This window comes from Arthrobacter cryoconiti (assembly GCF_020905375.1).
GTDB classification, from domain to species: Bacteria; Actinomycetota; Actinomycetes; order Actinomycetales; family Micrococcaceae; genus Specibacter; species Specibacter cryoconiti.
This window is the reverse complement of the sequence record NZ_JAJJBU010000019.1, coordinates 115,343-169,941: the sequence shown is the minus strand read 5'-3', so window position 1 is coordinate 169,941 and position 54,599 is coordinate 115,343. Positions and strand designations below refer to the sequence as shown.

Here is a 54,599-nt window from a genome sequence, read left to right as displayed (position 1 = left end):
CGGAACGGCTGCCACCGTCCCGACCCTGACATAAGAACCCTAGGAGAGCCAATGTCTTACCCACATGCTACCAAACCGGCCACATCTGGCAGTGGCCTGTTGGAGCGTCTCGTTGATGTTCCACCCACGAGGCAGGAATGCGCCCAGATCCTCGCATATTTCATGCCACACATTGCGGGCGCGTCCCCAGCTATTGAGGACACCGATTATGGGCAGGCCAGGCGCGAACTATCCGCAGCTTTGCATCATGACTTGGTCGAATACTTTTTTGTTGAAGCCGCTGACCTTGGCCAAGAAATCACCAACCGGGCCACCGGGTGGGCGAGTGACGACAAATACAAAGACACAACGGACATGAGCCTTGCCGATGGTTTCTCGTTCGTCATCGACCGTCTCGTTGACGGCGTGAACCGGTGAAGGGCATAAAGATGACCCGCCGGGGCGAACTCGTTGCCGAATGGTTCACCGCGTTGGCCATGGTCGCCGGGACGTTAGCGATCATATTCATTCTTGCCCCGGGGTGCGCGGCATGAGCCGCTACAAGGGCATTGTTTGGCCGTTCATGGTTGGGGAGCCAACCCCGGACGACTATGAGCCAACCGATCTGGAGCTTGACCCAAACCCACCAACCGACCCCTACGACTCACCCTCATACTTCAACCTGAAAGGCCCCACCAAATGAGTATCCAGATTTCTTCCCTCGACATCAGTAACTTCCAGCGATTGTCCGCGGCGAAGATCGAACCGACTGGCAGCCTGATTGTTTTGGCCGGCCAGAACGCGAACGGAAAGACCTCGGTGTTAGACGCCATTGAGACCACATTGTGTGGGTTCAATGCTAGGAACACGAAGCGGCCCATCAAGGATGGCCACGGCAAGGCGTCCATCGACATTGTTCTCACGGATGGGACCGTGGTGAGGCGTACGTTCACCCCGTCCGGCTCGACCTTGTCCGGTACCCGCCCGGACGGCGCCAAGTTGAAGCAGGCTGACCTGAACGCGATCATCTCCCAGCTCGGTGTTGACGCTTCCACGTTCGCCACGTCCGGCGAGAAGGAACAGCTCAAGACGCTCCTGTCCGTCGTTGAGCTCCCATTCGTGCCAGCCGAGTTGGACGCGCAGAAGAAGGCGCTAGAAGCTGACCGGCTGTTTGTTGGCCAGCAGGGAAAAACCATTGGTGATGTCGAGGTAAACGAGAACCTGCCAACCGAAGAAACCAGTGCGAGTGAAATCATTGCCCAAATCCGGGAAGCTGAGACGGCGAACCGGGAAGTAGCGACCGCAGAGCAAGAGATTGCCAACGCCAAAGCAATGGTTGCCCAGTCGCGGCAGGAACTGGAATTGGCTCAGGACAAACTCACCAACTGGCAGCGCACCCTAGAGTCACGCGCCGCAGCGTTCGATGCACTCCCGAAGCCTGCCGACACCACGGCACTTGAAGCGCAGCTTGCCGAGGCTGACGACGCCAACGCGGCTATACGCACCAACAACACTGCACGTGCGCAGACCGAGAATAGGAAGCAGCTCCGCGCCAAGTGGGATGAACTCACTGACCAGATAAAGGCCATTGATCAGACGAAGAAGGACGGACTCGCCGCAGTGGAGATGCCCATCGAAGGGCTCGGATTTGATGAAGAGGGCGTGTTGTACCAGGGCATCCCATTCTCCCGGGCGTCGGGTGCTGAACAGATAATTGTCTCCGCGGCCATGATCATCGCCACGGATCCGGAACTTCGCACGATGGTAATCCGCAACGGCAACGTGCTGGATAAGGGAAGCCTGCGACAGCTCGAAGAAATGCTGGAAGATAACAACTTCCTCGCCTTCATCGAATACGTCAGCGACGGCGAAGACCACGAATTCCGCTTGGTTAATGGGGAGCTTGCGGCATGAACGGCATGAAGGACAGCCAGTGCTACGAGACGGCAGTGAATCGGCGAGAGCTAATAATCGACGCTTTTATGCAAGGCGGCGTCAACAATGTCCCCAATACTCTCGCCCTTGCCCAGCTTGAGGCAACCCTCGCACTCGCCTACGAACAGCGGACGGCGAACCTAATCGACTACGTGGACAAAATTGACGACACATCAGCAGCAATACCAGTCGTGACCGAAATAAAAAACCGCCTAGGCGTCAACGAAGGAGCTACCCGATGAGAGCGAAACCGTGGACGAAGTTCCGCAAAGCCTACGACAAAACATCCAGCACCAAACCGCACGGAAAACACAGGAAGGAAACGAGATGACCATCACCAAGCCAAAAATAAGGACTGGGGCCCGGTCCGCGTCGCCGAAACCCATGGCCCCAGCCAAGACAACCGTCACCACTGGCGCGGTGGCCAAGCCGCGCAGCAAGCCAACATCGAAGGGCCTGTCGTTCAGCCCGGCCGGGCACAGGTACAAGCTCGACGGCATGCCTGTCACCGGTGTCACCACCCTCATAGGGGAAGGCGTGCCGAAGGGCGCACTGATCCCCTGGGCGGCGGAGATGGCCGGGCAGTGGGCGCTGGAGCACCTCGCCCAACTGCCGGTCATGCCAGCCGATGAAGCGCTCCGGGAAATGAAGTGGGCGTGGCGGAAACACCGCGACGACGCCGGCGCCACCGGGACGGCCGTGCACAAGATGGCAGAGCAGCTCTCCCGCACCGGTGAAGTCGATGCCGACGCAGACCTGATCGGGTATGTGGAAGGGTTCGCCCAGTTCCTAGATGATTGGCAGGTCACGCCAGTCTTACTTGAGCGGCCGTGTGGCAACCGCACCCACCACTATGCGGGGACGTTTGACATGTACGCCACCAGCCCGCTGCTAATGACCTTGGAGGAGATCGCCGTGGGGAAGCTCATTCAGATCGATCTGAAGACGTCCAAGGGCGTGTATGGGGAGACTGCGCTCCAGCTGGCCGCCTACTCGGAGGCAGAGTTCTACATCGACGAGGACGGCAACGAGCAGCCCATGCCCGAGGTAATCAAGACATTCGTCGCCCACGTCACCCCCATGGACCGGGAGGGCAAGCACGAACGCTACGGAGACCGCCCGCTTGGCACCAGCCTCTACCTGATGGCTGACTCCCCGGAACAGATCAAGGAACACTTCGGATGGTTCCTAGCCGCGGCCTACACCGCTAAAGCCAAGAAGGCCCGCGAGCTCCTTGCCCGCGAACCACTCACCATCCCCGCCCCAGAAATGAGCATCGCATCATGAGCAGCGTCAACGGTTACGCATTCGCCGGCCCAGAAATTCTGGACGAGCACAAGGCCGCATTCGAGCAAGTCAAGCACATCCAGGGCGCCGTCCTCTCAGATGTGAGCACGTATGCGCGCCGTACCAAGCGCATGGACCCGGAAAAGACCAAAGGCCTGACCGACCTGCAGAAGCTAGTCCTCGCCGACGGCGGCCCTTCCCCATTCGGCGGCCATGTAGACGGCAACACTGTTGCCGTCTACACCGACTAAGAAAAGGAACCAACATCATGACCGAAGTCTCAATTCCCCAGGCCGCGCCAGCCGCGGTTGCCATGCCAGAGCTGCCGTCTGTGACAGGCGTAGCCAGCCTTGAAAGCTGGGTCACCGCCCTTGGCCACGCGAATAAGATCGCCAACTTCATGGCACGTTCCAACTTCGTCCCCGCCCCGCTGCGGTTGAAGTCCAAGAACAACTACAAGACCACCGAGGAGCTGGCCCTTGACGTCACGGCGATCATACTGGCGGGCGCCTCGATCGGGTACGACCCGTTCCAGGCGGTACAGCAAATGTTCATCGTGCACGGCTCCCCTGCCATGTATGCCCGGTCCATGGTCGCCCTGGTCAAATCCCATGGCCATAAGCTCGACCAGACCGTAGCTAACGCCGAGTCGGTGACCGTTCGGGCACGGCACAAGAACGAGACAGAGTGGCACGAGTTCACGTGGGACATGGCCCGTGCCAAGAAGGCGGGATACACCTCCAACCCGAAGTACGCGTCCAACCCGCAGGAAATGCTGTATGCGAAGGCTGCCACGGAGGCTTGCCGCCGCATGTTCCCGGAAGTACTCGCCGGTATCTCGGCTTACAGCGTGGAGGAATCCGAGCTGGAGGATATGGGCGAGTTACAGACGGCAGCACCCGTGGCCGCTGCTGCCGCCCCGGCGAAGGCGAGGGTGCAGCGCCGCCAGCAGCCAGTCCCAGTCCTGCCCGACGTCGTGCACGATGCGCCTGCAGTGGCGGTGGAGCCAGAACCGGAGGATGACCTACCAGCGATGGCCACCCCGGAGCAGATCACACACTTGGTGGTGGCGTTGAAAGCTGCCGGGCATTCCACGAATGACGCGAAGGCCGAGGCTGTGCAGGAGCAGGTTGGGCGCCAGCTCGGGGGGTTCCAAGACCTCACTGAGGCCGAGGCAGCGGACTTGATCGAGTTCTTCAATGGCGCGGGTCCGCAACCGGTCGCGCCGATTGATCCAGATGCTGATGCTGATGCCGCATGGTTGGCAGGTGGCAAATAATGGCTGGCGAAACAACGATCACAGTAATTGGCAACCTCACGAGTGACCCGGAACTTCGCTTCACCCCATCAGGTAGTGCGGTTGCGAACTTCACCATCGCTTCGACCCCGCGGACCTTAGATCGCCAGTCCAACGAGTGGAAGGACGGCGAAACCCTTTTTCTCCGGGCCAGTATTTGGCGTGAGGCTGCGGAGAACGTGGCCGAGTCCCTGACGAAGGGTTGCCGTGTAATCGTCTCGGGAAGGCTCAAGTCACGCACTTATGACACCAAGGATGGCGAGAAGCGAACTGTCATGGAGTTGGAGGTCGACGAGATCGGGCCGAGCTTGAAGACGGCCACAACGAAGGTCAACCGGTCAGCACGTGGGAGCGGGGAGGGAACAGCTAACCGTACCGGTGGGGCATGGTCGCCAACTGCTTCACCTGAACAGTCCGGTAACGGCTGGGGATAGACACCACCCACCCGGCAATAAAACCAATGGTTTACGCTGCCCAACGTATCTAGTGTTGGGCGGCGTAACCACTCACGACAGGAGTTTTTGTTTTGACTATCACCAACATTTCTACCCGCATCCAAGCCCGTGACGGCGTCGCAGTCGTCCTCTATTCAAAACCGAATTGTTCCCAGTGCAAGCTGACATCCAACATGCTCGACAAGGCCGGGATTGTGTACACCAAGGTCGATGTTACCAAGGACGATGCCGCCCTGGCATACGTGACTGGCGACAAGGTAGATGGTGGCCTCGGGTATAGGTCCGCGCCGGTTGTGTACGTCTCCACCATCGACGGCGACATTGACTGGCACGGCTTCCGACCTGACAACATCAAGAAATTCATTACAGAAATCGCGGACGCAGCATGAACACCTATTTTCATGGAGGCGTTGACGGGTTACGCCCCGGGGACTTGTTGGAACCCGGTCATTCACGTAAACAGCATGACGGCTGCGAGTGGTGTGCTGCGAGGGCGATCGGTGAAACTCACCTTGGCATTGACGGACCATCCGAGCGCTCCGAAGTGTATTTCACCCCGAATCGTCTCTACGCCAAATTTCATGCAAGCCTCTACGGCTACGGCGACCTTTACCGGGTTGAACCAGTCGGCACAGTGACCCGGTCCACGGAGGACACCATGGAGTCGTACACGGCACCGACGGCACGCGTCACATCAGTTCTTGAACGCGCAGTAGAACTCACATGGCCAGAACGCAGGCGCCTCAACCGGCACTGGGCCGACGCAGACAAAACACATCGACTAAACCAGCTGAAAACGAGAACGACATGACTATCAACCCAGCAACCCTGCAGCGACTCACCCCCCACGATTTCGAGTACTGCGACAACAAGGCCAGCCTCATCCGGCGTTTCAACAAGGACACCGAGGGTCACGTAATGACGACTCTGCACGAAGATGGCCTGTACCGTCATCTGCGGTTCCGCTCACCTGAAATCGGCTGGGGATGGTTCGACCTCATCACATGGCCCGGACACCTCACCATCAACGGCGACATGGGCACCTACACATTCGCCCGAGTCGAGGACATGTTCACGTTCTTCACCGGCTATATCAACACCCACTACTGGTCCGAGAAAGAAAAGGGCCGTGGCCGATCCGAACTGAAAGAACACGACGGCGACGAATTCAAGACGTGGATTGTCCAGGACTTCTGGGATACGAGCCGCGACATGGACGCCGACCTGACAAAGCGTTGGTGGGCAACGATTCGGGAGAACGTCTTCGACCGGCATAGCTTCCACAACACCGACCACCGCGAAGGCTGCAACGACGCCGTAGACGACATCATTCACGAAGGTGTCGCACCAAAACGCCACTACCAAGATCTCTGGGACAACGACTGGACAAAGTACCCGTGGCACCTCGAATACTGCATGGCCTCCATTGTCGCCGGAATCCGCACCTACAACGCCGTCAAGAAGGCAGCATTCCTGGCAACAGCACTGGTGGACGAAGAAGGTCAGCGACTCGTCCAGGGCATCATCGACCGAGTTGAGGCCGCTAAGTGACCATCCCAACACTCGCCTTGATCCCGCCGAAGCCGCGCCTGACGATACCGCCACGCCGGGTGAATGTAATCAGCTGCCCGGCCTGCAACCATCCACTGCAATACGGCGACAACTGCCGCTGCGCAGACTAACCAAACCCCACCAAAGTTCTGAAAGGACACCATGAAGTTCACTATCCCAGCGGACGCACTCGCCGATGCTGCCATGTACGTCTCAAAATCAATCAGTCAGCGACCACCTAACCCGATCCTGTCAGGGATCCTCATCGATGCCGTTGAGTCCACCCTGCGCCTGTCCGGTTTCGACTTTGAGAAGTCATCCCGCGCCACAGTATCCGCCATCGTGGACGAGCCCGGGCACGTGTTGTTGTCGGCCCGCATGTTCACCGACATTGCCCGCAAGTTCAAAAGCAAGACACTCACCGTGGAAGTTGACGGCACCCGGGCAAACATCACGGTCGGGTCAGCGAAATACACGATGACAGCAATGCCATACGCTGACTTCCCGGCACTCCCACAACTACCGGAACCGGCTGGCACCTTGGATGCTGAACAGTTCACTGCCGCCATCAGTGAGGTCGCTGGGGCGGCATCCACGGACCCGAGCATTGCCATGCTCATGTGTGTAGAACTGACCGCCGAAAACGGGGAACTGTTCCTACGCGCCACAGACCGTTACCGCTTAGCTGAGGCGTCATTGCCGTGGTCTGGTGACGACTTCCATGCGATCATCCCGGCACCATGGCTTAGTGACGTTGCCAAAAACATTGCGGGCGAAACGCAGTTGCTCATCAGCGACACCATGGTCGGTGTGCGCTCCGGGAACCGGGCCACCACATCACTGATTACTGGCGGCGACTACCCAAAGATCAGGTCACTGTTCCCAGACCAGATACCCATCACAGTCACCGTAGACCGGGCCGAACTGTTGGACATTGTTGGCCGCGTCTCACTCGTCGCCGAACGAAACACGCCAGTACGGCTCACCATCACTGACGGACAAATCATTGTCGACGCCGGGACCGGCGAAAACGCCCAAGGCCACGAAGTACTTGCCGCCGAACTAGACGGGGACCCCATCACGGTCGCCTACAACCCCGGCTACCTCCAATGGACGCTCAACACAATGCCGGGTAACACCGTACAACTCGGGTTCGTCACCTCACCCAAACCAACACTTTTTACACCGCCCGGCAGTGACAACCCAAAACACTTGCTCATGCCAGTCCGACTCCCCGAGAAATAGGGACGAGGCCATGAAAAATCCTGCCCAAGAATTCAAGAAAGCCCAGGCTGCCACACGAGCAGCCCGCGAAGTAGAACGCAAAGCACTGTGGGCGTTGCCGCTGGAAGATCAAGACCGTGAATATCGCTTCAAGCGCGCCCGCACCCTACACGGCTCCAAGGAAGTTGAAGTCGACTACGTGATCGACTCCGACGACCTGGAAGAACTCGGCTACCACCACAAAGACGAATGCCCGTCATCAGCCAGCCGCCACGACGTCGACGAGCCAGATGAACTCACGGCCCGCCGCGCACTCTCCGACTGGCACGACGACGAACACGGCAACCAGCTATGGGCCATGTGCCGCCAACAACCATGCGACCAACTCCCCCACGATTTCAGGAGCACACCGTGACCGAAACCCCAGCAATCCCCGGCATTGAGTGGCCCGAACCAGTCCTCACCTGCGACCTGATCATCGAACGCGAACTCAAAGAAGCATTCAGACAGCAAGAGCACTGGCTCCACACCATGCGCGAACACATGAACTACCCGGCCGGAGACAAATCAGATAAAGCGCAGGTAGTCCAGTACAAGTCACTAATGCACCTGCAATCGTTCATCCAATCAGCGGCCATCGCAGACCTGCTCCGCACCATCCAAGGCATGGCCCCAGGACTCTCCGACAGAATCGCCCGCGACTTCGACACCCTCCACCAATCCGGGGAAATCGGCGAGCTCCTCTGGGAATGGGCAACCGAGCGCGGACTCGAACCAGAACAAATCATTGAGGACGCCAAGACCACGATCACACAAGAACAGGACACCAAATGAGCACCGCACTCCTCGAGCGCAGGTCGTCCTTGGATGACCTGATCCGGTTCATGCAGGAATCAAACAACGCGCTCACCGCCACGGACATGTTCTGCGGGGCTGGCGGATCCAGCACCGGCGCGCTCGAGGTCCCCGGCGTGAAAGTAAAGACCGCCATGAACCACTGGGCACGCGCCATCGAGACACATAATATGAACCATCCTGACACCGACCATGTGCTTGCCGACATCCAGGTGACAGATCCGCGATACATTGCCAGCTCCGACATCCTTTGGGCGTCACCTGAGTGCTTTACTGCCGGGCATTTGGTGACAACAAACCGCGGCCAAGTCCCAATCGATGACATCAAGATTGGCGATGTCGTCTTGACGCATAAGAACCGTTGGCGCCCCGTTGTGCGCACCCAGTACCGTAACAACGCCAAGGTTGTTACCGCGTCAGGCTCCGGCCACCCGGGCATTGTCGTAACCCCAAACCATAGGTTCTGGGCAAAGTCCTCTGACCGGGCATGGAACGGTAACGGCTACACGCGACGCTACGGAGTCGCCGACTGGATGCGAATGGAACGCACCTTAGCCAACGAGGCGCTGTGGGCTACCCCTGTTGCAGCTGACTCGCTGCCGACGATGGACCTACCACCGGTGTTCCGTGGCTCGCCTGATGGTTGGTGGCTGCTAGGCCGATGGCTCGGTGACGGTTCAATGTCATTTGGCCGCAACCATGAGGTGACAATTTCATGTGGTTACCACGAAGCTGACGACCTGGCGCCAGTGCTGGAATGCACGGGATTTCGCTGGCACCGTTCTGATAAACGCACAGCTGTCGTATTCACCGCGTCATGCATTGAATCCCGTGGCTGGATTGCAGATCAATGCGGGCACGGTGCGGCAAACAAGCAGCTTCCGGCATGGACCGCGTCGTTGCCGGAAGAAGATCGCCGCGCAATCTTCGACGGGTACATGTCCGCTGATGGTGGAATTACTCAGCGCCGGCACCGCGCCAGCACGGTCTCCCGCGCACTGGCCGTGAGCATGCGCATGCTCATCGAATCACTCGGTTACCGCGTAGCTATGGCATACGACAACCGCACCACATACAGCATCGAGGGGCGCACCGGCGTAGCCAAGCAACAGTGGATACTCCACTGGGAACCTGAGCTCTCAGAGAATCGCGCAGCCGAGGCGTTCGTTGAGGATGGCCATGTTTGGTCTCGTATCCGCAAGGTTGAAGAGCTGGTCGGTACTGCGACTGTCTACAACATCGAAGTCGAAGAAGATCACTCCTATGTGTTGGACGGCATTGTAGTCGCAAATTGCACGAACCACTCAGTGGCCAAGGGTAAGAAACGCGTCACGAACCAACCGGACCTGTTCGGCGACAGCATCGCGGATGAGGCCGCGCAGAAGTCCCGCGCCACCATGTGGGACGTGCCTCGTTTTGCCGAGGTCCACAAGTACAAGCTCATCATCACCGAGAACGTTGTTGACGCCGCCAAATGGGTAATGTTCGACGCATGGCTGTTCGCCATGGACGCGCTCGGCTACGACCACCACATCGTCTACATGAACTCCATGCACGCACAGCTCGGCGGACTCCCAGCACCACAGTCACGGGACCGCATGTACGTGATGTTCTGGCTGAAAGGCAACCGGCGCCCGAACTTTGACCTGCTCATGCCGCTCGCGCACTGCCCAAGCTGTGATGAGACCGTGCGGTGTGTGCAGTCATGGAAAAACCCGGCCTACCGTTGGGGACGCTACCGGGCCCAATACAACTACCGGTGCCCAAACACGAAGTGCCGCAACTCCGTCGTGGAACCCGGATGGCTCCCCGCATCCTCCGCCATCGACTGGACCCTGCGCGGGCAACGCATTGGCGATCGGACCAAGCCGCTCGTACCCAAAACACTGGCACGCATTGCCGCCGGACTCGCGAAGTACGGCAAACAGCCAATGCACCTTGCCGCCGCCGGGAACACCTACGACTCGGCGACGACAGGAAAAGGCGACTACTACCGCGTCTGGCCGACCACAGATTCACTGCGCACGCTGACCGGAACCACAGAGCACGGACTCGTGCTCGACTCCGTGCGCGGCTCAAACATCATGAGCAGCACGGGCGAACCATTCGCAACCCAGACAACAAGCTACACACGCTCCCTGCTCGTGCCAGTTGAAGGCCGCGAAGGGAAGCAGGCTGCACCCGTTGATGCTGTCATGCGTACCCAGACCACACGCAACGAAACTGGGCTGCTCATACCGCCGCTGATCATGAGAAACAACTCGGCTCCAGCTGGCCAGGAATCATACCTATCAAAGCCGGTATCTGAGCCGCTTGGCACATTGACTACAGCGGGACATCAGTCCCTCATCATTCCTCCCGGAAACAATTTGCTGATGGAGTACTACGGCAAAGGCCAAGTGTTCCCAATCTCCAAGGCCATCCCAACGATCAGCACCACTGCTCGGCATGCCCTAATTACCACCATGCGCGGAACCAGCCCTGAGCACCTGGCCAGCTCGAACGCACCTATCACCGACCCACTACGCACCATCAGCGCTGGCGGAAACCATGCAGGCATCACCGAATGGACCGTGCCCGAGGTTGAGGACTGCGAATTCAGGATGCTCGAACCCTACGAAATCAGTGCAGGCATGGCATTCCCCAAGAACTACATCATGACCGGCAACAAACGCGAACAGGTCAAGCAGGCAGGCAACGCAGTCACCCCACCCGCGGCCCGTGACCTCTTCATCGTTGCCGCGCTCTCACTCACCCAAGGATTGGATCTAGCGGCATGACCACCACCATGGAAGCCCCGACCATTACCGCGTATCAGCGGTTCATGGATGCCAAGTCGTCCGCGCCGAAAGCTACTGGGCGCACCGTTGAAATGTCAGAGATCAACCCGATCTTGCATGACTGGCAGAAAGAGATTGTGAAGTGGGCGGTCGAAACATCTCGCGCAGCGATCTGGGCTGATACCGGGCTAGGCAAAACGTTCATGGCCGCCGAATGGTCGCGTCTCATTGGCGGCACCGCACTCACTATTGCGCCGCTCGCTGTGACCCAACAAACCATCCGTGAATCCGCGAAACTTGGCATCACCATGACCTATGTGCGCGACCAGTCAGAACTCACCGGAACCGGCCAGTACATTACCAACTATGAGATGTCGGAGCGGTTCAACGCGGACGCACTAGACGCCGTCGTACTTGACGAATCATCCATCCTCAAAAACTCGACCGGCGCGACCAGAAACCAACTAATCGCACAATTCCAGAACGTCCCCCACCGACTCGCATGCACTGCAACACCGGCGCCGAACGATCCAGAGGAACTAACCAGCCAGGCCGAGTTTCTGGGCCGATCAACCCGCGTAAACATGCTCGCCGCCTACTTTGTGCACGACGCCGACGGGTGGCGGCTCAAGGGCCACGCACGCCTACCAATGATCACATGGATGGCAACATGGGCACTCGCCATCCGGACCCCATCAGATATGGGGTACGCGGACGGGGACTACATCCTGCCAGGACTCGAAATTGTGCCCCACCTTTTGGATGTGAACAGCGCCCCGGATGATCAACTATTCGCCACCGATCTAGGCGGGGTGAGTGGACGCGCCGCAATCCGAAAAGAAACGCTCGCCGCACGAGTTGGGCGGGCCGCCGAACTCGTGGCATCCGAACCATCTGAGCCATGGCTGATCTGGTGCGGGCTCAACGATGAAGCAATAGCACTGGCGAAAGCAATCCCCGGCGCCGTCAACGTCCACGGCAGTATGAGCCCCGAAGAAAAGGCAGCGGCCCTACTGGGGTTCGCGGACGGTGACATTCAAATACTGATCACCAAGCCAGGAATCGCCGCGCAAGGACTCAACTACCAGCACTGCGCCCGCATGGCGTTCGTCGGACTCTCCGACTCCTACGAGCAGTACTACCAAGCAATCCGCAGATGCTACCGCTACGGACAGAAACGAGTCGTCGTAGCAAACGTGATCCTCTCCAACTTGGAGGGCCAAATCGCCCGCAACATTGCCAGCAAAGAAACCCAGTCAAAGACCATCACCGCCGCACTGGTGGATGAAATGAAGAAAGTCAGGAACCACTCATGAGCAACGAAAACATGGACGAATACACCACCGACATTGCGATCGGCGACAACTGGACTCTCATGCTTGGAGACAGCTGCGAACGACTCGGAGAAATCCCGGACAACAGCATCGACCTTTCGGTGTGCTCGCCGCCGTTCGACTCCTTGTTCACCTACTCGCCATCCATGCGCGACCTCGGCAACAACTCGAGCCGCGGCCAATTCATTGAGCACTACCGGTTCATTGTTGAACACCAGCTGCGAGTCACCAAGCCCGGCCGCAACGCATGTATCCACGTACAACAATTGACAACCACTAAAACCACGCACGGATTCATGGGACTGTCCGACTTCCGTGGCGACGTTATCCGGCTGTTTCAGGATGTGGGATGGCAGTTCCATGGTGAAGTGACCGTGTGGAAAGACCCGCAAGCCCAGTCAATCCGTACCAGGGCGCACGCCCTAGCATTCCAAACCAAGAACCGGGACAGCGCCACGACCCGGCCGGCACTGGCTGACTACCTGCTGATCTTCAAAAAGCCGGGCGACAATGCGGTGCCGATCAAGAATGATGCCCGAACCGGCGAAGTCACCAATGATGATTGGATTGATTGGGCAAGCCCCATCTGGTTCGACCACGAGGACGGTGGATGGCTCACGGACGACGGCAACATCAGCCCGGTATGGCTCGGCATCAAAGAAACCGAAACACTCAACACCAAGGTTGCCAAAGAGTCCGCAGACGAACGCCACATTGCCCCGCTGCAGCTCGGGTTCATTGATCGTTGCGTGCGCCTATGGTCAAACCCTGGCGAAACCGTACTGACCCCGTTCGGTGGGATTGGCAGTGAGCTCTACCAGTCCGTCAAACGTGGCAGGAAAGCCATTGGGTGCGAACTCAAACCAGCATACTGGCGCACCGCAGTAAAAAACCTAACTGACCTGGAATCCGCAATGGACGTCCCGCCACTGTTCGACCTCGCAGAGACCGCCTGAACTAAGCAATTTTTCTTTGACCATCAAACAAGCGTTACTTGTTTTTCGTACTTGCAACGCTTGTTAGTATTGGTCAAAGGATAGGAAGGAACATACGCCATGCACGTAAAATACACGGCACTAGTCGCCCACCTAAAACAGCACCCGGGAACCTGGGCGAAGGTACGCACCACCGACACCGAGGCCGGCGCCTGGGCGGCAGCACACCAAATCAAGAACGGCCGCCGCGCAGCATTCCGCCCACCAAAAGAATTCGAATCGTACACGGACGGATGCGTTGTAATGGCCCGATATATCGGACACACACCAGCGCTAGCCTCGCCGGTGGCAACAAACTATTGCACCAGTTGCGGCGCACACAACCCAGGACCAGAGGTGCCCTAAGTAATGGCACGCATCGACGATCTCCCGCCATGGGATGGCGTGACGCCGATAGACATTTGGAAGTCAAAACGAAAGCAAGAAATAAAGGCACTCGTCACGCAGGAATCAGCGGTACTCAAAGCTGTAGACATTGACGGTAACCCTCTTTACAAACTGACCAGTGGATCAAACCTGAAGAGGACAAAACCGCTCAGCAAATCGACGCACACCGCAGTTATCAAACGTGACGGGTGCTGCCTTCACTGCGGATCCACAACTGATCTTGAAGTAGACCATATTGTCCGGTACATCGATAACGGCCCCAATGAAATGAGCAACTTACAGACACTCTGCTTTCCCTGCCACAAAAAGAAGGGTAGGACGCAGTAATTCCACAGCTCAGGATCGACAAATGATTCCGCGACCACCGCAAAGTACTGGAACTAAGCCAGGTTGGCGCCGAAATCTTTACGTTAGACAACATCACATGCGAACGGCAAAACGAAGGAAGGAGATTATTAGATGGCTTGGAGTCTAGCTTGCAGTGAAAGGAGACAGATACAAGGTGAACCAGTTCAGCTCATCATGGTTGTCCAGCTCAGGAATTATTTCGTCAGACGACTCGGCGCCCCTGGCCTTCGCTTCCTTGATGAAAGTTTCAAGGTCTTCAACTGTGACGGAGAATCCAGACCCTTCCTCGGAGAAGTGCAAAGTCAGTTGGTTGGAAAAGTTAGCCATGTCGCAATTATGACAGAGGGAGGTGACTCATGGCAGAGGCGGAAGAGAAGGACCGGCGTTTCTGGGCCAAGATCGACGTTGACTATTTCGACAACTCGAAGATTGACGAACTATCGGACGCGGGCCAGCTTCTGCACCTTGGGTTGATCCTCAAGGCCAAGAAGCAACAGAAGGGTGGCGTACTGTCCGCAAGGCTCTGCAAGGCCCGTGGAGACGCAGCACTAAAGGAGCTGATGGACGGCGACCTGATCCACAAAATGGACGCCAGAACCTACCAGCTACACGACTACGGAAAACACCAAACGGACGACGCGAACATATCCGAAACGCGGTCAAAAATAGGCCAAAAAGGTGCCCACAAGACCAACCACGAGAATCGGCAAATTTATGTGGAAATTTGCGGGCACTGCCAGCAAGCGGCAAGTGACGGCGAAGAATGGTTGAAACACGCGGAACTTGGGCCATAAACACACCAAAACTGGAGCGGCAAAAGCGGCAAAAGTATCGGCAATTGCCGGTCATTTGCCGCGGCAAACACCCCGGCAAGAGAGCGGCAGAGTTAAGAGACTTACTTACGTAAGTCCTCTATCTCACCTAAGTCTCTACTCACATTTAAAGAAGATGGTGAAAAGTTCTCAATCAATCGTCACCTAACTTAACGCGAGCGTCCGCAACAACTGATTGAAAGAAGGAGAACCATGATCACCAAACCGCAAGCCGAAACACTCACCGCACTGCTCAACCAGATCCGGCCACGATGGTCAACAACCTCGCTCATGACAATTCTGGAAAAAAACGCGCAACACCCAGCCAAATTCGCAGACATCGCCACAGCAGCCGTCACCGCAGCCCGGGACCCCATCGCACAAACACCAGGCATCATCTTCATCGACACACGATTCTGGCCCGAAGAAACCAAACACCGCCTACCAAAACCACCAGAATGCGAAGACCACATCGGAGAACCAGCCCACAACTGCTCAAGCTGCCACGCAGACATCAAATGCGGGGACCGACCAGCAAACATGATCGGCAAACACCACACCACAAACAGAAACCCAGGCCAACCCACATGAAAAACACCACCAAAAATGAGACACTAGGGATTACCCTGCGCCGGGGCGCCAAACAACCCGGCACGCAGCGGACCCACACCAACACAACAAGCCCAGCACCTCCCCTGCGGCCCAAAAATCAATTCTTACGGGTTGTGAGCACTAATGTTAGTAGTTGTGAGTCTTGACTGTTTCTAGGCCCGTACAGGGGCACTCAGCGGCTCAGGGTAGGCGGGTGGTGTTGGATGCGATGTTGGAGAAGCCGTTTCAGGATGGGGTGCTAAAACTGGCTCGCTTTCACGGTTTCAGCCTCGCGTATCACACCCATGACAGCCGTCGTTCGGTCCCGGGTTTCCCTGACCTGGTGCTGGTGAATCCGCGCGCCGGCAGGGTCTTGTACAGGGAGTTGAAGACTTCGAAGGGGAGGCTTTCGCCAGCCCAGATTGAGTGGCTTGACGGGCTCACAGCCTGCGGTATGGATGCTGGTGTGTGGCGGCCCAACGACCTTGACACGGGGCGGGTGGTAGCGGAGTTGCGCGGCCAATCCTTTGCTCAAAAAACCTAGTGACATTAGTAATTTCTACTAGCAACATGAGATAGGCTGATAGGACACGAAAGGCCCCGCAAGGTTCAGATGTTTCCGCATCTTAGCTTCGGGGCCGTGACCGAACTGATTGGAGTTCGATAATGAAAAGCTTAGCAACATCCACCGTCCCGGCGTACGCCCACCCCGTCCATGTCGGTGCTGACGGGATCACATTCCGCAGGGTTCACGGGCCAAGCACCAAAGCAGTTACCGGGCACCGCACAGCATACCGGGCATGGGCTACCCAGGAACTCGCCCGCCGTGTAGAAGAGTTCGGACCAGCAACATTGTTCATGCCAGCCGAATATTTGGCGGTGGCACGATGAGCGCCGAGAACATCCGGTGGGGTTACAAGAACGCGGACGGCCACCGGTTGCACGTCAGCACTGTTGGTGCGGGCCGCGACCATGTTGAGCTGGCCATTGCCGGTGTTGGCGACTTTGACTGGCGTTCCGTGAACATCCGGGCTGCCGATGCGCCCGGCATCGCTCTCGCCATCCTGAAAGCCGCCGGCATCCAACGACACGGCGGAACCCATCTGGTCGTTGGGGACCGGCGCGACATGTGGGCCGTCCGCTACCTAACCGAACACGTCGAAGCGCAAGCCGAAGACGCCGCCGAAGCCGAACTCACCCGCCGCAAGGATGAGCTGGCGGTCAAGCTCATGCAGGAACGAGGGTTCTCCACGTCAGTTGCCAGCTACAAACTGGTCGCACCCGTCGCCCAGGCCGCCATTGACATGATCATCGAACTCCAGGACGCGGCCACCAAATGATGGCCCGGATCCGCGCCTGGATTGGCCGGCACGTCGTCGCGGACGACCCCAACCCCACCTACTCACGCCTTGACCGAATGGACCAGTGCAAATGAGCACCGTAGGCACGCCGCGCTACCAGCTAGCCAAAGAAATTTTCATGGCCGACAACGCCGACGCACCAAACCCCGAACGGGAATGGGACATCGCACTATCCAAACAGATTGCCTACGCATACGGGATCGCTGACGGATTGATCGCCGCTGGTTACACCCGCCCCCCGCACCATCACCACCGTGGCCGAATTGGGCGCGCTGGCAGTGGGAAGTGTTGTGATTGACGGCTCCGGGGATGTTTGTGAACTTCACAAGAACGGATGGTACGGAATCCTCAAGGAAGATGACGCGGAACCGTGGCTGCTGGACGGGGCCGAAGGAGTAAACCTCCCCGCGACCGTCCTGCACGAGGGGGTTGGGGCATGAGCGCACACACTGACGCTGTGAAGATCAGCATGGGCGTCTGGGAAGTTGCGCGCATGGAATCAACCAGACACCCAAAACTCAACGGTACGGCTATCGGTTTGCGGCTCACCGGCGCCGACGAAGAACTGCAAGGCGCTGACTTCCTCACCCGCGAAGAAGCGCTACATCTGCGCGACTACATCAACGAACACTTAGACCCCAAGGAGTCCCCCAATGCCTGACATGACCGACGCGCCGGACGTATGGGACGACAGCGTTTTCCCCGGAGGAATGGTATGTAGCACCTGCGGAATGCCTACCGAGTCTGAACCCTGCGAAGAACACCAACCAAACACTTACGAACGGATCAACTAATGCCTGACATGACCGACATACTCACCGCACACCAGTACGCATTCATCGAGTACGACGACAGCGGGGACGCCTACTTCGGGTGCAAGTGCGGCGATGAACAGCAAGAGGACGACCAGCACGAGGACATGGGCGACTGGCACGCCGCGCATGTTGCTGCCGCACTCGAAACCGCAGGATACGGGAAAGTGACGGGCGAAAAAGAATGGGGTGTGCGTCGTGTCGGATATTCGGCAGTTAGGCCACACGCCACCGAATCATCGGCGCGGTGGATTGTAGACGAATGCCAAATGCAAGGACACCCTGAAGAACTCGTCTCCCGCACTGTCACAGCATGGAAGAAGGAAGCATGAGCGCCGACCTCACCCTGTCATGTCGCCTCGGGCAGCACGAACACTGTCAAGGGTTCATGTACTGGGGTTCGATATTTGGAGATCCGACACCATGTCCATGCAACTGTCACAACACGGAAGGCACCGAATGACCACGAACCAGGACGCCACAGTACCGGACGCAGCCGCAGTGCGGGTTGCCGAGTTCGTGCGGCAGGCCATGCGCCTGAACGACGTTGACCGAAACAACTTCTACAGCGTCCATACAGACCCGGACACGGACGGCGCAACACTGTCTCTGCATGACCTTGCCGAGCTGTCCGCTGCCGCACCCATCATCGCAGCGCAAGCCAAAGCTGAATCGGACCTACCTCGCGCCGCAATCTTGGCTGAGATAAGCGCAGAGCGTGACCGGCAAGACGTCAAGTGGGGTGAGCAGAACCATCCCAACGGAACCGGCGATGACGTGGCTTTCATGCACGGTGTGAAACTTCCAAAGCCGCATGAGAAAGTCTCTGTCACCATGGGCACGCTGGCTTACACGGCACGCCAAGTGACGGATAGTCACGCAGCAACCGGTCACGTCACTTGGGCTGACATTCTCCTTGAAGAAGTTGGGGAGGCGTTCGCAGAGCATGGCGCGGATGCACTACGTACTGAGCTTATCCAAGTTGCCGCTGTCGCTGCCCAATGGGTAGAAGCAATCGACCGCGCCCGTGCCGCCACTATCGAACGGGCGACGCCGTGAACCGCGCTCAGATCATTGCCAAGTGCGCTGAACGAGGCCTTGACGGAGACGATGCCGAAACGGCCGTTGATCGATACCTAACTCTGCCCACTGGTGGCCCATACGACAGCGACTCGTTGCGCATCGCCAGCATCGTAAATCACAAGGAGGCGCCATGAAAGCGACTGAACTCAACGGCAACCACATCGGCAAGACCATCACGGTCAAGACCAAGAACACCGAGGCCACCGGCGTACTGCAGGGGTTCGCGCATGACACCGACACCATCAACGACAGCAGCTTTGGCCGTGAATCATGGGCGCTCGGAAAAACCAGCACCACCATCACGCTCCTGCCCGACCAGCGCATCATCGCAGAGATGGCAGACGAGGTGGAGGTGCACGAAGGCACCGTCAAAGAACCAGAAACACCCGGCAGCAGATGAAAAGTTTGCGGCACCGCCCAATACTGCGGCATGGTCAACGGAAAACACCTCTATATGCGCAGGTCTGAACGCCAATCCGACGTAACCGAGGAAAATTGGGATGCGACAGAATTCCTCCAAGTGCCTCGCACAGTTTTGGTGTTGCACAATCGACCGGGGATCAAATGGCTGGAAGGTGATTAAATTTGCTATGGACAATCAATCACCGGGTGGCCCACCCGGCACGCGACGGTCACCGAAGCCCAAGCCAACACGGACGATCTAGCGTGGCCAAATATCTATTTTCACCAGTGGATAACAACAGAGGGGAAGATCATCCATGACTACGAACGCGACTGGAAGCAATGACGTGCAGAGTTATCCACAGGCTACCCACATGGTCTACACGAACACCGGTGAACTCGGATAATCTGACGCCATGACTACAGACAATGAGAACCCCGAAGAAGAAAACCCCAACAAAGAACTCCCCATCATTCCAGGAAGTGCCAGGTACTTCCGAGACCTAACGAAACGGGAAGCTCAGGGTGAAGACCTCCAGCTATCTCCAGATGAGCACGCAAAATTCGATGAATACAAATTGTCATCCACAGCGCTATACCGCGAATTCGACGCAAACTTCAAGCTCAACCTTCAACCCTTACTCAAGTTCACCGAGGGAATGAGCGTCAATGGAATACTAGGTAAGAATTATGTTGCAAGTGATTTCCTGAAAGGGATCTCCCGCCCCTCGTACGCACCCCAGCCAATGAAGATTCCGATCAATCCAATGATCGCGTCCACACGGAACATTGAAGAGTCCATGGCTGAGATGGCAGCCGATCGCGAAGAAGCCGCAGCGCAAAGGCTTCAAGACTCAGACAACCTGAAACTAATGGCAGCCATGCTTGTCGAGATGGAACGAGGAAGGAAGCAAGGCGAAGCCGTCCAAGAGAAGCAGTCGAAATTCAATTCTCTCGTTGCCAAGTTCGGTATCCTCTTAGCATTTGGTGCATTGGCCGTTCCGTTCGTCATTGAAACCATCAAGGGCTGGGCCTAGGCCTATGGAGAGATCATTCGCGCACAGCCATATCAGCCCCCAAGATGAACGAGAATAATGGCATGATGCCTATCGACACCCTAACCTGCCAGATAACTCCAGACTCGGTCGAGCCAACCTCATTATCTTGTAGCATTCCACCGCTTGAGTACCTCGACCTTTGGACGATGTTCGGCGCCTGGGCAACCGTAGGTGCGACATTTCTGCTGGCCTTCTTTGCCTGGAAGGCCTGGAATTCCTCGCAAGCCACTCTAAAGACCATGGAGCGCCAACTCGTGGACAACAAGACGACCGCCCAAAATGCCATCGAAGCAAATAGCCAACTGGCGACCGAGATCCGACAAAGAGCACTACTTGCGGACTACTATGCGGCTGTCACGAATCTGGGTATGGCTGGAGTGCTCAAAAGATTGGGTCCGTCAGATCAGCCGGATGACTTCATGATTCGGAATTTGGCCGCATCAAGTGCGTGGGTTTCTTGGGCAATGGAACTTCACCGAATCAATCCAGAATTTAGAGCACTTACCTCAGCTTGGGACGGAGCGCTCAGGGATGAGTTGGCAAAAAGGCATTTGTCTGAACTGATCGATGGCCCCACCAAAATGGAAAGCAAACTAACCACTGACGGACAATCCAAAAAGCTAGACGAGCTTGTCGGCTGGTATCTTTTCCAGCTACAGGCTTGGCAAGTCCAGCCAGAACAGCGTCAAAAGATTGAAGGAATCCTGGCGGAGCGCCGAGGACAGTACATTGCCTAGCGTTTGCGGGGCTCGCAAGCGCGATGGGAATCCATGCTGCGCCGCCCCATTGAAGGGCGGCACCCGTTGCAAGAACCATGGTGGGGCGTCCCCCCAGGCTAAGGCCGCGGCGGCTCGTCGTATTGCTGAACAGGAAGCGATGGAGATCATGAGCAAAGCAGTCGTCACGTTGGGCATCAAGGATCGGGACATTGACCCGGCCAAGGCATTGTTGGAAGAGATCTCCTGGACGTACGCGCATGTGCAGTGGTTGCGCGGGAAAGTGCAGGAGCTCACCGAGGGCCAACCATTGGTGCGTGGCACCAAGGAACGGTACGAGTTCACTGACGATGGCGACACCAAGTTCACCGAAGCCAATAACGAATCCGCCAACCCCAGCGCCCACGCGCTCGTGTGGGGGCAAACCGAGTACCGGGACAAGTCCGGTGGTGATGATGCCGGCCAAACCGTTGTTGAGCAGGCAGGCATCAACACTTGGTATGTGCTGTACATGAAAGAACGCGAACACTTGGCCAAAGTGTCCGCCCTCGCACTGCGGGCCGGTATCGAGGAACGCAAAATAAAACTAGCCGAATCCCAAGGCGAACTAGTGGCGGCCGTCCTGCAAAGGATCCTGAACGCCCTCAATCTCACACCCGATCAGTGGGAGCAAGTGCCGGTGATAGTTCCACGCGAACTACGTGCTCTTGCCAGCCTCGAATAGCCCGCGTCACTAGTCTGATAGACGCTTATCTCTTGGTAGAATTGTGGTGTCGGTTCGGATGCTTTGGAGGCAAAACATGTCAGGAACACCATGCGGTGGTTGCGGGGCAATGTTGGCGTCAGGCATACGGCTCTGCCATGACTGCACCACCACCCTCGAATACCATCTTGAACAAACCGTGGACGTGTGGGCGAACCTACAAATCACACTCGAGCGGCGCGACGTCGGTGCGGCAAGTGTCGGCCTAGGTGGCGCGGCATCAGCAGTAGAGCCGCTCAACCTTGACGCCCACGACATCGGTTACACGCTCCAAACAATCCTGACAGGGTGGGCCCAACACATCCCAGCCATGCGCCCAGCATCCACCCAACCCCACATCCTCGCAACATGGATGCGACAACCAGCACAGATCAAACTCATCCGGGGCATGGACTGGGCCGCCGACCTGATCGGAGAACTGGAAGAATCCCTCAACAAGTGCAGAGAAGCCACCGACCGTTCCCTGGAACGCATTAGCCTCGGCCACCACTCCACAGAATGCCCCGGAAAAGTACGGGCCATCGCCGGAGCGCGCTGGGGCAGGTGCACCGAATGTCGTGAACGGTTCGAAGCAGCCACCCAGCACCAGTGGATGATCAGCGAAGCCTGGCACGTCACCGCACCACTGCCCCACATCATCCGGGCGCTCCGCACCCTCCACGTATTCGTGAAACCAAAGGACGCCGAGAACTGGGCGGCCCGCCACAAACTCATCTCCTGCATCAGCGACGACGGGGCCAAGACCTACCAACTCAAACAGGTGTACGACGTCCACCAAACAATGGTCGCCAAACGCGAACGCGTAGCCGCACAAACCAAGCTCAAGAAACAAGCCAGACTGGACGCTCAACCGATCGCGGCATAACCAGATAACCAGTACCGCATGGTACAAAAACGTGTAGCGCTTGATAGCTGAGCGTTTTGAGGGTACGGTGAAACCATGCTGATATTTCCATCTCGAATGGTCTCAGCATTTTTTGTTTCCGGGAAGCCTGAATCAATCAGAAAATAGAATGTCCCCACGGTGCGATAACACCCGGGGACGTGGCAATCACTTTAGGGAGTGACTACATGCAACATCGTACATGCTCAGTTGATGAGTGTGGGAAGAAGCACAACGCACTCGGATTCTGCGAGTCGCACTACACGCGATTCAAGAAGACCGGCAGGGCTACCGCGAAGACAGCCCAAGAACGCTTCGATGAGAAGACGAAGCCGCAAGGCGAATGCATCGTCTGGACCAAATCGGTAAACAAGGACGGCTACGGCGTCTTCTACTTCAAGGGCAGCATGAAGCTAGCCCACGGCGTGGCATGGACGCTCTCGGGGCGTGAGGTCCCTGTGGGACTGATGCTTGACCATGAATGTCGGAACCCGCCATGCGTCAATGTGCACCATCTACGGCTCCTTACCAACAAGCAAAACGGTGAGAACCGCTCGGTATCAAGCGCTGCCAATAAGAGTTCAGGCTTGCGCGGAGTCCACTGGGACAAGCGCCGCAACAGATGGCAAGCATCGGTCGGTCACAATGGACGCATCCATAGGCTTGGATACTTCGAGGATCGACTGTTAGCCAAACTGGCCGTCATTGCCAAACGCAACGAACTCTTCACCCACAACGACGCCGACCGCGTCGCCTAAATTCTTGGTTGTTGGCGTCAAACCCTGAAACCCGGCAATGGATCATTCATGCACGCAGGGCAAGGACACGCCAGGGGAGTTTACAGCTTTGCCGGGTGCACCCTTTCGCTCCCCGCATGATCGGTCCTGCGCCAACACCAATCAAACGTCCCTGACGCCCCTGCGGAACCCTCATAACCCGCGGATTGGTCAGGGCATAACTGAATAGCCCAGTGGCTCATGCGCCACCGGGAGGGAAGCGAGAACCCCGACACCGCGCAAGCACATTGGGAATGTTGGCTCCACCAAGGTTCGAAGCCTTGGCATCCCACGAGATGCGTGACCCCAAGCACGCAACGCCGCCGCCGTCCGGCACTCACAGACGGCACACACTTCCACAAGGGCACCGCTACCGCCCAGATGGGATAGATACAAAACTCACTGAAAGGTGGTCACCGTATCTCCCGCGCAGGGTCAAGCGCACGCCGCTCGATGAGAATCGCCGGCACACAAACCTACATATCTGACCGTCACACGGAAGCTAGGGAACAGCGGCCAAGAACTAAATGCTGGAAGCGTGATGATAAGAACACCAAAACGCGCACGGCCAGAACGTCGCCCCAGCGAGAGGGGCTGCAACCGCCTAACTTCCCAGTCAACAGAGCCCGACGCCGTGTCAGGCTGAAACCGACGAGCTAGGGCCAAGACCTTGGACAGTCCGGCCCGCTGTGGTTCCCCGGCAAAGCCAAGGCACACAACCACCGGAACAAGCCACGCATACCGGAAGCAAAAACAAGGCACAAACCAATGAAAAACGCCCAGAGACTCTCGTCTCCGGGCGTCATGACGCCATCGCCTACTTACTGGCAGGCCTTACGCGAACGGACTGGACCACGCTTGACGAAATCGTGAAAACTTTAGTCTCTCCCGTTCCAAAGAAGTTGAAGTAACCGTCAGTCAATGAGTACTTGTGTGCCTCAACCTCCCAGTTTTGAGAGCCGTGACTTTCGATGTCGTAGGTTTTCATAGTGTTCCTCTCATAGATTAAACGCTGATTGCGCTTGCCCTGACCATAGCGGCACGCTCTGACATTCTGGGGGCTGCCGTGTCTGTCTCTTGGTTTGAGGCTGCGGCGAAGATGTTCGACCCGGCGCCGGCACCACGATGGGACTCCCCCGGACAGTTGGCGAAGGACGTTGACCCGTCCACGATTCAGACAGCTGCCCTGGACCTAATCGACCAAGCGTTGATCGACGTTGAGAACGGCACCTGCGACCGGCTCATCATCTCCATGCCACCCCAGGAAGGAAAGAGCACAAGGGTTACCAAGGTGGGGCCGCTCTGGTTCCTCACCCGCAACCCTGAACGTCGCATCGCCGTCGTCTCCTACAGTGCCTCACTCGCCATGGAGTTCGGGCGTGACATCCGCAAATTCATTACCGACAACCAAGGCCAAGAAGGCGGGCTCGACCTCGGGCTGCGCATCAGCGCCGACAACGGCGCCGCCTCCGGCTGGAGGCTCGACGGGCACAAAGGCGGGGTCAAAGCTGTTGGCCTCACCGGCGGCCTCACAGGCAAACCAGCCGATATCCTCTTCATCGACGACCCAGTGTCTAACCGTGAACAAGCCGAATCCCCGACGTTTCGGGAGCGCGCCAAGAACTTTTGGCGTTCCGTCGGATCAACCCGCCTAGCCCCCGGCGCCCCCGTCATCCTCATCCTTACCCGCTGGCACGTGGACGACATGGCAGGGTTCCTACTCGCACAGCCTGACAAGGCCCGGTGGCGGGTCATCAACATCCCGGCCCAAGCCCACCACGACCCTGACGCAGGTGAAACCGATCCGCTTGGACGCCAACCCGGTGAATGGATGCGCTCAGCCAGGACCAACGAGAAGACCGGGGAGCCACGCACCCCGGCCGAGTGGGAGCAGATCCGGGTACAGGCCGGGCCCCGCGACTTCTCCGCGCTCTACCAAGGCTCACCCAACCCGGAGACAGGAAACGTGTTCCCGAAAGAATGGCGCCGATACTCGGAGTCGATGTGGATCGAGCATCCAGACGGTTCACGGCGTGTCCCCGGAATCGGGCGTGAAGACCACGAACTCGTGCAGTCATGGGACCTCACATTCAAAGACAAACCAACCAGCGACTTCGTTGTTGGGCAGGTTTGGCTACGTGTCGGGGTGCAGGCATACCTGTTAGACCAGGTGCGGGAGCGGATGAACTTCAACGCCACCCTAGCGGCCATCAAAGCCATGTCCGCGAAGTGGCCGGAAGCCATAGCGAAGTTCGTCGAAGACAAGGCCAATGGCACCGCGGCAATCAACTCGCTACAATCCCAGCTCGTCGGGCTGATCCCCATCGAACCAGAGGGCAGCAAGTACGCCAGGGCTTCCGCGGTATCACCGCTCGCATTCTCCGGCAACATCATCCTGCCGACGGCCGAACTTCTGCCCAATGTGGAGGAACTCATTGAGGAAGCCAAAGCATTCCCAAACGGCGCTCACGACGACACCATCGACACGCTATCGCAGGCCATCAACCGCATCCTCCTCATGCCGCTCCTGGCGGCTGATGACGAGTACGTGGAGCCAGACGTTTACGACGCATACAACGAGCAGGGCTGGAGTATCAGCCCCGTCTAATTGAAGGAGGCCCATGTGGGACGTATCCGCCAGTTCTTGGGCCTTGAAGAGTCCGCCACTGTCACCGAGACGGAGTCGGGTGCTTTGGCGTCGGCAGAGTACAAGCTAGAAAAGTTGCAGGAATCTCTTGGTTCCCTTGAGTTGGCCATGCAGGATGCCGGGTGGGAGCGGCTGGTCATGGATATGGCCGGCGAGTTCAGCCGTGAAGGACTCAAACGTTCCGCCCAGTTGTGCAGGCTCATGGCCATAGCCAACCCTCTAATAAAAAGAGGTCTGGCTGTGCGGGCCGCCTACGTGCACGGGCAAGGCGTTGGTATCACTGCACGGGCCGACGGTACTGAGGGAACCCAGGACGTGAATGCTGTCATTCAGCAGTTCTTGGATGATGATTCGAACAGGGCCAACTTCACCGGCGCCCAAGCGAAGGTGCGTCTCGAAACAGCTCTGGGCACTGACGGCAACGTGTTCATCACATGCTTCACAGACCCGTTAGATGGCCGTGTAGATGCACGCACACTCCCCTTCGATGAGATTGTGGAGAAGATCACCGCACCCGGGGACCGGGGAACCACACATTACTACCGGCGCCGCTGGCGTGAAGGTACGACCGAGTATGAGGAACTGTACCCGGACCTTCGCTACCGTCCGGGGATGCGAGCCAAAACGTTCACCGCAGATCTTGGCGGCACCGCTACCAGGATCAACTGGGACTCCCCCGTCTACCACCTGCACGACAACGGGTTAGACGGATGGTCCTTCGGGATTGGTGACGCTTACGCGGCACTCCCATGGGCCCGGGCCTACAAAGAATTCCTTGAAGACTGGACCATGCTCATCAAGGCTTTGTCGAAGATCGCTTTTACGGCGGTCCGGGACAAGAAAACACCAGCATCGCAGCGGGCACGGTCCGGGTTGCGGGACCTGAGCAACATGCCAGCCGGTTCCTCGGTGGAAATGTCTGAGGGTCAGAAACTCGAGGCCGTCCCGAAGTCTGGGGCGACCATTGATTCTGGGTCTGGCAGGCCGGTCATGTCCATGGTTGCCGCCGCCCTCGGCCTGCCGGTCACCACGTTGTCGGCGGATCCTGGGCAGACCGGGGCGAGGGCTGTGGCTGAGACACTGAATCTGCCCACCCGGTTAGAGTTTCAGTTCCGGCAAAGCTTGTGGACGGAAGCGTACCGGGCGATCCTTGGCTACGTCATTGACCAGGCCATACAGGCACCGCGCGGTCCGCTCAAGGGTGGCACGGCACGGCGCGGCGACACACTAGCCATGACCTTGGCTGGCGGGGATGACCGCACCCTTGACATTGTGTGGCCGGACCTGAACGACCTGCCAATAGAAACCATCATGAAAGCCATCGAAGCAGCGGACGGCACAGGGACCATCCCGAAACTGCTGATTGCAAGGCTCACCATGCGGGCACTAGGTGTTGATGATGTGGATGAATGGTTGGCGAAAATCACTGATGATAACGGTGACTTCATTGACCCGGCAGTGAATGCTGGCCAAGTCGCCGCTGACAATTTTCGTGACGGCAAAATCCCTATCGTTTAGGAGGCGACATGATGTGGTGGCAGATTCTGTTGGTCCTTGCGAGTTGGATTGTGTGCTCGCTGTTGTTCGGTGTGGTGTGGGCGCTTGGTCATCGTGAGAAACGGCCAACTAGGCCACACTGCAACGCCTGCGCGGCTTACGAAAAAATCACACGATGATACATGCACCAAAGAAGTAAAGGCGGTGGGTTGTGGCGGTAAACAAGAAAACCATTGCCATACTCGCCGCCGACCGTGCCGCCATGAAGGCATTGACGGATGCCCAAATACTTGCGATCGTCATCGGCTGGACGCAGGCTTGGGACAAGCTAAAACCTGAATACGATATGGCGATTGCCGAACTGTTAGCGCAGGCCAAAGACGGCAGAGTTGGTGCCGCGCAAGTACGAAAATCATCCCGGCTCAGGCAAGCGCTCGAGTCGACTAAAGAACAATTGGAAGCTTTAGCCGAGCTAACAAATAAAACCATCACAGTCGACCTGCCAGACGCCATAAGCGCTGGTGGAACGACTCAGGTTGATGCCATCAGATCACAGCTACCAGCAAACAAGACCGCACTAGTAGCAGGTTGGGACCGGGTATCGGGTGAGGCACTAGCCGCCATCGTTGAACGAACAGCGGAACGCATCCACAAGTCAACAAACACGCTACTTGATGATGTTGAACGGCTCATGAAACGTGAACTTGTTCGCGGTATCGCCACAGGGACAAACCCGAAGGAAACGGCCCGCCGCATTGTCAAAGGTGCGGAGGGTCGCTTCAACGGGGGGCTAACCCGCGCCATGACCATTGCTCGAACCGAAACACTATCAGCCCACCGTGAAGCGTCTTTGCAATCAGCGCTTGCCAGCAAGGATGTTCTTGCAAATTGGCGTTGGTCCTGCGCCCTGTCAGGCCGGACCTGCCCGGCATGTCTAGCAATGAACGGCCAAACTTTCCCCACCGAAACGACGGGACCTGACGGGCACCAAAATTGCCGTTGCGCCCGCGTTGACATAACGAAGTCTTGGGCTGAACTAGGGTTTACCGGCATAACCGAACCTGACGACATTTTCCCGGACGCCCAAGCATGGTACGAGAATCTGACGCCGGATTCACAAACCAAGATCATGGGCAAAACGCGCCGCGACCTCTTGGTAAAAGACGAAATCGAATGGTCTGACCTAGCCAAACGCCAAGACAACCCGGGCTGGCGTCAAAGCTATGTTGTGACACCCCTGAAAGACCTGAAACCAAGTTAGCCACCGCCACCCTGGTGGCTTTTCTTATGCAGTGGCAAAAGCTCCGCAGAATCGACAAGTCATGTAGACCGTCCCACCTGTAGCCGCTAGATCAATGTGCTCAAGCACGTATTCATGCTCGGGGCATTCCCCTGGCGCGCCCCTGTTGTCGTTCGAATCGTCGTCGCTCACACTTCAACCCTACAAAACTCGCACCGCTGGCCAATCCTGCGCGTGCCACAACTCAAGGAGGTCCGCCATGACGGACATTGTCAGCGAGTCCGCCGGGGTATCCCGCACCGGGCCAGGACGAGTGCTTTTGAAGCTCATTACACCAGGCGTCGGCAGCAGCGGAACATACTCCGCCGAGGTCCTTGCTCAAGCCGCTAAGGACAAGGTGTGGCCACGGGGAACGCAGTCCCACATCAATCACGACACCGAGTATGAGCGTATGGAACGCCCCGAAGGAAACCTTCGCAACCTTGTCGGTGTCCTCACCGAGGACGCGTACGTGGATGCCGACGGCGCACTCGTTGCCGAGGTCAGGGTCGGGTCAGCGTGGCGCGACTTTGTTGAGGAATTCCACGACTTCATTGGCGCTTCCGTCGCTGCATCAGCCGTCATCAAGGACACGAAGTCGGGCCGCATCGTTGAGAAACTGATCGCGTCCCCGTTCAACCGTGTCGACTTGGTGACGGTTGCTGGTCGTGGCGGGAACGTGGCAGAGATCCTGGAAGCCGCAACCGCCATCGAGTCACGGTCGGTTGTCCGCGAAACAACAGCGTCGGACATTGACGGGTACCTGCGTTCAGCGGTGCGCGACATGCACCGCACCGAGGATCGTTACGCGTGGATGCAGGACTACGACAGCGAGTACGTGTACTTCGAGCAGCTGGGAAAGATCTGGCGCCAGAAGTACACGCTCAACGGCGTCGAAGCAATCCTCGTTGGTGACCCTGAACTCGTTCACCGACGTGTGGAATACGACCCCGTCACCCCAGCGGCCGAGTCCGCACCAAAGAATTCCTCTCCGATCCCGGCTGAGGTAAAAGAAAAAGCCAAGTCTAAGGAGACAACCAACATGGCTGAAATCAAGATCGAGGAGACGCGCCTCGCGACCCTCGAAGAATCCCACGGCCGGGTGCCTGCACTCGAAGCCAAACTGACAGCGACGGAATCCGAGAACGTCTCACTGAAGACGGATCTGGCGAAGGCCAAGGCTGCGAACCGTGCCCGCGAATTCGCGACCACAATCGTGACGGCGGCAAACGCTGACCTGTCCGAATCGGTTGTCGCCCGCATCGTGGCCCAGTCCACAGTCGACATCCCACTGACCGAGGCGCTGCAGCTCGACACGGACACGCTCACCGCAACCGTGACCGCCGCGCGTGAATCCGAGGAAACATACCTGGCCAAACTGGCCAAAGAAAACGGTCTGGGGCAGGTCCGCGGCATCGGAGCAACCGAATCCGCTGCGCCCGTCATCACCGAAGCCGACATCCTCAACGCACGCAAGGGAGGCAAGTAAGCATGGCAACTAACCAGCGCTACAGCCACAACAAACACATCGCCTTGACCGCCACGAAGGCTGTCGAATCCGGCGCCCCAGTCAAGATCGGCCAGTACGTCGGTGTCGCACAAACCAAGGCCGCGATTGGTGAGAAAGTCACTATCTGGTTGAACGGATCCTACGACGTACCCGTCACCGGTGTCACCACCGAGGGCGCCATCGTCTACATCAAAGCATCCGACAACAGCCTCTCCGTAACCGCGGCAGGGTCCTTCCCGTTCGGTGTCGCCAACGCGGCAAAAACGGCGACACTCGGCCCCGTCGAGGTCGCACCATTCGGCAAGATCACTGACACCGCCGCTGGCGCGTAAGGAGAAAACCATGACAATCCTCAACACCCGCGAAATCCTCGAATCCGAGGGTTTTCGGACCTCACCGTCCCGCAATGGCCGCATCCTTGAAGCGGCGAAACTGTTCAACGACGCTGAAGCTGGGAACGCTTACGCACAGGCGCGCCTGCTCGAAGCGTTCACGACCTCAGACTTCCCGGGCCTGCTCGGTGCTGCCTTCGAGATCGAAGCTATCCATGCTTACCGTGCCGCCGAGCCGGAGTGGAAGCTGTACGCCGACGAGTTCAAGGTCACCGACTTCAAGAAAAAGCGACTGGTCGACATTCTCGGCCGCGGCTACTTCGAAGACGTCGCACAGGGCGAAGAGTACAAGGCCGCCAAGGCTTCCGAGGAATACCGTGACATCCAGGCGGGCAAGGCCGGTAAGCTGTTCGGCCTGACCTGGGAGCTGCGGAAAAACCGCGACTTCTCTGACCTGTCGGACTTCCCGACACGCCTCGCCAACGACGGTATCCGCACCGCGAACCGGAAGGTTATGCAAGCCATTGCCGACGCAACCGGATTCAAGGCATCGTTCTTCGGCACGGTCGACACGAAGGCGCTCAGCGCTGACAACCTGGACGCGGCCCTGAACGGGCTTGGTTTGAAGGAGAACTTCCGTGGCGACCTGGTCGACACGTCCAAGATGGTGCTCCTGCACTCCCCCGGGAACCGTGCCATCGTGCGCCGCTTGCTGACCGCCACCGAGGTGGAGTTCACCGACGGCAACAAGAAGGTACGTCTCCCCAACCCGTGGGCTGGCATCATCACCCCGGTCGAGTCCAAGGAACTCGCCGCCACGATTACCGACACCGGCAAGCGCGCCACCTCGTGGGCTCTGTTGCCGGCGCCTGGATCTGAGAACCCGGCTGTTGCCAAGGTGACCATGACCGGTGAAGAGAACGTGGACATCCGTGTCAAGCGCGATCAGGGCGCAAGCGTGGGCGGCGGAGACCTGCCCGTCGACGCTGGCAGCTTCAACGACGACACCATCTGGTATCGCGGACGTCTCGTTACCGGTGGCGCCGCGCTATTCGCGGACGCAACGTACGCGTCCGCCGGCGCTTAGCACCAGAACCAACCAACCAACCAACCGGGACCATTCCAGTCTCACCGCTGGGATGGTTCCGGCACTGGCACCACCCAAAAACTTTATAGGAGGCCCATCATGCCAACGGATTTCAAAACCCCTCTCGGCAAGGTCCGCCTCCTCACCGCTGACCTTTCAACGCCGCCCAAGATTAGTGACGAAATATTGGACGGCTACCTTGGCCTGTACGAGGCTGCAGAACCGCAATGCGCTATTTGGCGTGCCGCAGCTGACGCATTGGACGCGATGGCCACCAGTGACCTGCTGCAGTCGCGTGTCATCAGGACTCAAGACCTCAGCGTTGATGGCGCCAAGTTCGCTGCCGAGCTAAGGAAGCAGGCCGCCGAGCTAAGGTTGCGAGCCGACGAAGCCGACGCCGCCAATGATTCATTCTTTGACGTCATCCCGTTCGGCTGGTCGCCAGGTCAAGAAGGCGTGGAGGAACACTGGTGAGCCCGCTGCCTGGTTGGCAGGTCATCCCGGACGGGTGGGCTGAGGCGCACCGCCCGGTGGTTGAGCAAACACTCCAATCCCCGGCCACCGTGTACCGCATAAGCGACGGCCCCGCACCTTACCCGATCCCGCCCGGATGGTCAGGGTCAACGATCGTCTGGGATAACTTCAACGCCCGGGTGCAAGAAAAGTCTCAACGCGCCGGCGACATTGTTGTCGGCGACCAACCCATCACGCAGCGCCAATATCTTGTGGTGTGCCCGGTCGGTGGCCCAAAGCTGCGGGCTGGTGAACGCGGTGACGTTGTCCATGTGATTGGGCGTGAACTGCGCATCATCGACATTCTTGGCGGCACCTACGAATGGGAACTTGACCTTGTCTGTGTTGAGAACCTCACCCAAGAAAACCCTTCGTAAAGGCGGTGACCCGTGGCCGGTTTTGACGCGTCCGAAATCTTTGAGCTCGCCGCCGACCTGAAAGGTTCCGGCGCAAAAGTAAAGCAAATGGCCGGGGTCGTTGTCCATAAAGCGTTGATCGATATTGAGTCCGACGCGAAACGCATCATCACCGAGAAGGACATTGTCGATACGGGCAACCTTCGCAGCTCAGTTTCCTACCTGTATGACGGGAAGCTCTCCGGTGAAGTCGGGCCTGACGCTAATTACGGCATCTTCCATGAAATTGGTACGTCGACCATGCCAGCAAGACCTTTTATGGGCCCGGCCACTGACCGGAACGTTCCGGGTTTTGTGCAGGCTATGGAGCAGATTGTGGACGGGGTTATTTGATGGCGCCAATAAACCCGGCAATCTTGTACGCCCAGGTCCGTGCTGCGCTCCTGACCTTGCCCGGCGTGACTGTCTTTGATGGGCAGGTCCCCAAGAGTGTCCCGGTTGACAGTTCCGGATACATCCTCCCCTACGTGACCGTCTACGCAGGCGCCGGGGCGAACCTCGAAAACGAAACCGACTACACGCAGCAGATCAGCATGGACGAACTTGATTGGCGGTTCCAAACGACCTGTGTTGGTGCATCAATGCTGATCGCCCTGCAAGTCACCCATGACGTCCGGCAGGTCCTTTGCAACCTGCCTGTCGGGGCCGGGTGGGTGAAACCCGACGAAACAGGGTTCACCACCCAATCACCGATCCCAGACAACGGGACCAACCCGGCCCGATTCTTCCTGCCACTCCCGTGGCGACTCATCACCAACTAAGGAGGCCCACCGTGGCAACCAGCATAACCAAGGTGACCGAACCCGCCGTGCCCGAAGTGGCCGACGACAAGGTAACCGAACCCCGCACATTCGACCCCCGCAAATCGGTGTACGTCTACGACACCGTCACCGGCAAAAAGCTTGACCGGCCCGTCCCCGAAACATTCCTGGACGGCCGTTTCCCACAGCTCAAAGAAGTCCAGTCCAAGAAGGAAGGTAAGTAACCATGGTGCAGAAAATGCTCACGGACGACAACCGCAAACTCGTGTACGTCCCCACCCTGGCCAACTACCATTCGCCGTTGCTGACCGAACTGAACGGCGCCGGCATTGTTGACCTGTCCTGCCGGATCAGCTTGGACGGTTTCACCCTTGGCGCCACCGGTGACGACGAGATCGACGACCCCGCATACTGCGGGTCATCGAACGCGAAGGCGCCGGGCCGCACCAACTACGAGGCGATGATGAACGCCTACCGGTACAAGGACGAGGCCGACGACATCGTCTACACCACATTCACCCGCAAGAACATTGCCGGGTATTTGGTGGAACGTATCGGCCAGATCGCGGACGGCGAGAAAGCCCATGAGATCCCGTTCAAGGCCACCGACAAGGTCCGCGTGTTCGAGATCCTAACAGGGACGCCCCGCGTCCTGTCACCCACCAAAGCCTCCTACGAGAAGACCGGCCTGCCGTTCTTTGTCCAAGACAAAGTTGACGAACGCGCCGTCGTAGCAGCTACCTAACAAGACCACCTGCCGTGCGCTTTTCCAAGGGAGCGCACGGCAGGTTCAACACCCTTGGAACCCCACCCCTTGGAGACTGAAATGCCATCACTCACAGACCAGCTATTCGGGTCCACATACACGCAGGACCTCCGCCAAGAAGACGTCAGCAAAGCCAATGCCCTTCTGGCCGTCGTGTGCAAGTCGACCGCTTCACTGTCAGACGTCATCACACTAGCCAACGCTCTTGAGCTTGATCTGAGTATCCAGGCCAAGTCACGGCCATCACCAGTGACCGAAGCACCCAAAGAATCCTGAACCACAAACCCTTGGAGAACACCATGACTGAAACACCAGAAACTTTTGACCTTGACGCGTGGCTGGATGGCAGTAAGCGCACCGAGCGTGCCGTGACTGTATATGGTCGCGGTGATCTGCTGGCTGTGATTGACAAGTTGGAAGCTGAGCAGCGCTTACTTCCAGCCGCTCCAGTTGATGACGACGCATACGCTGACGGTGACGGCTCGGATTTGCAGTCCCAGATAGATGCGTTGCATGTGCAGATGGGCGCATCAAAAATAGAGATGCGCGTGACGTTCCTTGACGATGAGGAGCAGGGCGCGATCCGAAAGGCCGTCAAGAAGGATCTTGCCAAGGAGATTGACGAGGCCGCTAAGGGTGCCGTGCAAGAAGCTCGCGATGGTTGCCGACGCTCTGAAGTAATTATCCCGAGTGAGATAAACCAGGTTATCCGACGCATGACCGTCGATGCTACGAGCAAGGTTGTTGAGCGGGAAGTGTCAATCCGAACCTTGTCTGCATGCTTGGTTGACCCGGTCATGTCGCCGGATCAGGTGCGTAGATTGTACAAGGTAATCGGTGATTCTCAGCTGGCCGTGATCACAGCAGCTTACACGCGCGCCTCAGTGGAAGCACCCCAGGTGCAGGTCCCAAAATCGTTGAAGCCCTCGCCCTCCGACGGTGGGGCCATGTCCTCTTAGAGGCGCGTACGGCGCGAGAGTGGAAGATTCCCCAAACAGTGTTGCGGACGGCGCGCCCTAACGATGGTACTTGGACGCTCAAGGATCGCATCATGGCGCTGGCGCTGACCGCGTATGAGGACGGGCTGTGTTCTGGTTGCGGACTGCATTACAGCGTCACTCATGGGGACCATAACCTGGGGCGGCATATCGCGGACACGGACAACATTTGTCACGGCTGCGAACCACTAGACACGCTCCGTGAAGACAAGAACCGGGACACCTACCCAGGGCAGAAAATAACCCTTGTGGAAGCTGATGGGTTCTAGCGACGCTCAGCCGCTTGTCTCATACGGATCATCCATCCGGAGACCATAAGCACCGCTGCCACTAAGAGAAATAAGACTGCTGCCGGAGATCCGAAGCTTCCACCAAGCATTGGCAGAACTAGTAGCAGCAATCCGATTACCCCCACGACGATGCCAGCTCCAGTTAGCGGGTGGCGTTTTGTCGCGCTCTTTTTTGTAGGTTCCATCCACTGATTCAACCATAAATTTCATATCTTGGAGGTCCCACATGGCGGAACGCAGCGTAGTCGTCAGACTCCGGGCCGAGATAGGTAACTTCCGCAGTGATATGGCGGCAGCTGCCGCGGCTGCGACAGCGACCGGTACGGCAACCGCTGGGGCTGGCCGGACCATTGTTGGTGCGATGACGCAGGCGCAGGATGCCGCGGCGACAACTCGTAAAGAGCTATTCGACATTGGTAAGGCTGCGCAGGAATCGGCACAGGGATTTGGGCTCAGCTACAACGCGGCGGGGCGCCTGACAGATCAGTTTGGGAACGTCGCAACGGAGGCTCACGCGGCGGAGCTAGGCCTTGCAACGGCCAGTGATGCCACTCAAGAGTACGCGGCTCAGACTGCTGCCGCCGCCGCCGGAGCGGCACAGGCTACGGTTGCTTCCCGTTCTAGCATTGATTCTCTAATTGCTTCTGCTAGCGAGAATGAGGAGGCGTGGAGCACTGCTGGGACATCTCTACTTGCGTTCGGTGGTGCTGCGGTTGCTGGTGTTGGTTTGGCGATCCACAAGTTTGCAGAGTTCGACCAGGCAATGTCGGAGGTCCGTGCATCGACTCATGAGACTGCCGGCAATATGGATTTACTGCGTGAGGCGGCGATTGATGCAGGCGCTGACACGGCGTTCTCCGCAAAGGAGGCCGCGCAGGGTATCGATGAGCTAGCCAAGGCTGGCGTTTCCACGAAGGACATCCTCAACGGTGGCCTGACGGGGGCGCTCTCACTGGCCGCTGCAGGGTCCTTGGGTGTTGGTGAGTCCGCTGAAATTGCGGCCACAGCTCTAACTCAGTTCAAGCTTGCTGGTACTGATATTCCTCACGTTGCCGATCTTTTGGCTGCTGGTGCTGGTAAGGCTCAGGGCTCTGTCCAAGATATGGGCATGGCGCTCAAGCAGGCCGGGCTTGTGGCGTCACAGACCGGTCTCACTATCGAGGAAACAACTGGCGGGCTGGCCGCGTTCGCGTCTGCCGGACTCGTAGGGTCTGACGCTGGCACGTCTTTCAAGTCAATGTTGCAGCGTCTTACCCCGCAGTCCAAGGAAGCCCAAGCCAAAATGGATGAGCTGGGCATTTCGGCTTATGACGCTTCTGGCAAGTTTATTGGCCTGTCGGCATTTTCTGGTCAGCTACAGAACGCGATGAAGGGGCTTGATTCTGAGTCTCGCAACGCGGCACTTGGGGTCATCTTTGGATCTGATGCTGTGCGTGCCGCAAATGTTCTTTATGAGAAGGGCTCTACTGGTATCCAGGGGTGGATTGATGCTGTTGACGATGCTGGTTTCGCTGCTGCAACAGCGTCAATCAAGCAGGACAACCTTGCGGGCGATATTGAAAAGCTAGGTGGTTCTTTTGACACCGTCCTCATCAAGGGTGGTGAGGGTGCGGCACAGTCATTACGCGGGATTGTTCAGGGTGCCGAGGATCTTGTTGACTTGCTCGGTAAGGTCAAACCGGAAATGTTACAGCTCGGTGTTGGTCTGATTGGTACTGCTGGTGGGGCGGCCCTGCTTGGCGGGGCGTTCCTGACCATGCTCCCTAAAGTGTTGTCCGCTCGTGACGCTTTCAGGACTTTGCAAACCACTAATGGACCGCTTGCGTCTGGGCTTGGAAAGGTCGGTAAAGCTGCCGGCATCGCTACCGTCGCACTGCTGGCCCTTAGCGCTGCCGGTGCCATCTTTGGGGACAAAGAAGTAAAGACGGCATCCGATTATGCGAACGCAATTTTGCAGGTTGGTAGCGCTGGCAAGGCCGCGAAGTCATCAGACCTCGACAGTGTTTTTCAGGGGTGGGACAAGTTCGGCGGTAAGGAAACTGTTCAGAACATTGACAGTGTTTCAGCCGCAATTGATAAGCTCACAAACCATGGTTCGCAGGAGAACATAAACCAGTTCTTCGACGGCTTCACCGGGTTTCTTAACCTCCCAAAGAGTGAGCTTGGACAGATCGAGGAACGCCTAAAAGGCCTCGGTAGTGAACTCGGTAATCTTGCTAACAATGGTGGTGCTGCTGCTGCCGCGAAGTCTTTCAATCTACTCACCGAAGAATTCAAGAAGAACGGCCAAGGCGCACAGGATGCCCTTGACAAAATGCCAGCCTACAAGGAATCACTGCTGGGTGTAGCTCATGCTGCTGGCGTCGATCTGAATGCTGAGGAGCTTCTTGAGTTCGCTCAGGGTAAGATTCCGGCACGTCTTGCCGCTGCGCAAAAGTCTACGGAGAACGCTGCCGCGGCAACTGAGGAGGCGGCTAAGCAGACTGAGACACTATCTGCTGGCCTTGAAGAGATTGGCGTATCGGCACAGGGTGCGATCACTAATCTTGACACTTTCACGCAGTCACTCGTGGCGGCAGGATTACTTACGCTGTCATCAAGGGACGCTGCACGCGGGTACAACGAGACGCTGGATGCGTTCAGCGCGAGTTTGGCTAAAAATGGTCAGAATCTGGATATCACAACAAAGGCTGGCCGGGACAATGAAGCAGCCCTTGACGCTATCGCTAAGTCTGGAATTGCAGTTGCTGAATCGATAGCTAAAAACTCGGCATCATATGGCACTAATGCTGAAGCGCAAGCAGCAGTGCAAGACGCGCTAAAGAAAACATACACGGACCTTGTCAACGGATACACGGCAATGGGCAAGAGCTCCGAGGAAGCGGACGCGCTAACACGCGGAATTCTTCGCATCCCACCGGGCGTGAATATTGATACGTGGATGGCTGACACTGCACGTCAGAAGGCGGCAGATACTAAAGCTGCGATTGATGCGATCCCGAAAAAGACTGACATTTATGTCAACACGTTCGAGAACATAGTCAGGTCGATCAACGAAGAGACTCACATCTCTGAGGGGCGTGGCGGGCGTGGTGGCATGGACCCGGGGCGCTGGACTGGTGGCCTAGTCGGTTTCGCTGGTGGTGGCATTGTGCCTGGTGTTCCGCCGTCTAATCCTCGTGTGGATAACGTTTTTGCGCGGACACAGAACGGTTCGGCGTACAAGATCCGGTCCGGCGAGATGATCGTCAACGAGCAGGCTACGAAACAGAATTACCCGCTGCTCAAGGCGATCAATGACGGTACCTATCAGGCCCCATCAAAGTCACTTGCTGGCGGGTACGGGGTGGGCATGAGCCGGTCAGCGTACGCGCCAAGTGTTGGTGGTTCGGGTGCTTCCCAAGCGGTTGAGAACCATTTCCATTTTGATGTTTCGGCGCCGGTAGGGGTATCTCCAGAGGTAGCCGCCCGGTCCATGTTCGAAGTTGCGATGAGGGGGGCGCGTCGATGAGCTTTAGATTTTTTGAGCTTCCAGAGAGGTTCATTAGCGCCACGCTCGATGGCATGGTTTTTGGTCGTGAAGACTCTGATGCGTTGCTCAAGCTGGAAAGGTTTGATGGATGGTTCGGCACACCGGGCGTTAGGGCCGATAAAACAGATCGGCTATGGGGGCATGGAAGCTTCACCGAGAGGGGTTTGCGGGATTCGCGCCTCATCATTGCGGAGGGCAACGCCCGGTTTTCCAGCGAGCAAGCGGCGGTTGATGCTTATTACCGGCTGACATCAATGATTGCGGACGGTACGTTTGCGCAGATGTCTGTTGTTGACTCGCTCTTCGGGCTACAGACCGCTGATGTTCGACTCGCCAATGAGCTCTCCATTGAGTGGCTAACGTCCAGCATCTTCAAGTACCAAGTGCAGCTGTTCGCTGCTGATCCTCGTAAGTATGGTCAGGCGCTGACCGCGTCCACCGGGGTGAGTATCGATGGTGGCGGGCTAGATTATCCGTTGTACTCGCCCGGTGGTGCGCTTAGTTATGGTCCTGCTGGTACGCCCGGCACTTTGCAGCTGACCAATGTGGGGACTGCTGACACGCCCGTTGTCCATACCCTGACAGGTGACATGCCTTACGGGTTCACGATCACTGAGTTGGGGACACAACGCCGACTTGTTTACGCGGGCGCTGTAATCCCTGGCCAAGTGATTCGTCTCGACTCTGCGGACGGGTCAGTGATGCTCGACGGCGATAACGACCGTGGATCGGAGCTGGTCCGCCGCGATTGGGTACGGCTTGGTAAGGGCCAGACCGGGACGTGGCTTTTTGAGGCTCCCGGTTCTACTGGCGCGCTCTTGTCCACGGAGGTGGTCCCGGCATGGTGGTGAGCAACGGATTCCGGGTTTTCGTGGGTGATACGGTCACTGGGCTTATCAGTGCTGACCTTCCAGTGTCAGCGTCGGGGTGGGGGTTGCGCCTCAATGACGCTGGCCCCCTGTCGATAACCATTCCTGTCAGGTCTAGGGAAGTCGCACGTCTAAACGTCCGCGCTAACACTGCCCCTTTGAAGCAGTTTCTTGGCATCGCTTATGGTGACACGATCCTCGAAGCTGGGCCGGTTTGGAAGCGCGCTTACGACCCGGCTAAAGAGACTGTGCAAGTAACGGCAGCAGGTATGTGGTCAATTCTTGATGTCGTCAAAGCGCTCCCGTGGGTGGCACTTGCTAATAACCAGTCGCCGGCCGCTACGTCGTTGGATGTGGTGGGTAAGACGCTGGGCAGTATCGCTCGTGAGCTCGTTCGGATCAGTATTCAGACGAACCCGAAGAATCCGGGCCTACCAATTGTGCTTCCTGACGTGCTGGCGGGCATAAATGAGCGCCATTACAAGGGGTATACGTTGCCGTGGCTTGGCGAGCTCCTGAAAAACCTGACTGGTGTTCAGCGTGGCCCGGATATCCGCTTTCGTCCACGTTTCCGGGCTGATGATGCCCGCTATGTGGAATGGGTTATGGAGACCGGCACCGATACCGCACCGCTCCTGACGCAGGCTGGTCCTGATTGGGTGTGGGACGGCACGGTCGAAAAGTCTGGTGTTGTCGGCTTCGGGACAGTAGAGGACGCAACGAACATGGCCTCCCGTGCATGGCAGCCCGGTAACGGTTCAGCGGAGACTATGAAGCTTGCCTGGGCGCAAGACACTACCCTGATCGACACGGCCGGGTATCCGTGGACTGAGACTGATGCGGCTTCTAAGGACGTTGAGGATCAAAGCATTCTCCAATCCAACGCGGACGCCGATATTGCTGCTAACAGGTTCCCGGTAGAGGACTGGTCGGTGTCAGTCCGGGCCGATGCTCACCCAGGGCTGGGGTTGTACTTGCCCGGTGAGTGGGCGCAAGCGATCATTCCGGAGAATCATCCGATGCTGGATGCGGGCCGGGTCAGGGTTCGCATGATGTCCATCGACGGGGACCACACAGAGACAGTAAAGATTGGGCTTGCGCCGATCATTGGGAGGGCCTAAATGGATGATCTAGACGGCGTACCCAGGAATAGCCGGGAGCCCAACTCCATCACACGACTGATGAAGCTTGTAGCTTCGCTTCGGCGTGACATTCAGGTGCTCCAGCGCGCAGCACCCCAGCAGTCGATGTCTCTCACCGATGGGGGGAAAATTGATGTTGACGGCGGGGACATTACGGTCACGAATGAGGGCCAAGTCAACGTCGAAGGTAAGGGCCGCGATTGGCAGACCGGGGACCCGATTGAGATCGTCAGCTCGCTATCTAACCGGTGGGCAAGAAACACCTGGGTAGGGTTCGACTACCTGCAGCCGGGCCTCTATTTCAGCACTGGTGATTCAAAGGGTGCAAAGGACCCAAGAATTGTCAGTGAGCGTGGCCGGGAGATTACCAGCTTTTCAGCGACTGAGTTGTTGCGAAACGGCCCCCAGGTGGGGACCAATATAGTCGCATACTCAAACTCACGGGTGTCCCCCGACTCGGCGAGCATCGGTTCCGGGGCGTGGGACGACGCTTTGAACCCGGGGGGCGGCAACGGCTTACTCGGCAGGAAGGGAAACTCTTACGGGTACTTCACGCCAAGCCAGATGATCGTAGAGATCAACAATGAGGACTATGAGGACGTATCGCTCCCCGGGGGTGTGGCGGCTGGTATCTCGGGGACGCTGTCCGAGGGGATTCTGCACCTCAACGCTCGCAACGGCGTGGACGCTCAAGGCCCATTCACTGTGGATGGGCTTCCAGTCGGCGGTGCAGTCGATTCCGTGAATACAAAGACTGGCGTCGTGGTTCTGGTCAAGGGTGACCTCGGGCTCGGCAACGTAGACAACACATCCGACGTGAACAAGCCGATCAGCACGGCCACGAGTATTGCCCTAGCCGGTAAAACAAACACAGGACACACGCACACGATCGCCAACGTTACCGGGCTACAAGCAGCGCTGGACGCTAAGGCTGCGAAGCTTCGATACCGTCGTGTAGCTGGCACTTCGTTACCGGAGAGCCTAGGAACGAGTTACGTCAGTTTTGCTGCTGCAGTGACTGTCCCGGCAGATATTTTCGGGGTCGGGGTCCCATACCTCATTAGTGTTTTCGCGCAGCTTCAAGCTAATCCGACTTCAGGAAATCTGGTATCGATCCAGATCCTTGTCAACGGTTCGGTACCCGCGGGAGGTCAAGTCAACGGCGTATCAGGTCCAAACTTCGCCAACGTCACCGCTTCCGCTGACATCCCGGTCACCACGAGCACAGCAACCGTTATCGACCCACAAGCAACTTCACCCTTCGGGAGCACAACCATTGGGACGTCGGGTGCTGCTGCCCCTTTTTACACAATAAAAATCTCCCCATACACAGCTTTTTAGGAGGACCAAATGGCCCAGATTCAACTAATCATCAGCAATGACAACGGCACGTCGAGCACCGGGTGCGGATCCACGACAGACCAAAGCGTCATTACGGCAGCCATGGTCGTCATGGATGCTCTGACTGCTGCTGCTATCAACAGCTCCGGGGTGAAAGCATGAGCACAATAAATCGTGGCCCGGGAGTCGCGCTAGTCGGCATTATCGGCACCACACCGAAAGAACACCGCTTAGCCATTGCTGGCCAATACGCGGAGAACGCACCAGGGGTACCACGTTCCGGCCTACTAGTGACTGGTGCAGTAAATGTGGTGACCCCGAAAGCTGGCATGGGGTACGACATCATCCCGGTCCAATCGGTTATTAACCGTACGGTGGGCGAAGGCGTGTATACGCCAACGACTACCGGCAGCACTTCGGTGGCCACCGATAATGCGCCCGGTGCTGGTTCGCGGTGGGACCTGCTCTGGGTGAAGCAAAACGACGCCGCGAAAGGCGACACGGTACCGGCAGTTGGTGGGGTAGCAGATAACACGGCGATCTTCGGTGTCACTGTCGGAAGCGCTGCAGCATCACCGACTAAACCGATCGGTGATGTCCCTGCCGGTGCCTTGGTGATTGCTGAGGCTCAAATCTTCGCAGGGACTACAGGCACGAATCAGGCCCCGAGCACGATCACCCAAGTTTTCCCTATTACAGCCGCCCGGGGCGCACCACTACCAGTCCGGTCGGTAGCTGACCGGGCCACGATCACGGCGCCTGCTATCGGGCAGCAAGTACTCAGGCTTGACCTAGCTGGCATACCGGTGCAGATCTGGACGGGAACCAAATGGGGCGGCCCACCGAGAGGCCAGTTAGCCCAGGCGCTCAGTACTTTTGACACGTCGTTCGGGACAGCTCTAAATTTCATTGCCGAAGCGATACTCACAGTCGAGCCCAACCGATGGATCCAGATCACCGCACAGTCCGAGGGCCAGAGCAACACGGACGGGCTGGTTGCCGCCTACTTCCTCAAGGCCGGCGGTGCCTCTGGAAGCACTTTTGGGGATCAAATCAACGTCACTAACAAAAGTTACGCGAAGGCGGGTTTGGGGGATGGACTTATCGGGTTCTCTGGCCGGTATAACACCGGCGCTGGTGGGTCGGTCCGGTTCAGCTTGCAGGCAAAAACAGTCATAACAGCAGGTATCGTCTCTGCGGTCACGGGCGCGACGACACTAGTCGTCGATGATGTTGGCCCCGCCTGATGCGCTCAGGGACAGCCCCCGAGGCCAGACGCTTTCAACGGGTTTCCTAGGGAGGGCTAAATGTGGAATCTGCTAGCGCCTTCACTGGCATACTCGCGCAACTCGGATTTGCCGGGCTCACCCTCATTGGCATCATTGCTGGTCTCGGCTGGTACCTCAAAACTTCCAAAGACTTACGGGAGGAAAAACGGGGCGTCATCGCCTCACTTGAGCTCAAAATTAAAGACCGTGAAGCCGAGATCGAAAAGCTCATGTCTAGGAACACAGACCTCACTAGGGCACTTCTCGACTGCCAATTCCCCGGAAGATTGGACCCAGAATGAGTAAGGCTGAAAGGAGTAGAAATCTAAGCGTTCTAGTAGTCCTTGTGGGGATACTGCTTTTCTTTGGAGGCTTCTTCTTCAATTACTGGCAAACTTCCATCCAACGCGACGACGCCCAATCGTACGGGGCATCCCAAGCCCAGCAGAAGAAGGATAACGCGACACAGGTCTTCGCGCTTTGTGAATCCGGAAAAGTCGAAATGGATGCACAGGGCATCGCTACGTGCGAGAAAGCTGAGCAGGTTGCCCAGCAGCCCATCACGATCGAAGGCCCATCCGGACCGATTGGGCCACGCGGGCTGCCGGGTGTTGACGGGAAAGACTCTACAGTTCCGGGCCCGGCTGGCAAGGCAGGCAAGGACGGGGCAAGCGGCGCAAACGGTGCAGATTCCACTACTCCAGGCCCGCAAGGCGTAGCAGGTAAAGACGGCGCATCGATAGTTGGGCCACCGGGGCCAGCAGGGGGCGCAGGAAAAGATGGCGCGCCCGGCATTGACGGTGCTCCGGGAACGCCCGGAGTGAACGGAGTTGACGGCACCTCGCCAACCAGCTTCTCATTCGCCGGACCAACCGGGATCATGTACAGCTGCACACCAAATCCGCCCGGATCATCAACCTTCGTCTGCACCCGCACAGTAGCCCCGTAACAGGGGCTTTTCTTTTGCCCAAGGAGGGCTCATGCCGCAATACATTTGGCCGATCCCAGCATGGACCGGCATAAACCAACTATTCGGGGCCGACCCAGCCAGCCCCTACAACCCACCCGGAGGGCATACCGGAACCGACTTCGGCACACCCATTGGAACACCAATCCGAGCAATCGCTGACGGCATCGTTAAGCATGCGGGCTGGTTCCGCGGCGAATACTACGACAACCCCTGGCTGATCATGCCAACCTTCGGCGGCATCGTCGTTGTCATCGACCACGGGCCCATCATCTCCGTATACGCCCACCTCAACGACACCGGACTCAACATCGGCGACAGCGTACGTCAAGGCGACGTGATAGCCCACTCCGGCAACACCCGCTCAGAAGATGGTGGGACCTTCGGCCCGCACCTGCATTTCGAGATCCTGCCAGACGGCTGGTCCGTGAACAACGGCACCTATGGGCGCGTGGACCCGGCTATCTACTGCTCCGGTTACTGGGCTGGTCCAGTAGCAGAAACAAACATAAACCCGGAAAACATTGGCACAACAACACCCATCCAGGAGGATGACATGGCACTATCTGATGCTGACAAAGAATGGATCGGCAACAAATTCTACGAAGTCCTGCAAGACCCGGTAGTCGTTGAAGCCCAACGTAAACTCCTTTTTGGCGACACCACTTTGCGAAACATTCAAGGAACCATGAAACCGCAGCTCGATCAGATCCAGCTAAGCGTTGGGTTCCAAGAAAGCTTCGCAGTAAAAATGCTTCCAGAAATAGCCAAGTCCACCGGAAGCACTGTTGACCTTTCAGCAGTGAAGCAAGCATCACGCGCCGGAGCCGAAGAAGCACTCGCAGCAGGAGTCAAAGTTGACGCAACCGTGACCCTAGCTGGCGGCACCAAGTGATGGCCCGGCACATGGCCTTGTCCACGCAGGAACGCAACCCACGCAGCGCCTCAGTGCGTACAGCGTTCGCGGCAGCGGTTGCACTGTTCCCGCTGCTCAACGCCGTTCTCGCCGTCATCATCGAGACGCTACGCCCCTACGATGCGACAATCCCCGGCTGGGTATTCATCTGGCTAAACGGGGCACTAGTCGTCGTCACTGTGGCCATCGCACTCGTCACCCGCATCATGGCCATCCCCGGCGTCAACGACTGGCTACGCAAATACGCACCCTGGCTCTCACCCGAAGACAAAACCAAACCAGCGCCGCCGGCGGAGGCTGGGCTCACAGACTGGCACGACGCCTAACAAATAAAAAAAAGCGCCCCACCTCGTTATGAGGTGGGGCGCTTGAGGCTTTCTAGCAGAATGCCGGGGTGAAGGTCAGTGCATGTTGCTGAATCTCAGCCCCACTTTGTCCTTCGAGTGCACGTTCAAGTGCGTCATCTACGATGCCGGGAACTAGAGATTCTGCATCCAGTCCGTTGGGGCATTCGACGCTCAGCATGAAGGACAGGGTCCCCACATTTAGGTCGCTAGCGATGTCTACAGTATGAATTGCAATGTTGCTGGACAGGCTAGCAAAGATCCGGTCGACTTCAGCCTCGGTGATCGGTGATCCACCGACACGCTGGGCGGTAAGTTCTACTCCGTGAATGCTCATTTGTTCACTTTCTCCTCTGTGATTCCAAGAAGCTCTTGTATCCCCGTATGTTTGGCAAAGAACGCAAGTCGGGGACCAATCAGGGCTGACGTATAGGTAACTACGATCTGCCTTGGGCGTTCATTGTCTGGCCAATACTTGATTCCATCGTTATTAACCAATGTCCTCGGATACCAACCATTACGCTCAAGAGTTTCGAGCACTACAATTATGCGGGCATCAAGAGTGATGCCGACAGGGATCATGTCGCGAAAAGTGTTGGGTGCCACTCCACGAGTATTACACAAGGTAATTGTCATATCTACTCACGATGCCTATTCGTGATGAACTAGACAATGCCGCATAACAAGGCGTATGATCCAGCGCTCCACCATTCACACACCGGGTGGGCCGCTATTGTTGCGCATAGTGTCAGCCGACAAGCACGCTAATCAATCGAACACCTTCGGGCAGTGTCCGGCGCATGGCAGCGAACCCCGCAGCGTAGTCTTCGCAATCGAGGGTTGTGGTCTCGATGGCGCCGGTCTCGATGTTCTCGAGTGTTCCTGTGATGATCATGGATCTAGGATAGGCCAAGCTAAGACATATGTTCCATGTCGGACGGTGGCCGCATACTGTTCTAGTGAATAAATTCGATCCTGATAATTACGCGGTAATGATTGCTATCGTCGACGCTGAGAGCCGGCACCCGAAACCATCCGACGGGGACACCGTCCGCTTCCCAGCATGGGATCAGCCCTACGTGAAGGCCAGCAGAACCTATGGCCGCGCCGTCGCCTACACACGAACCTATGGGCTCATCTTTTGGCTGGACGACTCCAATGGAAAACACTTCGAGTGGTTCCCCGCAGACATGATCCAACGCGTCACCCGGGATGACTGGCACGGTCGCTGACAAAACACACCGCATCACCTATCGTTACAGCCATGGCGAGTTGGGACGTGTCGAGGCATCCGGAGTGGGACCTCATGTACGCTGCGGGCCTGACGTCGTCGGAGATAGCCGAGGCCTGCCATTCTCACCACAGCACCGTTCGTGAACACCTGCGCACACGAGAGACTTACGAGCCGGGAACCCGGGCCAAACACCAGGCAGCACTGTCGGCCCGTCCAGGACACTGGGCCAGCAGCACCTGGCACGACAGATTCGCGGAAGCCCGTATCTACCTCTCCGACTACGCATGCCTCCCGGAGCCCAGCAGCACCGGTACAGCTAAATCACTTTACGGATGGATCTCTGAGCAACGCCGAGAACTAAAGAGGGGAACGCTGTCCACCGAGAAGGCTGCAGCGCTTGCAGTACTCGGGGACTGGACTGAGCTCCCCCACCAGAAAGCTAAGGACGACCACTGGCGGCTACGTCTGGACCAACTAAGTGAGTTCACAGGCGCGCATGACCGCATGCCCCGCTGGGCACATCACGACAGCGAACACGAGCGCATCCTAGGTGTCTGGCTCCATGCACAAACTCAAGGCCGCGGCGAGAGGAAACTCGCGCAATGGCGACTCCAAGCGCTAGACGCAGCATTCCCTCATGGATGGCACAGCAGGATGTGACCCCAGGGAGTTTTCAGGGAGTTTCATTTCGTACTGATACGGCAAAACCATGTCAAACACGGCAAAGCTACGCGATCATCAAGCCGCCACAAAAAACATAAAACCCCGCCATTCCGCAGCTTGTGAGCCGCGGAATGGCGGGGTTTTCTTTCGTGGGCCCTACCGGGATCGAACCGATGACATCCACGGTGTAAACGTGGCGCTCTACCAGCTGAGCTAAAGGCCCATTCATTTGTTTAGACCACGAGCTTTTAGGCTTCTTGGGCTAACCAACGAAAAACTACTGTACCGGATATGTCGCCAATTACGCCAATCGTGCTGCTAGCGACTCGAAGAGAAACGTCAGCGATTCGCTAACTCCTGCCTCGACCTTTACCCACGCAAATTCATCTCCGCGGGTGCTACCTCGATTGACAATAACAACAGGCTTGCCAAGTTTGGCTGCCTTCCGGACAAACCGAAGGCCGCTCATCACGGTGAGAGACGATCCAGCCACCAAAAGCGCTCCCGCGGAATCAAGCATGTCAAAGGCTCGATCGACCCGATCCTTGGGAACGTTTTCGCCGAAAAAGACAAAGTCTGGTTTCAGCATTCCGCCACACTGCGGACAGCACGCCACCTTGAAAGAGCCAATAAGATCTTCATGCTCTAAATCCGCGTCCGCATCAGGCCCCATCGGGACTCCTCCTACTCCTGCCACGGCTTCAAAAAATCCAGGATTAATCTCTGCCAAGATCACAGCAATGAAGGCTCGTGAGTACACCTCCCCGCACTGCAGACAGGCCACCTTGTCAAAGCGCCCATGCAGGTCAACGACGTTCTTGGCACCTGCACCCTCGTGAAGACGATCCACATTCTGGGTGATCACCCCGGTCAAAAGCCCGGCATGTTCCATCGCAGCCACCGCAAAATGACCTATGTTCGGTTCAGCATGGCGCATGGTTGACCAACCGATATGGTTCCGGGCCCAGTAACGCTTCCGCAGGGATTCATCGCCCACAAATTCTTGGTAGGTAAGCGGATGGCGCACGGCCGCGTTAGGACCACGGTAATCAGGAATACCAGAGTCCGTGCTCAATCCAGCTCCCGTTAGCAGGACGAACGGCGCTCCACCCAAAGTAGGCAGCACGCTTCTTAGGACCTCCCTGTCGCGCTGACTCAGTGGGTGCGCCAGATTCGAAGGGTTTTGCACCAGTGCGCTCAGACCAATCCCGGGGCGGATCGGGTCATTGCCGACGTGTCCCCTCGCTGCGTCATCCATCGAAACACTCATGGCACTCTTTTCCGCGGGGCCCCACAGTCTTCTGGACCCTGCTGATCGTTGAGAACACCAGCCTAGCGTCCACACCGCAGCGCAGGCCCGACGACGGCGGGCGTCCGCACCGCACGCCCAAAGACAGCTCGTGTTCAAAGACAGTGCATGTTCAAAGACAGCTCACCTCTACACAGCAGAATTCATTCGATGAGTGCAATGACCTACGTCCTGCCAAACTTACGCTAAGAGTCTGGCGCCGTTCTTGCGCTACACGCCTTGCCCTACGAGTCTTGGGCTATAAGGCGGCCAGAGACTGTCGGTACCGCTCCAAAGAACGGGCTTGGCCCGTGGGCGTACTAAATGAATCCCGCACCACACCTGCACGGTCAAGAGCAAAAGTGCTCCTGCCGGCCATGCCAAGCTGCGCGTCAAAGACTCCGTAACGGGACGCCACTTCCCCATGCGGCCAGAAATCGGCCAACAGGTCAAACGTGAAGCCCTCGGCGCGGGCATAAGAACGCAGCGTATATTTGCTATCCACGGAGATGGCCAGCAGCCGCACCCCGCGCGCCTGAAAGTCAGCCAAATTCTCGCTCAACTGGCACAACTCGCCCGTGCATATCCCCGAAAACGCAAAGGGGTAGAAGACAAGCACTACCGGAGATCCTCGTAATCCGGACAACGAGATGGGCTCGCCAAACTGGTTGGCCAGTGAAAAGTCCGGGGCCACCTCGCCAAGTTTCACTCCCTGTGCAGGGCCAGCGTCGTCCGTGGCCGGAAAAAGCACTACTGGCGCTTGCGCGGAACCAAGCGAGTTGCTGCCCAATCGGCCGACACTCCCGAGGTGGTGGTGACGTGAAGGCCCGCAGTAGGAGCAGCCTCTTGAAGTTCCGCTGGAGAAACGTGTCCGTCACGACCCGATTTAGGCGTCAAGATCCAGACGGCGCCTCCCTCATCCAGAGAAGTCAGTGAATCAACCAAAGCATCCACCAAGTCTCCGTCTTCCTTGCGCCACCAAAGTATGACGGCGTCAACCACGTCATGGTCGGCCTCGTCAAACATCTGCGAACCAATAAGGTCCTCGATGCTCTCACGAAGCAAAAAGTCAACGTCGTCGTCGTATCCGAGTTCCTGGACAAGATCCTCGTCCTTGAACCCCAAAATGCCTGCCACCTTGGCTACAGTGCCGGCGTCGGCCTCGCTCACGTGATTCCTCCTGCGTTCAATGCTTTTGCGTTGGTTTACGATTTACCAGTCCCAGTCTAGGGGCTGTGCCCATATTGCCTCTACATAGCGACACAAGCAACACCGCGCCCTCCACGATCAACCCACGAGGTGATTTGTATTACGTCCCGCTGCGTCCATTCCCCAGGCATCTCTTATTAAGACGCAACAGCTACTCCGTCACGGCCCTGCTTCATCCGGGGGACCCAGCTACCTACAACGGGTAACGGCGGTCTAGAGTGTTTGTAAACGCCCACGGCTACAGCTCTGGGCGCCTCACACTGCTTTTAAGAGAGGTTGGACGTGGCTGCAGGAGATACTAACTCCCATATCCTGAGCGGGCTGACTAATCAGTTGCCTGATCGTGATCCGGAAGAGACTGCTGAATGGCTTGAGTCATTGGATGCGTTGATTTCAGAACGTGGTACCGAGCGTGCTGCGTTCATTATGCGTAGTCTGCTTCAGCGAGCTGGCGCGCAGAGTGTTGGCGTGCCCATGGTCACGACCACGGATTACGTGAACACGATTCCCGCCGATCAGGAACCCGATTTCCCTGGCGATGAGGAGATCGAGCGTAAGTACCGTGCTTGGTTACGGTGGAACGCTGCTGTCTTGGTACACAGGGCCCAACGCCCCGATATTGGGGTCGGTGGACATATTTCCACCTATGCCGGTGCCGCTACTTTGTACGAGGTCGGCTTCAATCACTTCTTCCGGGGTAAGGACCACGCCGGTGGCGGAGATCAGGTCTTCTTCCAGGGCCATGCCTCTCCCGGCATGTATGCCCGCGCGTTCTTAGAAGGACGCCTCTCCGAGGAAGACTTGGACGGATTCCGTCAGGAGAAATCCAAAGAGGGCCACGCGCTTTCCTCTTACCCGCACCCGCGCCTCATGCCGGAGTTCTGGGAATTCCCGACCGTTTCCATGGGTATTGGCCCGATGAATTCGATCTATCAGGCACAGTCCAACCGGTATCTGCATAACCGTGGCATCAAGGACACCTCTGATCAGCACGTCTGGGCATTTTTGGGCGATGGTGAAATGGACGAGCCCGAATCACGGGGCCTGCTTCAGCTCGCCGCGAACGATAAACTCGATAACCTCACTTTCGTTATCAACTGCAACCTCCAGCGCCTTGACGGGCCGGTCCGCGGCAACGGCAAGATCGTCCAGGAACTCGAAGCGTTCTTCCGTGGTGCCGGCTGGAACGTCATCAAGGTCCTGTGGGGTCGGGAGTGGGATGACTTGCTGGCCCGGGATACTGACCATTCCTTGGTGAAGGTCATGAATGACACCGTTGATGGTGATTACCAGACGTATAAGGCCGAATCTGGTGGGTTCGTGCGTGAGCACTTCTTCGGTCAAACCCCGCAGACGAAGGAACTCGCCGCTCATCTCACGGACGAGCAAGTCTGGAACTTGAAGCGTGGCGGCCACGATTACCACAAGGTTTACGCCGCTTATAAGGCTGCTGTGGAATTCAAGGGCAAGCCCACAGTCATCCTGGCTCACACCGTGAAGGGTTACGGACTCGGCACACACTTTGAGGCACGTAACTCCACCCATCAGATGAAAAAGCTGACGTTGCAGGACCTGAAGGACTTCCGCACCCACCTGCGCCTGCCCATCAGTGATGAAGTCCTGGAAGCGGACCCGTACCGTCCCCCGTACTACCACCCAGGGATGGATTCACCGGAAATCAAGTACCTCATGGAACGACGCCGGGAACTAGGCGGGTTCGTCCCTGAGCGCCGTAATAAACACACCGAGATCACCTTGCCCGGGGATAAAACCTACGAGGTCGCTAACCGTGGCTCGGGCAAGCAACACGCCGCCACGACCATGGCATTCGTGCGTCTACTCAAAGACTTAATGCGAGATAAGGACTTCGGCAAACGCATTGTCCCGATCATCCCCGACGAGGCACGCACCTTCGGCATCGACGCTTTCTTCCCGACCGCGAAGATTTACAACCCGAACGGGCAGAACTACCTCTCCGTAGACCGCGACCTCGTCCTGGCCTACAAAGAATCCATCTCCGGGCAGATCGTGCACGCCGGCATCAATGAAGCCGGTTCCGTCGCAGCGTTCACGGCCGCCGGTACCGCGTACGCCACCCACGGCGAGCCTTTGATCCCGATCTACGTCTTCTACTCCATGTTCGGCTTCCAACGCACAGGAGATTCCTTCTGGGCTGCCGGGGATCAGATGACGCGCGGTTTCATCATCGGAGCCACCGCGGGACGGACCACCCTCACCGGTGAAGGCCTCCAGCACGCCGACGGACATTCCCCGATCCTGGCTGCCACGAACGCAGCAGTCATCAGCTACGACCCTGCCTACGGGTACGAGATCGGGGTCATCGTTCGGGCCGGTCTTGAGCGCATGTACGGCAAGAACTCCACCGATCGCAACGTCATGTACTACATCACCGTGTACAACGAGCCGATCATTCAACCCAAAGCACCCGAATCCATGGACATCGAGGGCATCGAAAAGGGTATCTACCTACTCAAGAAAGCCGAAACCGGTGGCCCCAGAACCCAGCTTATGGCCTCGGGTGTTGCAGTGCCCTGGGCTCTGGAAGCACAACAGATCCTGGCCGATGAGTGGGGTGTGGCAGCCGATGTTTGGTCCGTGACTTCCTGGACCGAGCTACGCCGCGACGGCCTTGCCGCCGAAGAAGAAGCGTTCCTACACCCAGAAAACGATGCCCGTATCCCGTACATCACCGCTAAAATGGTGGACGCACACGGACCAGTCGTAGCCGTCACCGACTTCATGAAAGCCGTCCCGGACCAGATACGCCAATTCCTACCCAACGACTTCGCAACCCTAGGCGCAGACGGCTTCGGTTTCTCCGACACCCGAGCAGCCGCACGACGCTACTTCAAAATCGATTCACACTCCGTAGTAGTTCGCGCTTTGGAAATGCTCGCCAAAAACGGTGAAATCGACACCAACACACCCCGCGCAGCAATCGATAAATACGATCTACTCAACGTCAACGCAGGAACCACCGGCAACGCAGGCGGCGACAGCTAAAACACAAATAACGCAAACAAGATCGTCAACGGCTGTGGCCGGCGAAACCATCTGGTTTCGCCGGCCACAGCCGTAAGATCACTCACAGTCAACAGATCATCACAGCCTTCACCAGGAGGAAGCCATGTCAACGAAAAAGAGCGCCCACCCGAAGTGGCGCCTTCCATGAACGCTCGTGTGGCGGGGTTAGTAGATGCTGTCCGGACCCAGCTGTGGCCGATTCCACTCGCCGCCGTGATTCTGGCCTTAGGGTTAGGGACCGCATTGCCAGCCCTGGACACCGTGGTAGACACAGACTTACCAGAGTCAGTCTCCGGGCTCCTGTTCAGTGGTGGACCCGACGCGGCCAGAGCCGTCCTGCAGGCCATTGCCGGGTCCTTGATCACGGTGACATCTCTAACATTTTCACTCACCGTCGTGACGCTCCAGCTGGCCAGCAGCCAGTTCTCCCCGCGCGTATTACGCACTTTCGTTGCCGACCGCTTCGTCCACATCACGTTGGCACTTTTCATGTCCGGCTTTGCGTTTGCGCTAACAGTTCTGCGCAGCGTCCGCAGTGAGACCGGAAGTGATCCAGGTTTCGTACCGGAAATTTCGGTCACGTTGGCGTTCTTGTTGGCGATCGCCAGCATCCTAGGACTGGTCTTGTTCTTAGCCCACCTCACTCGCGAGATCCGCGCGGAGACTGTGATGCAGCGCGTCGCTGATGAGACGTTGGCAACTCTGAACCGCAATTTTCCCGCCGACGACGACGCATCCCGGCAGGCCCCTACCCCCCGCCACGACGCGTTCCAAGTGGAATCCGCCGTTACCGGATTTCTCACGTCAGTGGACCGCGGCGCGCTCTTGCGCGTAGCCATAGCGGAACAGGCCGTGCTCAGGGTAAATGCGCAGCCAGGTGACTCCCTGGTGAACGGTGTCCCCTTCGCGACTATCTGGACCTTGGATCCAAACCACATAATTGGACCCGAATCGTTGCAACGCTTAAACGATGGAATAAACAATGCGGTGTTTACTGGTAG

71 protein-coding genes, 1 tRNA gene and 1 pseudogene (2 of these 73 running past the window's edge) are annotated in these 54,599 nt (G+C 57.7%); 65 read left to right on the top strand and 8 right to left on the bottom strand.

Annotated elements, in window-relative coordinates; translation table 11 throughout:
* The 20 genes from LOH53_RS10920 to LOH53_RS10825 form a co-directional block, all read left to right on the top strand.
* Positions 1–34: the final stretch of a hypothetical protein gene (locus LOH53_RS10920; RefSeq protein WP_230067765.1), read on the top strand. It extends 152 nt beyond the left edge of the window; 34 of the gene's 186 nt are visible here — the last part of the coding sequence; its start codon lies beyond the left edge, outside the window; it ends in the stop codon at positions 32–34.
* Between the two features lie 17 nt (positions 35–51).
* Positions 52–417, top strand: coding sequence for a hypothetical protein (locus tag LOH53_RS10915; RefSeq protein WP_230067764.1), 366 nt, complete (start codon positions 52–54; stop codon positions 415–417).
* Between the two features lie 112 nt (positions 418–529).
* Positions 530–682: a hypothetical protein gene (locus LOH53_RS10910; RefSeq protein ID WP_230067763.1), complete on the top strand. Its 153-nt coding sequence runs from the start codon at positions 530–532 to the stop codon at positions 680–682.
* Positions 679–1,893 (top strand): AAA family ATPase, encoded by a 1,215-nt coding sequence (locus tag LOH53_RS10905; protein ID WP_230067762.1) that lies wholly within the window; start codon positions 679–681, stop codon positions 1,891–1,893. Before LOH53_RS10910 ends, LOH53_RS10905 begins: the two co-directional genes overlap by 4 nt.
* Positions 1,890–2,156: a hypothetical protein gene (locus tag LOH53_RS10900; protein WP_230067761.1), complete on the top strand. Its 267-nt coding sequence runs from the start codon at positions 1,890–1,892 to the stop codon at positions 2,154–2,156. The genes LOH53_RS10905 and LOH53_RS10900 overlap by 4 nt, the downstream gene beginning before the upstream one ends.
* A gap of 85 nt (positions 2,157–2,241) precedes the next feature.
* On the top strand, positions 2,242–3,201 hold the full coding sequence (locus LOH53_RS10895) for a hypothetical protein (RefSeq protein ID WP_230067760.1): 960 nt from the start codon (positions 2,242–2,244) through the stop codon (positions 3,199–3,201).
* On the top strand, positions 3,198–3,452 hold the full coding sequence (locus LOH53_RS10890; protein ID WP_230067759.1) for a hypothetical protein: 255 nt from the start codon (positions 3,198–3,200) through the stop codon (positions 3,450–3,452). The genes LOH53_RS10895 and LOH53_RS10890 overlap by 4 nt, the downstream gene beginning before the upstream one ends.
* A gap of 17 nt (positions 3,453–3,469) precedes the next feature.
* Positions 3,470–4,480: a hypothetical protein gene (locus LOH53_RS10885; protein WP_230067758.1), complete on the top strand. Its 1,011-nt coding sequence runs from the start codon at positions 3,470–3,472 to the stop codon at positions 4,478–4,480.
* Positions 4,480–4,932, top strand: coding sequence for a single-stranded DNA-binding protein (locus tag LOH53_RS10880; protein ID WP_230067757.1), 453 nt, complete (start codon positions 4,480–4,482; stop codon positions 4,930–4,932). The genes LOH53_RS10885 and LOH53_RS10880 overlap by 1 nt, the downstream gene beginning before the upstream one ends.
* Before the next feature lie 92 nt (positions 4,933–5,024).
* Entirely contained in the window at positions 5,025–5,342 is a 318-nt protein-coding gene (locus LOH53_RS10875; protein WP_268251095.1) for a glutaredoxin family protein, read from the top strand.
* Positions 5,339–5,764, top strand: coding sequence for a hypothetical protein (locus LOH53_RS10870; protein ID WP_230067756.1), 426 nt, complete (start codon positions 5,339–5,341; stop codon positions 5,762–5,764). The genes LOH53_RS10875 and LOH53_RS10870 overlap by 4 nt, the downstream gene beginning before the upstream one ends.
* Complete coding sequence (locus LOH53_RS10865; protein WP_230067755.1) at positions 5,761–6,504, top strand: hypothetical protein; 744 nt, start codon at positions 5,761–5,763, stop codon at positions 6,502–6,504. The genes LOH53_RS10870 and LOH53_RS10865 overlap by 4 nt, the downstream gene beginning before the upstream one ends.
* A gap of 162 nt (positions 6,505–6,666) precedes the next feature.
* Positions 6,667–7,749 carry a DNA polymerase III subunit beta gene (gene dnaN / locus LOH53_RS10860; protein ID WP_230067754.1) on the top strand — a complete coding sequence of 361 codons (1,083 nt, stop codon included), beginning with the start codon at positions 6,667–6,669 and terminating at the stop codon, positions 7,747–7,749.
* Positions 7,750–7,759: 10 nt separating this feature from the next.
* Positions 7,760–8,143 carry a hypothetical protein gene (locus LOH53_RS10855; protein WP_230067753.1) on the top strand — a complete coding sequence of 128 codons (384 nt, stop codon included), beginning with the start codon at positions 7,760–7,762 and terminating at the stop codon, positions 8,141–8,143.
* Positions 8,140–8,562 carry a hypothetical protein gene (locus tag LOH53_RS10850; protein WP_230067752.1) on the top strand — a complete coding sequence of 141 codons (423 nt, stop codon included), beginning with the start codon at positions 8,140–8,142 and terminating at the stop codon, positions 8,560–8,562. The genes LOH53_RS10855 and LOH53_RS10850 overlap by 4 nt, the downstream gene beginning before the upstream one ends.
* The gene (locus LOH53_RS10845; RefSeq protein WP_230067751.1) at positions 8,559–11,363 is read left to right on the top strand and encodes a DNA cytosine methyltransferase; all 2,805 of its coding nucleotides are present in this window, start codon (positions 8,559–8,561) and stop codon (positions 11,361–11,363) included. Before LOH53_RS10850 ends, LOH53_RS10845 begins: the two co-directional genes overlap by 4 nt.
* Positions 11,360–12,679, top strand: a complete 1,320-nt coding sequence (locus LOH53_RS10840; protein WP_230067750.1) for a helicase-related protein — start codon at positions 11,360–11,362, stop codon at positions 12,677–12,679. The genes LOH53_RS10845 and LOH53_RS10840 overlap by 4 nt, the downstream gene beginning before the upstream one ends.
* Positions 12,676–13,653, top strand: a complete 978-nt coding sequence (locus LOH53_RS10835) for a DNA-methyltransferase (RefSeq protein WP_230067749.1) — start codon at positions 12,676–12,678, stop codon at positions 13,651–13,653. Before LOH53_RS10840 ends, LOH53_RS10835 begins: the two co-directional genes overlap by 4 nt.
* A gap of 99 nt (positions 13,654–13,752) precedes the next feature.
* A complete protein-coding gene (locus LOH53_RS10830) occupies positions 13,753–14,037 on the top strand; it encodes a hypothetical protein (protein ID WP_230067748.1) in 285 nt (94 codons plus the stop codon).
* Between the two features lie 3 nt (positions 14,038–14,040).
* Entirely contained in the window at positions 14,041–14,406 is a 366-nt protein-coding gene (locus LOH53_RS10825) for an HNH endonuclease (RefSeq protein WP_230067747.1), read from the top strand.
* 144 nt (positions 14,407–14,550) lie between these two features.
* Here LOH53_RS10825 and LOH53_RS10820 read toward each other — a convergent pair whose 3' ends face one another.
* Positions 14,551–14,754: a hypothetical protein gene (locus LOH53_RS10820; RefSeq protein ID WP_230067746.1), complete on the bottom strand. Its 204-nt coding sequence runs from the start codon at positions 14,752–14,754 to the stop codon at positions 14,551–14,553.
* 29 nt (positions 14,755–14,783) lie between these two features.
* Here LOH53_RS10820 and LOH53_RS10815 point away from each other — a divergent pair, with 29 nt between their 5' ends.
* The 41 genes and pseudogenes from LOH53_RS10815 to LOH53_RS10620 all read left to right on the top strand — a co-directional run bounded on the left by LOH53_RS10815 (position 14,784) and on the right by LOH53_RS10620 (position 46,141).
* Entirely contained in the window at positions 14,784–15,221 is a 438-nt protein-coding gene (locus LOH53_RS10815; RefSeq protein WP_230067745.1) for a hypothetical protein, read from the top strand.
* Between the two features lie 231 nt (positions 15,222–15,452).
* Positions 15,453–15,830, top strand: a complete 378-nt coding sequence (locus LOH53_RS10810; RefSeq protein WP_230067744.1) for a hypothetical protein — start codon at positions 15,453–15,455, stop codon at positions 15,828–15,830.
* A gap of 163 nt (positions 15,831–15,993) precedes the next feature.
* Positions 15,994–16,374 carry a VRR-NUC domain-containing protein gene (locus LOH53_RS10805; protein ID WP_230067743.1) on the top strand — a complete coding sequence of 127 codons (381 nt, stop codon included), beginning with the start codon at positions 15,994–15,996 and terminating at the stop codon, positions 16,372–16,374.
* A 122-nt stretch (positions 16,375–16,496) separates the two neighbouring features.
* Complete coding sequence (locus LOH53_RS10800; RefSeq protein ID WP_230067742.1) at positions 16,497–16,721, top strand: hypothetical protein; 225 nt, start codon at positions 16,497–16,499, stop codon at positions 16,719–16,721.
* Positions 16,718–17,170, top strand: coding sequence for a hypothetical protein (locus tag LOH53_RS10795; protein ID WP_230067741.1), 453 nt, complete (start codon positions 16,718–16,720; stop codon positions 17,168–17,170). The genes LOH53_RS10800 and LOH53_RS10795 overlap by 4 nt, the downstream gene beginning before the upstream one ends.
* A gap of 91 nt (positions 17,171–17,261) precedes the next feature.
* Positions 17,262–17,489, top strand: coding sequence for a hypothetical protein (locus LOH53_RS10790; RefSeq protein ID WP_230067740.1), 228 nt, complete (start codon positions 17,262–17,264; stop codon positions 17,487–17,489).
* 138 nt (positions 17,490–17,627) lie between these two features.
* Complete coding sequence (locus tag LOH53_RS10785; protein WP_230067739.1) at positions 17,628–17,852, top strand: hypothetical protein; 225 nt, start codon at positions 17,628–17,630, stop codon at positions 17,850–17,852.
* Between the two features lie 132 nt (positions 17,853–17,984).
* The gene (locus LOH53_RS10780; RefSeq protein ID WP_230067738.1) at positions 17,985–18,335 is read left to right on the top strand and encodes a hypothetical protein; all 351 of its coding nucleotides are present in this window, start codon (positions 17,985–17,987) and stop codon (positions 18,333–18,335) included.
* Between the two features lie 127 nt (positions 18,336–18,462).
* Positions 18,463–19,062 (top strand): nucleoside triphosphate pyrophosphohydrolase family protein, encoded by a 600-nt coding sequence (locus LOH53_RS10775; protein ID WP_230067737.1) that lies wholly within the window; start codon positions 18,463–18,465, stop codon positions 19,060–19,062.
* Positions 19,063–19,216: 154 nt separating this feature from the next.
* The gene (locus LOH53_RS10770; RefSeq protein WP_230067736.1) at positions 19,217–19,486 is read left to right on the top strand and encodes a hypothetical protein; all 270 of its coding nucleotides are present in this window, start codon (positions 19,217–19,219) and stop codon (positions 19,484–19,486) included.
* Positions 19,487–19,904: 418 nt separating this feature from the next.
* Positions 19,905–20,525 (top strand): hypothetical protein, encoded by a 621-nt coding sequence (locus tag LOH53_RS10765; protein WP_230067735.1) that lies wholly within the window; start codon positions 19,905–19,907, stop codon positions 20,523–20,525.
* 44 nt (positions 20,526–20,569) lie between these two features.
* Positions 20,570–21,283, top strand: a complete 714-nt coding sequence (locus tag LOH53_RS10760) for a hypothetical protein (protein WP_230067734.1) — start codon at positions 20,570–20,572, stop codon at positions 21,281–21,283.
* Positions 21,240–21,383: pseudogene (locus LOH53_RS16940) on the top strand (HGGxSTG domain-containing protein); the annotation flags it as partial. The gene LOH53_RS10760 and the pseudogene LOH53_RS16940, both read left to right, overlap by 44 nt.
* A 48-nt stretch (positions 21,384–21,431) precedes the next feature.
* Positions 21,432–21,986 carry a hypothetical protein gene (locus LOH53_RS10755; RefSeq protein WP_230067733.1) on the top strand — a complete coding sequence of 185 codons (555 nt, stop codon included), beginning with the start codon at positions 21,432–21,434 and terminating at the stop codon, positions 21,984–21,986.
* A gap of 76 nt (positions 21,987–22,062) precedes the next feature.
* Positions 22,063–22,890, top strand: a complete 828-nt coding sequence (locus LOH53_RS10750) for a hypothetical protein (RefSeq protein WP_230067732.1) — start codon at positions 22,063–22,065, stop codon at positions 22,888–22,890.
* A 206-nt stretch (positions 22,891–23,096) separates the two neighbouring features.
* Complete coding sequence (locus tag LOH53_RS10745) at positions 23,097–23,666, top strand: HNH endonuclease (protein WP_230067731.1); 570 nt, start codon at positions 23,097–23,099, stop codon at positions 23,664–23,666.
* 1,084 nt (positions 23,667–24,750) lie between these two features.
* A complete protein-coding gene (gene terL, locus LOH53_RS10740) occupies positions 24,751–26,292 on the top strand; it encodes a phage terminase large subunit (RefSeq protein WP_230067730.1) in 1,542 nt (513 codons plus the stop codon).
* Positions 26,293–26,307: 15 nt separating this feature from the next.
* Positions 26,308–27,849: a hypothetical protein gene (locus LOH53_RS10735; RefSeq protein WP_230067729.1), complete on the top strand. Its 1,542-nt coding sequence runs from the start codon at positions 26,308–26,310 to the stop codon at positions 27,847–27,849.
* A gap of 190 nt (positions 27,850–28,039) precedes the next feature.
* The gene (locus LOH53_RS16935) at positions 28,040–29,089 is read left to right on the top strand and encodes a phage minor head protein (protein ID WP_230067728.1); all 1,050 of its coding nucleotides are present in this window, start codon (positions 28,040–28,042) and stop codon (positions 29,087–29,089) included.
* A gap of 238 nt (positions 29,090–29,327) precedes the next feature.
* On the top strand, positions 29,328–30,596 hold the full coding sequence (locus LOH53_RS10725) for a hypothetical protein (protein ID WP_230067727.1): 1,269 nt from the start codon (positions 29,328–29,330) through the stop codon (positions 30,594–30,596).
* Positions 30,597–30,598: 2 nt separating this feature from the next.
* The gene (locus LOH53_RS10720; protein ID WP_230067726.1) at positions 30,599–30,949 is read left to right on the top strand and encodes a DUF2190 family protein; all 351 of its coding nucleotides are present in this window, start codon (positions 30,599–30,601) and stop codon (positions 30,947–30,949) included.
* A gap of 10 nt (positions 30,950–30,959) precedes the next feature.
* Positions 30,960–32,036, top strand: a complete 1,077-nt coding sequence (locus LOH53_RS10715; protein WP_230067725.1) for a phage major capsid protein — start codon at positions 30,960–30,962, stop codon at positions 32,034–32,036.
* Positions 32,037–32,135: 99 nt separating this feature from the next.
* Positions 32,136–32,510: a hypothetical protein gene (locus LOH53_RS10710; RefSeq protein WP_230067724.1), complete on the top strand. Its 375-nt coding sequence runs from the start codon at positions 32,136–32,138 to the stop codon at positions 32,508–32,510.
* A complete protein-coding gene (locus tag LOH53_RS10705; RefSeq protein ID WP_230067723.1) occupies positions 32,507–32,926 on the top strand; it encodes a DUF6093 family protein in 420 nt (139 codons plus the stop codon). Before LOH53_RS10710 ends, LOH53_RS10705 begins: the two co-directional genes overlap by 4 nt.
* 12 nt (positions 32,927–32,938) lie before the next feature.
* Complete coding sequence (locus tag LOH53_RS10700; protein ID WP_230067722.1) at positions 32,939–33,298, top strand: HK97-gp10 family putative phage morphogenesis protein; 360 nt, start codon at positions 32,939–32,941, stop codon at positions 33,296–33,298.
* Positions 33,298–33,726, top strand: coding sequence for a hypothetical protein (locus LOH53_RS10695; protein ID WP_230067721.1), 429 nt, complete (start codon positions 33,298–33,300; stop codon positions 33,724–33,726). The genes LOH53_RS10700 and LOH53_RS10695 overlap by 1 nt, the downstream gene beginning before the upstream one ends.
* 11 nt (positions 33,727–33,737) lie before the next feature.
* Complete coding sequence (locus LOH53_RS10690; protein WP_230067720.1) at positions 33,738–33,950, top strand: hypothetical protein; 213 nt, start codon at positions 33,738–33,740, stop codon at positions 33,948–33,950.
* A gap of 2 nt (positions 33,951–33,952) precedes the next feature.
* Positions 33,953–34,471 (top strand): phage tail tube protein, encoded by a 519-nt coding sequence (locus tag LOH53_RS10685; protein WP_230067719.1) that lies wholly within the window; start codon positions 33,953–33,955, stop codon positions 34,469–34,471.
* 81 nt (positions 34,472–34,552) lie between these two features.
* Entirely contained in the window at positions 34,553–34,768 is a 216-nt protein-coding gene (locus LOH53_RS10680) for a hypothetical protein (RefSeq protein WP_230067718.1), read from the top strand.
* A gap of 23 nt (positions 34,769–34,791) precedes the next feature.
* A complete protein-coding gene (locus tag LOH53_RS10675) occupies positions 34,792–35,451 on the top strand; it encodes a hypothetical protein (protein WP_230067717.1) in 660 nt (219 codons plus the stop codon).
* Between the two features lie 92 nt (positions 35,452–35,543).
* Positions 35,544–35,759 (top strand): hypothetical protein, encoded by a 216-nt coding sequence (locus LOH53_RS10670; protein ID WP_230067716.1) that lies wholly within the window; start codon positions 35,544–35,546, stop codon positions 35,757–35,759.
* Positions 35,760–36,006: 247 nt separating this feature from the next.
* Positions 36,007–39,291 carry a phage tail tape measure protein gene (locus tag LOH53_RS10665; RefSeq protein ID WP_230067715.1) on the top strand — a complete coding sequence of 1,095 codons (3,285 nt, stop codon included), beginning with the start codon at positions 36,007–36,009 and terminating at the stop codon, positions 39,289–39,291.
* Positions 39,288–40,163: a hypothetical protein gene (locus tag LOH53_RS10660; RefSeq protein ID WP_230067714.1), complete on the top strand. Its 876-nt coding sequence runs from the start codon at positions 39,288–39,290 to the stop codon at positions 40,161–40,163. The genes LOH53_RS10665 and LOH53_RS10660 overlap by 4 nt, the downstream gene beginning before the upstream one ends.
* Before the next feature lie 176 nt (positions 40,164–40,339).
* Positions 40,340–41,302 carry a hypothetical protein gene (locus LOH53_RS10655; protein ID WP_230067713.1) on the top strand — a complete coding sequence of 321 codons (963 nt, stop codon included), beginning with the start codon at positions 40,340–40,342 and terminating at the stop codon, positions 41,300–41,302.
* Positions 41,303–42,664, top strand: a complete 1,362-nt coding sequence (locus tag LOH53_RS10650; RefSeq protein ID WP_230067712.1) for a phage tail fiber repeat family protein — start codon at positions 41,303–41,305, stop codon at positions 42,662–42,664.
* Between the two features lie 9 nt (positions 42,665–42,673).
* The gene (locus tag LOH53_RS10645; RefSeq protein WP_230067711.1) at positions 42,674–42,826 is read left to right on the top strand and encodes a hypothetical protein; all 153 of its coding nucleotides are present in this window, start codon (positions 42,674–42,676) and stop codon (positions 42,824–42,826) included.
* A complete protein-coding gene (locus tag LOH53_RS10640; RefSeq protein ID WP_230067710.1) occupies positions 42,823–43,911 on the top strand; it encodes a hypothetical protein in 1,089 nt (362 codons plus the stop codon). The genes LOH53_RS10645 and LOH53_RS10640 overlap by 4 nt, the downstream gene beginning before the upstream one ends.
* 62 nt (positions 43,912–43,973) lie before the next feature.
* Entirely contained in the window at positions 43,974–44,234 is a 261-nt protein-coding gene (locus LOH53_RS10635; protein WP_230067709.1) for a hypothetical protein, read from the top strand.
* A complete protein-coding gene (locus tag LOH53_RS10630) occupies positions 44,231–44,881 on the top strand; it encodes a hypothetical protein (RefSeq protein WP_230067708.1) in 651 nt (216 codons plus the stop codon). The genes LOH53_RS10635 and LOH53_RS10630 overlap by 4 nt, the downstream gene beginning before the upstream one ends.
* Positions 44,882–44,912: 31 nt before the next feature.
* The gene (locus tag LOH53_RS10625; protein ID WP_230067707.1) at positions 44,913–45,794 is read left to right on the top strand and encodes a M23 family metallopeptidase; all 882 of its coding nucleotides are present in this window, start codon (positions 44,913–44,915) and stop codon (positions 45,792–45,794) included.
* Positions 45,795–45,805: 11 nt separating this feature from the next.
* On the top strand, positions 45,806–46,141 hold the full coding sequence (locus tag LOH53_RS10620; RefSeq protein WP_230067706.1) for a hypothetical protein: 336 nt from the start codon (positions 45,806–45,808) through the stop codon (positions 46,139–46,141).
* Positions 46,142–46,193: 52 nt separating this feature from the next.
* On the opposite strand, the gene LOH53_RS10615 is transcribed toward LOH53_RS10620, so the two are convergent.
* From LOH53_RS10615 to LOH53_RS10605, 3 genes are all read right to left on the bottom strand, one after another.
* On the bottom strand, positions 46,194–46,496 hold the full coding sequence (locus LOH53_RS10615; protein WP_230067705.1) for a hypothetical protein: 303 nt from the start codon (positions 46,494–46,496) through the stop codon (positions 46,194–46,196).
* Positions 46,493–46,765 carry a hypothetical protein gene (locus LOH53_RS10610; RefSeq protein WP_230067704.1) on the bottom strand — a complete coding sequence of 91 codons (273 nt, stop codon included), beginning with the start codon at positions 46,763–46,765 and terminating at the stop codon, positions 46,493–46,495. The genes LOH53_RS10615 and LOH53_RS10610 overlap by 4 nt, the downstream gene beginning before the upstream one ends.
* Before the next feature lie 142 nt (positions 46,766–46,907).
* On the bottom strand, positions 46,908–47,054 hold the full coding sequence (locus tag LOH53_RS10605; protein WP_230067703.1) for a hypothetical protein: 147 nt from the start codon (positions 47,052–47,054) through the stop codon (positions 46,908–46,910).
* A gap of 64 nt (positions 47,055–47,118) precedes the next feature.
* On the opposite strand from LOH53_RS10605, the gene LOH53_RS10600 reads away from it, so the two are divergent.
* Together LOH53_RS10600 and LOH53_RS10595 are read left to right on the top strand one after the other, a co-directional pair.
* A complete protein-coding gene (locus LOH53_RS10600; RefSeq protein WP_230067702.1) occupies positions 47,119–47,391 on the top strand; it encodes a hypothetical protein in 273 nt (90 codons plus the stop codon).
* 32 nt (positions 47,392–47,423) lie between these two features.
* A complete protein-coding gene (locus LOH53_RS10595) occupies positions 47,424–48,053 on the top strand; it encodes a helicase associated domain-containing protein (RefSeq protein WP_230067701.1) in 630 nt (209 codons plus the stop codon).
* A gap of 153 nt (positions 48,054–48,206) precedes the next feature.
* Here the strand turns inward: LOH53_RS10595 and LOH53_RS10590 are convergent.
* The 4 genes from LOH53_RS10590 to LOH53_RS10575 form a co-directional block, all read right to left on the bottom strand.
* Positions 48,207–48,279: transfer RNA gene (locus tag LOH53_RS10590), tRNA-Val, on the bottom strand.
* Positions 48,280–48,357: 78 nt separating this feature from the next.
* A complete protein-coding gene (locus tag LOH53_RS10585) occupies positions 48,358–49,326 on the bottom strand; it encodes an NAD-dependent protein deacetylase (protein ID WP_230067700.1) in 969 nt (322 codons plus the stop codon).
* Between the two features lie 277 nt (positions 49,327–49,603).
* Entirely contained in the window at positions 49,604–50,095 is a 492-nt protein-coding gene (locus LOH53_RS10580) for a peroxiredoxin (RefSeq protein ID WP_230067785.1), read from the bottom strand.
* Positions 50,095–50,514, bottom strand: a complete 420-nt coding sequence (locus LOH53_RS10575) for a DUF3052 domain-containing protein (RefSeq protein WP_230067699.1) — start codon at positions 50,512–50,514, stop codon at positions 50,095–50,097. Before LOH53_RS10575 ends, LOH53_RS10580 begins: the two co-directional genes overlap by 1 nt.
* A 321-nt stretch (positions 50,515–50,835) precedes the next feature.
* On the opposite strand from LOH53_RS10575, the gene aceE reads away from it, so the two are divergent.
* Positions 50,836–53,577 (top strand): pyruvate dehydrogenase (acetyl-transferring), homodimeric type, encoded by a 2,742-nt coding sequence (aceE, locus tag LOH53_RS10570; protein ID WP_230067698.1) that lies wholly within the window; start codon positions 50,836–50,838, stop codon positions 53,575–53,577.
* A gap of 165 nt (positions 53,578–53,742) precedes the next feature.
* Positions 53,743–54,599 carry the 5' portion of a DUF2254 domain-containing protein gene (locus LOH53_RS10565; RefSeq protein ID WP_230067697.1) on the top strand. 478 nt of this gene lie beyond the right edge of the window, so only the first 857 of its 1,335 coding nucleotides appear in the window; its start codon is at positions 53,743–53,745; its stop codon lies beyond the right edge, outside the window.

Excerpts from the sequence above, each read along its gene's own strand:
- LOH53_RS10915 (WP_230067764.1), top strand. The coding sequence starts at position 52 with ATGTCTTACCCACATGCTACCAAACCGGCCACATCTGGCAGTGGCCTG.
- LOH53_RS10910 (WP_230067763.1), top strand. The coding sequence starts at position 530 with ATGAGCCGCTACAAGGGCATTGTTTGGCCGTTCATGGTTGGGGAGCCA.
- LOH53_RS10905 (WP_230067762.1), top strand. The coding sequence starts at position 679 with ATGAGTATCCAGATTTCTTCCCTCGACATCAGTAACTTCCAGCGATTG.
- LOH53_RS10900 (WP_230067761.1), top strand. The coding sequence starts at position 1,890 with ATGAACGGCATGAAGGACAGCCAGTGCTACGAGACGGCAGTGAATCGG.
- LOH53_RS10895 (WP_230067760.1), top strand. The coding sequence starts at position 2,242 with ATGACCATCACCAAGCCAAAAATAAGGACTGGGGCCCGGTCCGCGTCG.
- LOH53_RS10890 (WP_230067759.1), top strand. The coding sequence starts at position 3,198 with ATGAGCAGCGTCAACGGTTACGCATTCGCCGGCCCAGAAATTCTGGAC.
- LOH53_RS10885 (WP_230067758.1), top strand. The coding sequence starts at position 3,470 with ATGACCGAAGTCTCAATTCCCCAGGCCGCGCCAGCCGCGGTTGCCATG.
- LOH53_RS10880 (WP_230067757.1), top strand. The coding sequence starts at position 4,480 with ATGGCTGGCGAAACAACGATCACAGTAATTGGCAACCTCACGAGTGAC.
- LOH53_RS10870 (WP_230067756.1), top strand. The coding sequence starts at position 5,339 with ATGAACACCTATTTTCATGGAGGCGTTGACGGGTTACGCCCCGGGGAC.
- LOH53_RS10865 (WP_230067755.1), top strand. The coding sequence starts at position 5,761 with ATGACTATCAACCCAGCAACCCTGCAGCGACTCACCCCCCACGATTTC.
- dnaN (WP_230067754.1), top strand. The coding sequence starts at position 6,667 with ATGAAGTTCACTATCCCAGCGGACGCACTCGCCGATGCTGCCATGTAC.
- LOH53_RS10855 (WP_230067753.1), top strand. The coding sequence starts at position 7,760 with ATGAAAAATCCTGCCCAAGAATTCAAGAAAGCCCAGGCTGCCACACGA.
- LOH53_RS10845 (WP_230067751.1), top strand. The coding sequence starts at position 8,559 with ATGAGCACCGCACTCCTCGAGCGCAGGTCGTCCTTGGATGACCTGATC.
- LOH53_RS10840 (WP_230067750.1), top strand. The coding sequence starts at position 11,360 with ATGACCACCACCATGGAAGCCCCGACCATTACCGCGTATCAGCGGTTC.
- LOH53_RS10835 (WP_230067749.1), top strand. The coding sequence starts at position 12,676 with ATGAGCAACGAAAACATGGACGAATACACCACCGACATTGCGATCGGC.
- LOH53_RS10830 (WP_230067748.1), top strand. The coding sequence starts at position 13,753 with ATGCACGTAAAATACACGGCACTAGTCGCCCACCTAAAACAGCACCCG.
- LOH53_RS10825 (WP_230067747.1), top strand. The coding sequence starts at position 14,041 with ATGGCACGCATCGACGATCTCCCGCCATGGGATGGCGTGACGCCGATA.
- LOH53_RS10820 (WP_230067746.1), bottom strand. The coding sequence starts at position 14,754 with ATGGCTAACTTTTCCAACCAACTGACTTTGCACTTCTCCGAGGAAGGG.
- LOH53_RS10815 (WP_230067745.1), top strand. The coding sequence starts at position 14,784 with ATGGCAGAGGCGGAAGAGAAGGACCGGCGTTTCTGGGCCAAGATCGAC.
- LOH53_RS10810 (WP_230067744.1), top strand. The coding sequence starts at position 15,453 with ATGATCACCAAACCGCAAGCCGAAACACTCACCGCACTGCTCAACCAG.
- LOH53_RS10800 (WP_230067742.1), top strand. The coding sequence starts at position 16,497 with ATGAAAAGCTTAGCAACATCCACCGTCCCGGCGTACGCCCACCCCGTC.
- LOH53_RS10795 (WP_230067741.1), top strand. The coding sequence starts at position 16,718 with ATGAGCGCCGAGAACATCCGGTGGGGTTACAAGAACGCGGACGGCCAC.
- LOH53_RS10790 (WP_230067740.1), top strand. The coding sequence starts at position 17,262 with ATGAGCACCGTAGGCACGCCGCGCTACCAGCTAGCCAAAGAAATTTTC.
- LOH53_RS10785 (WP_230067739.1), top strand. The coding sequence starts at position 17,628 with ATGAGCGCACACACTGACGCTGTGAAGATCAGCATGGGCGTCTGGGAA.
- LOH53_RS10780 (WP_230067738.1), top strand. The coding sequence starts at position 17,985 with ATGCCTGACATGACCGACATACTCACCGCACACCAGTACGCATTCATC.
- LOH53_RS10775 (WP_230067737.1), top strand. The coding sequence starts at position 18,463 with ATGACCACGAACCAGGACGCCACAGTACCGGACGCAGCCGCAGTGCGG.
- LOH53_RS10770 (WP_230067736.1), top strand. The coding sequence starts at position 19,217 with ATGAAAGCGACTGAACTCAACGGCAACCACATCGGCAAGACCATCACG.
- LOH53_RS10765 (WP_230067735.1), top strand. The coding sequence starts at position 19,905 with ATGACTACAGACAATGAGAACCCCGAAGAAGAAAACCCCAACAAAGAA.
- LOH53_RS10760 (WP_230067734.1), top strand. The coding sequence starts at position 20,570 with ATGAACGAGAATAATGGCATGATGCCTATCGACACCCTAACCTGCCAG.
- LOH53_RS10755 (WP_230067733.1), top strand. The coding sequence starts at position 21,432 with ATGAGCAAAGCAGTCGTCACGTTGGGCATCAAGGATCGGGACATTGAC.
- LOH53_RS10750 (WP_230067732.1), top strand. The coding sequence starts at position 22,063 with ATGTCAGGAACACCATGCGGTGGTTGCGGGGCAATGTTGGCGTCAGGC.
- LOH53_RS10745 (WP_230067731.1), top strand. The coding sequence starts at position 23,097 with ATGCAACATCGTACATGCTCAGTTGATGAGTGTGGGAAGAAGCACAAC.
- LOH53_RS10725 (WP_230067727.1), top strand. The coding sequence starts at position 29,328 with ATGACGGACATTGTCAGCGAGTCCGCCGGGGTATCCCGCACCGGGCCA.
- LOH53_RS10720 (WP_230067726.1), top strand. The coding sequence starts at position 30,599 with ATGGCAACTAACCAGCGCTACAGCCACAACAAACACATCGCCTTGACC.
- LOH53_RS10715 (WP_230067725.1), top strand. The coding sequence starts at position 30,960 with ATGACAATCCTCAACACCCGCGAAATCCTCGAATCCGAGGGTTTTCGG.
- LOH53_RS10710 (WP_230067724.1), top strand. The coding sequence starts at position 32,136 with ATGCCAACGGATTTCAAAACCCCTCTCGGCAAGGTCCGCCTCCTCACC.
- LOH53_RS10695 (WP_230067721.1), top strand. The coding sequence starts at position 33,298 with ATGGCGCCAATAAACCCGGCAATCTTGTACGCCCAGGTCCGTGCTGCG.
- LOH53_RS10685 (WP_230067719.1), top strand. The coding sequence starts at position 33,953 with ATGGTGCAGAAAATGCTCACGGACGACAACCGCAAACTCGTGTACGTC.
- LOH53_RS10680 (WP_230067718.1), top strand. The coding sequence starts at position 34,553 with ATGCCATCACTCACAGACCAGCTATTCGGGTCCACATACACGCAGGAC.
- LOH53_RS10675 (WP_230067717.1), top strand. The coding sequence starts at position 34,792 with ATGACTGAAACACCAGAAACTTTTGACCTTGACGCGTGGCTGGATGGC.
- LOH53_RS10670 (WP_230067716.1), top strand. The coding sequence starts at position 35,544 with ATGGCGCTGGCGCTGACCGCGTATGAGGACGGGCTGTGTTCTGGTTGC.
- LOH53_RS10665 (WP_230067715.1), top strand. The coding sequence starts at position 36,007 with ATGGCGGAACGCAGCGTAGTCGTCAGACTCCGGGCCGAGATAGGTAAC.
- LOH53_RS10660 (WP_230067714.1), top strand. The coding sequence starts at position 39,288 with ATGAGCTTTAGATTTTTTGAGCTTCCAGAGAGGTTCATTAGCGCCACG.
- LOH53_RS10650 (WP_230067712.1), top strand. The coding sequence starts at position 41,303 with ATGGATGATCTAGACGGCGTACCCAGGAATAGCCGGGAGCCCAACTCC.
- LOH53_RS10645 (WP_230067711.1), top strand. The coding sequence starts at position 42,674 with ATGGCCCAGATTCAACTAATCATCAGCAATGACAACGGCACGTCGAGC.
- LOH53_RS10640 (WP_230067710.1), top strand. The coding sequence starts at position 42,823 with ATGAGCACAATAAATCGTGGCCCGGGAGTCGCGCTAGTCGGCATTATC.
- LOH53_RS10630 (WP_230067708.1), top strand. The coding sequence starts at position 44,231 with ATGAGTAAGGCTGAAAGGAGTAGAAATCTAAGCGTTCTAGTAGTCCTT.
- LOH53_RS10625 (WP_230067707.1), top strand. The coding sequence starts at position 44,913 with ATGCCGCAATACATTTGGCCGATCCCAGCATGGACCGGCATAAACCAA.
- LOH53_RS10620 (WP_230067706.1), top strand. The coding sequence starts at position 45,806 with ATGGCCTTGTCCACGCAGGAACGCAACCCACGCAGCGCCTCAGTGCGT.
- LOH53_RS10615 (WP_230067705.1), bottom strand. The coding sequence starts at position 46,496 with ATGAGCATTCACGGAGTAGAACTTACCGCCCAGCGTGTCGGTGGATCA.
- LOH53_RS10605 (WP_230067703.1), bottom strand. The coding sequence starts at position 47,054 with ATGATCATCACAGGAACACTCGAGAACATCGAGACCGGCGCCATCGAG.
- LOH53_RS10595 (WP_230067701.1), top strand. The coding sequence starts at position 47,424 with ATGGCGAGTTGGGACGTGTCGAGGCATCCGGAGTGGGACCTCATGTAC.
- LOH53_RS10585 (WP_230067700.1), bottom strand. The coding sequence starts at position 49,326 with ATGAGTGTTTCGATGGATGACGCAGCGAGGGGACACGTCGGCAATGAC.